The sequence below is a fragment of the Glycomyces sp. NPDC049804 genome, from assembly GCF_040674615.1.
GTDB classification, from domain to species: Bacteria; Actinomycetota; Actinomycetes; order Mycobacteriales; family Micromonosporaceae; genus Glycomyces; species Glycomyces niveus.
The window spans coordinates 252,716-310,386 of sequence record NZ_JBFAMQ010000007.1 but is presented as its reverse complement, the minus strand read 5'-3'; the positions used below and the strand labels follow the sequence as shown (position 1 = coordinate 310,386).

The 57,671-nt window shown below is 71.5% G+C and carries 40 protein-coding genes and 1 pseudogene (1 of these 41 cut by a window edge); 12 read left to right on the top strand and 29 right to left on the bottom strand.

Translation table 11 applies throughout. The features are described 5' to 3' along the window. Positions 1-299: 299 nt before the first annotated feature. Positions 300-1,478 carry a hypothetical protein gene (locus AB0K52_RS14345; protein WP_363531293.1) on the top strand — a complete coding sequence of 393 codons (1,179 nt, stop codon included), beginning with the start codon at positions 300-302 and terminating at the stop codon, positions 1,476-1,478. Positions 1,479-1,502: 24 nt separating this feature from the next. Here the strand turns inward: AB0K52_RS14345 and AB0K52_RS14340 are convergent, their stop codons facing one another. The 9 genes from AB0K52_RS14340 to AB0K52_RS14300 are packed head-to-tail and all read right to left on the bottom strand — an operon-like array spanning position 1,503 to position 8,861. Beyond that, the gene (locus tag AB0K52_RS14340) at positions 1,503-2,168 is read right to left on the bottom strand and encodes an acVLRF1 family peptidyl-tRNA hydrolase (protein WP_363531290.1); all 666 of its coding nucleotides are present in this window, start codon (positions 2,166-2,168) and stop codon (positions 1,503-1,505) included. Beyond that, positions 2,152-2,490, bottom strand: a complete 339-nt coding sequence (locus AB0K52_RS14335; RefSeq protein WP_205325677.1) for a metal-sulfur cluster assembly factor — start codon at positions 2,488-2,490, stop codon at positions 2,152-2,154. Before AB0K52_RS14335 ends, AB0K52_RS14340 begins: the two co-directional genes overlap by 17 nt. A 32-nt stretch (positions 2,491-2,522) precedes the next feature. Further along, positions 2,523-2,975: a Fe-S cluster assembly sulfur transfer protein SufU gene (sufU, locus tag AB0K52_RS14330; RefSeq protein ID WP_363531286.1), complete on the bottom strand. Its 453-nt coding sequence runs from the start codon at positions 2,973-2,975 to the stop codon at positions 2,523-2,525. Then, complete coding sequence (locus tag AB0K52_RS14325) at positions 2,975-4,243, bottom strand: cysteine desulfurase (protein ID WP_363531284.1); 1,269 nt, start codon at positions 4,241-4,243, stop codon at positions 2,975-2,977. Before AB0K52_RS14325 ends, sufU begins: the two co-directional genes overlap by 1 nt. A 21-nt stretch (positions 4,244-4,264) precedes the next feature. Continuing rightward, a complete protein-coding gene (gene sufC / locus AB0K52_RS14320) occupies positions 4,265-5,026 on the bottom strand; it encodes a Fe-S cluster assembly ATPase SufC (protein ID WP_208496140.1) in 762 nt (253 codons plus the stop codon). Further along, entirely contained in the window at positions 5,023-5,421 is a 399-nt protein-coding gene (locus AB0K52_RS14315; protein WP_363531282.1) for a non-heme iron oxygenase ferredoxin subunit, read from the bottom strand. Before AB0K52_RS14315 ends, sufC begins: the two co-directional genes overlap by 4 nt. Continuing rightward, positions 5,418-6,635, bottom strand: a complete 1,218-nt coding sequence (gene sufD / locus AB0K52_RS14310; RefSeq protein WP_363531279.1) for a Fe-S cluster assembly protein SufD — start codon at positions 6,633-6,635, stop codon at positions 5,418-5,420. Before sufD ends, AB0K52_RS14315 begins: the two co-directional genes overlap by 4 nt. Before the next feature lie 33 nt (positions 6,636-6,668). Then, entirely contained in the window at positions 6,669-8,102 is a 1,434-nt protein-coding gene (gene sufB / locus AB0K52_RS14305; protein WP_363531276.1) for a Fe-S cluster assembly protein SufB, read from the bottom strand. Positions 8,103-8,129: 27 nt separating this feature from the next. Beyond that, positions 8,130-8,861 carry a metalloregulator ArsR/SmtB family transcription factor gene (locus tag AB0K52_RS14300; RefSeq protein WP_363531273.1) on the bottom strand — a complete coding sequence of 244 codons (732 nt, stop codon included), beginning with the start codon at positions 8,859-8,861 and terminating at the stop codon, positions 8,130-8,132. A gap of 165 nt (positions 8,862-9,026) precedes the next feature. Here AB0K52_RS14300 and AB0K52_RS14295 point away from each other — a divergent pair, with 165 nt between their 5' ends. Then, positions 9,027-10,013 carry a COX15/CtaA family protein gene (locus AB0K52_RS14295; RefSeq protein ID WP_363531270.1) on the top strand — a complete coding sequence of 329 codons (987 nt, stop codon included), beginning with the start codon at positions 9,027-9,029 and terminating at the stop codon, positions 10,011-10,013. Positions 10,014-10,061: 48 nt separating this feature from the next. Here the strand turns inward: AB0K52_RS14295 and AB0K52_RS14290 are convergent, their stop codons facing one another. After that, positions 10,062-10,535 (bottom strand): MerR family transcriptional regulator, encoded by a 474-nt coding sequence (locus AB0K52_RS14290; protein ID WP_363531267.1) that lies wholly within the window; start codon positions 10,533-10,535, stop codon positions 10,062-10,064. 9 nt (positions 10,536-10,544) lie between these two features. Beyond that, a complete protein-coding gene (locus AB0K52_RS14285; RefSeq protein WP_363531264.1) occupies positions 10,545-11,393 on the bottom strand; it encodes an SDR family NAD(P)-dependent oxidoreductase in 849 nt (282 codons plus the stop codon). A 313-nt stretch (positions 11,394-11,706) separates the two neighbouring features. Between AB0K52_RS14285 and AB0K52_RS14280 the strand changes: the two genes are divergently transcribed. The 4 genes and pseudogenes from AB0K52_RS14280 to AB0K52_RS14265 all read left to right on the top strand — a co-directional run bounded on the left by AB0K52_RS14280 (position 11,707) and on the right by AB0K52_RS14265 (position 16,054). Next, complete coding sequence (locus tag AB0K52_RS14280; RefSeq protein ID WP_363531261.1) at positions 11,707-12,675, top strand: ADP-ribosylglycohydrolase family protein; 969 nt, start codon at positions 11,707-11,709, stop codon at positions 12,673-12,675. A 51-nt stretch (positions 12,676-12,726) separates the two neighbouring features. Beyond that, positions 12,727-13,365 carry a phosphatase PAP2 family protein gene (locus AB0K52_RS14275; protein ID WP_363531258.1) on the top strand — a complete coding sequence of 213 codons (639 nt, stop codon included), beginning with the start codon at positions 12,727-12,729 and terminating at the stop codon, positions 13,363-13,365. After that, positions 13,362-14,942, top strand: coding sequence for a phospholipase D-like domain-containing protein (locus AB0K52_RS14270; RefSeq protein ID WP_363531255.1), 1,581 nt, complete (start codon positions 13,362-13,364; stop codon positions 14,940-14,942). The genes AB0K52_RS14275 and AB0K52_RS14270 overlap by 4 nt, the downstream gene beginning before the upstream one ends. A 117-nt stretch (positions 14,943-15,059) precedes the next feature. Next, positions 15,060-16,054 (top strand): annotated as a pseudogene (locus tag AB0K52_RS14265) (IS481 family transposase). On the opposite strand, the gene AB0K52_RS14260 reads toward AB0K52_RS14265, so the two are convergent. From AB0K52_RS14260 to AB0K52_RS14205, 12 genes are all read right to left on the bottom strand, one after another. After that, the gene (locus tag AB0K52_RS14260; protein ID WP_363531252.1) at positions 16,051-18,192 is read right to left on the bottom strand and encodes a hypothetical protein; all 2,142 of its coding nucleotides are present in this window, start codon (positions 18,190-18,192) and stop codon (positions 16,051-16,053) included. The pseudogene AB0K52_RS14265 and the gene AB0K52_RS14260 sit on opposite strands and share 4 nt — an antisense overlap. Positions 18,193-18,324: 132 nt before the next feature. Further along, positions 18,325-19,461 carry a malic enzyme-like NAD(P)-binding protein gene (locus tag AB0K52_RS14255; protein WP_363531249.1) on the bottom strand — a complete coding sequence of 379 codons (1,137 nt, stop codon included), beginning with the start codon at positions 19,459-19,461 and terminating at the stop codon, positions 18,325-18,327. A gap of 108 nt (positions 19,462-19,569) precedes the next feature. After that, positions 19,570-21,519, bottom strand: a complete 1,950-nt coding sequence (locus tag AB0K52_RS14250; protein ID WP_363531246.1) for a hypothetical protein — start codon at positions 21,517-21,519, stop codon at positions 19,570-19,572. Then, positions 21,516-22,700, bottom strand: coding sequence for a VWA domain-containing protein (locus tag AB0K52_RS14245; protein ID WP_363531243.1), 1,185 nt, complete (start codon positions 22,698-22,700; stop codon positions 21,516-21,518). The genes AB0K52_RS14250 and AB0K52_RS14245 overlap by 4 nt, the downstream gene beginning before the upstream one ends. Continuing rightward, positions 22,700-24,967 (bottom strand): DUF5682 family protein, encoded by a 2,268-nt coding sequence (locus AB0K52_RS14240; RefSeq protein WP_363531240.1) that lies wholly within the window; start codon positions 24,965-24,967, stop codon positions 22,700-22,702. The genes AB0K52_RS14245 and AB0K52_RS14240 overlap by 1 nt, the downstream gene beginning before the upstream one ends. Then, positions 24,964-26,061, bottom strand: a complete 1,098-nt coding sequence (locus AB0K52_RS14235) for an AAA family ATPase (protein WP_363531237.1) — start codon at positions 26,059-26,061, stop codon at positions 24,964-24,966. Before AB0K52_RS14235 ends, AB0K52_RS14240 begins: the two co-directional genes overlap by 4 nt. A gap of 13 nt (positions 26,062-26,074) precedes the next feature. Continuing rightward, positions 26,075-28,282: a DUF4132 domain-containing protein gene (locus tag AB0K52_RS14230; protein WP_363531234.1), complete on the bottom strand. Its 2,208-nt coding sequence runs from the start codon at positions 28,280-28,282 to the stop codon at positions 26,075-26,077. Between the two features lie 73 nt (positions 28,283-28,355). Beyond that, positions 28,356-31,688, bottom strand: a complete 3,333-nt coding sequence (locus AB0K52_RS14225) for a DUF4132 domain-containing protein (RefSeq protein WP_363531231.1) — start codon at positions 31,686-31,688, stop codon at positions 28,356-28,358. A 55-nt stretch (positions 31,689-31,743) separates the two neighbouring features. Beyond that, a complete protein-coding gene (locus AB0K52_RS14220) occupies positions 31,744-34,977 on the bottom strand; it encodes a DUF4132 domain-containing protein (protein WP_363531228.1) in 3,234 nt (1,077 codons plus the stop codon). A gap of 4 nt (positions 34,978-34,981) precedes the next feature. Continuing rightward, the gene (locus tag AB0K52_RS14215) at positions 34,982-38,278 is read right to left on the bottom strand and encodes a DUF4132 domain-containing protein (protein WP_363531225.1); all 3,297 of its coding nucleotides are present in this window, start codon (positions 38,276-38,278) and stop codon (positions 34,982-34,984) included. 90 nt (positions 38,279-38,368) lie between these two features. After that, positions 38,369-41,692: a DUF4132 domain-containing protein gene (locus AB0K52_RS14210; protein ID WP_363531223.1), complete on the bottom strand. Its 3,324-nt coding sequence runs from the start codon at positions 41,690-41,692 to the stop codon at positions 38,369-38,371. A 116-nt stretch (positions 41,693-41,808) separates the two neighbouring features. Next, positions 41,809-42,801: a heme o synthase gene (locus tag AB0K52_RS14205; protein WP_363531220.1), complete on the bottom strand. Its 993-nt coding sequence runs from the start codon at positions 42,799-42,801 to the stop codon at positions 41,809-41,811. A gap of 176 nt (positions 42,802-42,977) precedes the next feature. On the opposite strand from AB0K52_RS14205, the gene tkt reads away from it, so the two are divergent. Genes tkt through pgl form a run of 6 tightly spaced genes read left to right on the top strand, consistent with a single transcriptional unit; the run spans position 42,978 to position 51,114 of the window. Then, the gene (tkt, locus tag AB0K52_RS14200) at positions 42,978-45,092 is read left to right on the top strand and encodes a transketolase (RefSeq protein WP_363531217.1); all 2,115 of its coding nucleotides are present in this window, start codon (positions 42,978-42,980) and stop codon (positions 45,090-45,092) included. Positions 45,093-45,131: 39 nt separating this feature from the next. Then, positions 45,132-46,253: a transaldolase gene (gene tal, locus AB0K52_RS14195; RefSeq protein ID WP_363531214.1), complete on the top strand. Its 1,122-nt coding sequence runs from the start codon at positions 45,132-45,134 to the stop codon at positions 46,251-46,253. Further along, a complete protein-coding gene (locus AB0K52_RS14190; RefSeq protein WP_363531211.1) occupies positions 46,250-47,866 on the top strand; it encodes a glucose-6-phosphate isomerase in 1,617 nt (538 codons plus the stop codon). Before tal ends, AB0K52_RS14190 begins: the two co-directional genes overlap by 4 nt. Further along, entirely contained in the window at positions 47,867-49,405 is a 1,539-nt protein-coding gene (zwf, locus tag AB0K52_RS14185) for a glucose-6-phosphate dehydrogenase (protein ID WP_363531207.1), read from the top strand. A gap of 15 nt (positions 49,406-49,420) precedes the next feature. After that, positions 49,421-50,365, top strand: a complete 945-nt coding sequence (locus AB0K52_RS14180; RefSeq protein WP_363531204.1) for a glucose-6-phosphate dehydrogenase assembly protein OpcA — start codon at positions 49,421-49,423, stop codon at positions 50,363-50,365. Then, positions 50,362-51,114: a 6-phosphogluconolactonase gene (gene pgl / locus AB0K52_RS14175; protein WP_363531201.1), complete on the top strand. Its 753-nt coding sequence runs from the start codon at positions 50,362-50,364 to the stop codon at positions 51,112-51,114. Before AB0K52_RS14180 ends, pgl begins: the two co-directional genes overlap by 4 nt. 113 nt (positions 51,115-51,227) lie before the next feature. Here the strand turns inward: pgl and AB0K52_RS14170 are convergent, their stop codons facing one another. The 6 genes from AB0K52_RS14170 to AB0K52_RS14145 form a co-directional block, all read right to left on the bottom strand. Then, positions 51,228-51,581: an RNA polymerase-binding protein RbpA gene (locus AB0K52_RS14170; protein WP_363531198.1), complete on the bottom strand. Its 354-nt coding sequence runs from the start codon at positions 51,579-51,581 to the stop codon at positions 51,228-51,230. Positions 51,582-51,838: 257 nt separating this feature from the next. After that, a complete protein-coding gene (locus AB0K52_RS14165; protein WP_363531196.1) occupies positions 51,839-54,631 on the bottom strand; it encodes an FtsX-like permease family protein in 2,793 nt (930 codons plus the stop codon). Further along, the gene (locus AB0K52_RS14160) at positions 54,631-55,350 is read right to left on the bottom strand and encodes an ABC transporter ATP-binding protein (RefSeq protein WP_363531193.1); all 720 of its coding nucleotides are present in this window, start codon (positions 55,348-55,350) and stop codon (positions 54,631-54,633) included. The genes AB0K52_RS14165 and AB0K52_RS14160 overlap by 1 nt, the downstream gene beginning before the upstream one ends. Before the next feature lie 146 nt (positions 55,351-55,496). After that, positions 55,497-55,745: a preprotein translocase subunit SecG gene (gene secG, locus AB0K52_RS14155; protein WP_363531190.1), complete on the bottom strand. Its 249-nt coding sequence runs from the start codon at positions 55,743-55,745 to the stop codon at positions 55,497-55,499. Between the two features lie 329 nt (positions 55,746-56,074). Beyond that, entirely contained in the window at positions 56,075-56,860 is a 786-nt protein-coding gene (gene tpiA / locus AB0K52_RS14150; protein WP_208498434.1) for a triose-phosphate isomerase, read from the bottom strand. Between the two features lie 2 nt (positions 56,861-56,862). Next, on the bottom strand, positions 56,863-57,671 hold the 3' portion of the coding sequence (locus tag AB0K52_RS14145; RefSeq protein WP_363531188.1) for a phosphoglycerate kinase. 388 nt of this gene lie beyond the right edge of the window; only the last 809 of its 1,197 coding nucleotides appear in the window; its start codon lies beyond the right edge, outside the window; the stop codon is at positions 56,863-56,865.

Genomic DNA, 57,671 nt, shown 5'->3' with positions numbered 1-57,671 from the left:
ACGGAGATGGCAAACGCAGTGGACCGCCACCGAGCCCGGCCGGGTGGCCAAGGGCCGGAAACGGGCCGGGGGCCGAGGCCGCTGCGAGGTTCGCGCAATTGTCGCCCACACCGTCTAGGCTCGGGCGCGACGCGAAGTGACAGGCCACTACGGGCACCGCTTTCGCGGCGACCTTCGTGGACCTGAACGCACCGACCGGAATCTCACCGAACGAACGGCCCCCAGCCGCTTCCTCCCGCAGCTTCACTCGCTTCCCCAGCCACGCCTCGACAGCATGGCCGCTTCTCACCGGAGAGTCAGTGTCACAACGCCGGTCCCAACTCATCCGCGACATCGACAGCACCGTCGAATACGGACATCGTCAGATCCTGAAGCACCGCGAAGGCCCCGACGACCTGTGGCTCGCCTACTTCGTCGGCGGCACCCAGCTGTCGGTGTGCGCGAGCGCGGCCTCTTTCCAGTTCGACATCCGCATCGGCAGGGCCGAGTCGGGAACCATCGGCGAGAAGGACCACAAGGCACTGATCCGCAGGCTCCCCAACTCCGGAGCCGCCCGCTGCCACGTGCTCAACTATGCCGGACCTGAAATCTCCGCGAAGATCCTGACCAGCTTGCACGAGCCGCTGAAGGGGAACACGACCACGACGATCGCGCACATGCTCGACTTCGTGGCCGGAAAGGTGCGCTCCACCGGGTCTGTGGACACGCTCGACACGCGATGCTCCGGCGGCAACCGCATCTACCCTGCCGCAGCGTCCGCGATCGCGCTGGCGACCTGGCAACCCGCCGAGCGGGAGGCCGAGCTGGAGCGGCTCTCGGCGTTCCTCTGCCGCGAATTCGACCGAGGCAGCGGCGAGTGGCAGCCGGCCGATATGGGCACACCCGATCTCGCGGTGAACGCGGCGGCGTTCACCGCCCTGCGACTCATGGGCACCGGGGATTCCGTGGTCCGACCCGCGGCGCAGGCCATCGTCGCCACGGTGACCAAGGGACTCTCAGGACAGTTCTACGAAGAGAAGCTCGGCAAGAACGCCTCGGACATGTACGTCCCGTTGAAGCTCAACCGGTACTCCTGGGCAACGGAGGCGCTGGTCGCGATGCGCGGGCTGGTCAGGGAGCCCGAGCGGAAGAAGGCGCTCATCGCGCTCGCCCGGACACTGCTCGACCGGTACCGGCCCATGTCCGCGAACAACGGCAACCCGGGCCGCGAGCTCCCCGGGCAGGAGTCCATCGAGGAGTTCGCCCGCGACATGATCGCGCTCTGGACGATTCGGCAGGAGCTGTCCCACCGGTTCGGACCGCGCTTCCTCGCTTGGAGATTCACGACGTGGAAACGCCTGCCGGCCAAGAAGCAGCGCAGCTCGGTCGAGAAGAAAGCGGACCCTGAGCAGCAGATGCTCCACTGGACCAAGGCCAGCGTGATCGTGGGTGCGGCCATCGGCATCGCCGGCATCCTCATCGCCCTCCTGCTCGGCTGAACGGCCCGGCGGGGGCGGCGGAGGTCAAACCGAGAGGCGGACCGCGAAGCCGATGGCGCGGTAGGCGGTCGCGGTGAGCAGGGCGGCTTTGGGTTCGGCGATGTCGCCGAAGTGGACGGCGGGCTTGAGGCCGGTGAGGCGGGGGTCTTCGAGGATGCCTTCGACCGGGCCGCCGGTGACGAGGGCGTCGAACTCGGCGTTGCCGAGGACGGCGAAGACGGCATCGCGGGCGCGCTTCTCGGCGGCGTGGGCCTGGCCCTCGCGGCGGCGCGCGAAACGCTGCTGGGATTGGCCGCCCGCTTTGGTCTTGCCTTGGACATAGGCGGTGTCGGTCTTGGAGGCCTGCACGCGGCCGTCCTGGAGGATGCCGACCGAGTACGCGCCCTTCCTCGCGAGGAGCACGGCGATGCGGCGGGGCTCGAGGGCGTAGTCGCGCAGGTGCGCGGCGGCCTTCAGAGGGTCGTCGTCGAGGAGCCAGCCGGCGGGCAGGCCGCCGGCCAGTGTCCAGGTGACACTGGCCGACATGCCTTCGTTCGATTCGATCGTCCAGGCGTCGCCGTCCGCTCGGTGGGAGGCGATGCCGCCGTTGCGGGTCGCGAAGTTCTCGACCCAGCGCGGGAGCCGTTCGGGCTCGACCTCGACGATCTTCCCGCCGCCTGAAGCCGCGCGGACTCTAGACGTTGAAGCCAAGAGCGCGGAGCTGGTCGCGGCCGTCGTCGGTGATCTTGTCCGGGCCCCACGGCGGGATCCACACCCAGTTGATCTTGAGGTCGGCGGCGAGGCCGCCCTCGGGGCCGCTGCACAGGGCCGAGCGGGACTGGTCCTCGATGACGTCGGTCAGCGGGCAGGCGGCCGAGGTCAGGGTCATGTCGAGGGTGACGACGTTCTGCTCGTCCACGTGCACGCCGTAGATGAGGCCGAGGTCGACCACGTTGATGCCCAGTTCGGGGTCGACCACGTCTTTCATGGCCTCGAGGATGTCGTCCTCTTTGGCCTTCACGGTGTCGGTCATGCGTTCGTCCTTCCGGAGGAGGCTTTGCTCATTTACGGCTCGCGAGCTTCGCCGAGGCTGGCGCGGATCAAGGCGTCCTGGAACGCCTTCCAGCCCAGCAGTGCGCATTTGACGCGCATCGGGTACTTCGAGACGCCCGCGAACGCCACGGCGTCCTCGAGGGACTCCTCGTCGCCCTCGGACTGGCCCTTGGAGTTCATCAGCTCGGTGAACTCGGCCAGCTTCGCCAGCGCGTCGTCGACGGTGGCGCCGTTGACGAGTTCGTACATCACGGAGGCGGAGGCCTTCGAGATCGAGCAGCCGACGTTGTCGTAGGAGACGTCGGCGACCTTGTCGCCCTCCACGTGGACCCGGAGGGTGATCTCGTCGCCGCAGGTCGGGTTGACCTGGTGCGACTCGCCCTCGTAGGGCTCGCGCAGGCCCGCGCCGCGGGGGCGCTTGTAGTGGTCCAGGATGACTTCCTGGTAGAGCTCGTCGAGATTCATCAGCCGAACACCTTTCGCACCTGGCCCAACGCCTCCACGAGCCGGTCTATTTCCTCGTGGGTGTTGTAGAGGTACCCCGAGGCGCGCGTGGTGGCGGTGACGCCGAACCGCTCGCAGGTGGGTTTGGCGCAGTGGTGGCCGACCCGGACGGCGATGCCCTCGGCGTCGAGGATCTGCCCGACGTCGTGCGGGTGGACCCCCTCGAAGGTGAAGGAGACGGTGGCGCTGCGCCCGGTCGGGACGCGAGGTCCGACGATCTCGAGGCCTTCGACGGTCTCGAGCCGGTCGAGCATGTAGCCCGCGAGCTCCTTCTCGTGGGCGCGCACGTTCGCCATGCCGAGCTTGTCGAGGTAGTCGACGGCGGCGGCGAGGCCGACGGCCTCGGCGATCGGCGGCGTGCCGGCCTCGAACTTGGCCGGCGCGTCGGCGAAGGTGGTGCGCTCCATCGTGACGGTCTTGATCATCGAGCCGCCCGTGAGGAACGGGGGCATGGCGGCGAGCAGGTCCGCTTTCGCCCACAGGACGCCGATGCCGGTGGGTCCGAGCATCTTGTGGCCGGTGAAGGCGATGAAGTCGACGCCGAGCTCGGTCACGTCCACGGGAAGGTGCGGCACCGACTGGGAGGCGTCGAGCCCGACCAGGGCGCCGACCTCGCGGGCGCGCCGCGTGATCGGCGCGGTCGGGTTGACCGTGCCGAGCAGGTTGGCGACGTGCACGAAGGAGACGACCTTGCACCGCTCGGTGATGACCTCCTCGAGCGACTCGAGGTCGAGCCGGCCTTCGTCGGTGATGCCGATCCACCTGAGCGTCGCGCCGGTGCGCAGGCACAGCTGCTGCCACGGGATGAGGTTGGCGTGGTGCTCCATCTCGGTCACCACGACCTCGTCGCCGGGGCCGAGCTTGAAGCGCGGGTCGGCGGCGGGGTCGAAGGCGGTGTTCTGGAACGCGTAGGCCATCAGGTTGATCGACTCGGTGGAGTTCTTGGTGAACACCACTTCGTCGGGGCTCGGGGCCCCGATGAAGGCGGCGACCTTGGCGCGGGCGCCCTCGTAGGCCTCGGTGGCCTCGGCGCCGAGCGTGTGGACCGAGCGCGAGATGTTCGCGTTCGAGTGGTCGGTGAAGCGGCGCATGGCCTCGACCACCTGGACGGGCTTCTGCGAGGTCGCAGCCGAGTCGAGGTAGGCCAGCGGCTTGTCCCCGATCCTGCGCTGCAGGATCGGGAAGTCGGCGCGAATGGCCTCGACGTCGAGCTTGCTTGCAGCCTCCACGGGCTCCTTCTTCCTGGTTGGCTAGGCGGCCTTCGTGCCGACGTAGGACTCGTAGCCTTCGGCTTCGAGCTTGTCGGCGAGTTCGGGGCCGCCCTCTTCGGCGATCTTGCCGTCGACGAAGACGTGGACGAAGTCGGGCTTCACGTACCGCAGGATGCGCGTGTAGTGCGTGATGAGCAGGACGCCCGGGTTGCTCGTGGCCTTGGCGTGGTTGATGCCCTCGGAGACGATGCGGAGGGCGTCGACGTCGAGGCCGGAGTCGGTCTCGTCGAGGATCGCCATCTTGGGCTTGAGCAGCTCCATCTGCAGAATCTCATGCCGCTTCTTCTCGCCGCCGGAGAATCCCTCGTTGACGTTGCGGTTGATGAACGCCTCGTCCATCTTCAGCTCGGCCATCGCGCCCTTGAGGTCCTTCATCCAGGTGCGGATCTTGGGGGCCTCGCCGTCGACGGCGGTCTTGGCGGTGCGCAGGAAGTTGGAGACCGAGACGCCGGGGACCTCGACCGGGTACTGCATGGCGAGGAAGAGGCCGGCGCGGGCGCGCTCGTCGACGCTCATCTCGAGGACGTCTTCGCCGTCGAGGAGGACTTCGCCGCCGGTGATCTCGTACTTCGGGTGCCCGGCCAGGGAGTAGGCCAGGGTCGACTTGCCGGAGCCGTTCGGGCCCATGATGGCGTGGGTCTCGCCGGAGCTGATGGTGAGGTCGACGCCGTGCAGGATCGGCTTGGCGCCCTCGTCGGTGTTGACCGAGACGTGCAGGTCGCGGATCTCGAGCTTGCTCATGACAGGTTTCCTTCGGGCGATGCTTGCGAGCCCGTCATGGGCTCAGCGGCGTTTTCGGTGGTCTTGGGCTTGAGGCTGAGGTAGACGTCGCCGTCGCGGACCTCGATCGGGTAGGTCGGCACCGGCTCGGTGGCGGGCGGGCCGGACGGCTTGCCGGTGCGCAGGTCGAAGCTCGACCCGTGCAGCCAGCATTCGATCTGGCAGTCCTCGACGTCGCCTTCGGAGAGCGCCACGGCCGCGTGGGAGCACTCGTCGTAGAGGGCGAACGCCTCCTCGCCCCGGCGCACGAGCACGATCGACGTGCCGTGGATGTCGGCCGCGACGGCCTCGCCCTCCGGCAGTTCGTCGAGCGCGCACACGCGCAGGAAATCGGGGTCGGTCACGGTTTCGCTCATGCTGCGGCACCGGCCTCGATGTCCTCGGGTGCGAGGAACTTCCCGGCGTCGAGACGGGCGACGACGAGCTCGGTGAGCTCCTCGCGCAGGTCCTCGTCCGGGATCTTCTGGATGATCTCGTTGAAGAAGCCCTTGACGACCAGGCGGCGGGCCTCGGCCTCGGGGATGCCGCGCGACTGGAGGTAGAACAGGTGCTCCTCGTCGAAGCGGCCGGTCGCCGAGGCGTGGCCGGCGCCGACGATCTCGCCGGTCTCGATCTCCAGGTTGGGGACCGAGATGGCGCGGGCGCCGTCGGAGAGGACGAGGTTGCGGTTGATCTCGTACGTGTCGGTGCCGGTGGCGGCGTCCTGGATGAGGACGTCGCCGACCCACACGGTGCGCGCGGTGTCGCCCTGGAGGGCGCCGCGGTAGTTCACGTTCGAGTGGCAGTCGGGGACGGAGTGGTCCACGAGCTGGCGGTGCTCGAGGTGCTGCTCGGCGTCGGCGAAGTAGAGGCCGAAGGCGTCCACGGAGCCGCCGCGGCCGGCGTAGTCGACCGACAGGTACTGGCGGACCAGGTCGCCGCCGAGCGTGACGGCGATGTGGTCGAGCTTGGCGTCGCGGCCGAGCCGGGCCTTCTGGTGCTCGACGTGGGTGGCCTCGCGGTCCCATTCGGCGACCGCGACGAGCCGCAGGTGGGCGCCGTCGCCGACCGAGATCTCGACGTTGTCGCCGAGGCGGGCCAGGCCGGTGTGCCGCACGATGAGCGTGACGTCGGCGTGGTGGCCGACCTCGATGTACGTGTGGGCCCAGGTGGCGCCGTCGAGGCCGCCGCCGGTGACGTCGAGCCACACCGGCTCGGCGACCTGCGTCTCGGGCGCGACGGCGACGAGCAGGGCCTTCTCGGTCTTGGCCCAGGCGACCGCGCTCGGGCGGTCGAACGGGGTCAGGATCGAGCCGAGGCGCTTGTCGTCCTTGCCGACGGCTTCGGCGGTGACCCCCGCGGGCAGGCTGCGGATCGCGTACTCGGCGGCCTTGGCCGCCGGGGCGGTCTCGGTGTCGTCGAGGCCGGCGAGGCGCTTGACCGGCGTGTACCGCCAGTCCTCCTCGCGGCCGGTCAGGGCCGGGAAGTCCGCGGGCTCGAAGGAGCGCAGCAGCTGCGACTTGGTCTTCGGGGGCACCTCGCCGAGGCCGTGGGTGTGCGGCTTGGCGCCGGTGGCCAATTCGATGCTCATGAAATCTCTGGTTCCTAGTCCTAGCCGGGCCGCTTAACCGACGGCGCCTTCCATCTGGAGCTCGATCAGGCGGTTGAGCTCGAGCGCGTACTCCATGGGGAGTTCCTTCGCGATGGGCTCGATGAAGCCGCGCACGATCATCGCCGCCGCCTCGTCCTCGGTCAGGCCGCGGCTCATGAGGTAGAACATCTGGTCCTCGCCGATCTTGGAGACCGTGGCCTCGTGGCCCATGTCGACGTCGTCCTCGCGGATGTCGACGTACGGGTACGTGTCGGAGCGGGAGACGGTGTCGACCAGCAGCGCGTCGCACTTGACGGTGGACTTGGAATGGTGCGAGCCCTCGTTGACCTGCACGAGGCCGCGGTACGAGGTGCGCCCGCCGCCGCGCGAGATCGACTTCGACACGATGGTCGAGGAGGTGTGCGGGGCGGCGTGGGTCATCTTCGCGCCCGTGTCCTGGTGCTGGCCCTCGCCGGCCATGGCGACCGACAGGACCTCGCCCTTGGCGTGCTCGCCGACCATGACCACGGCCGGGTACTTCATGGTGACCTTGGAGCCGAGGTTGCCGTCGACCCATTCCATGGTCGCGCCCTGCTCGGCGACCGCGCGCTTGGTGACCAGGTTGTAGACGTTCGACGACCAGTTCTGGATCGTGGTGTAGCGGACGCGCGCGTCCTTCTTCACGATGATCTCGACGACCGCGGAGTGCAGCGAGTCCGAGGAGTACACCGGGGCGGTGCAGCCCTCGATGTAGTGCACGAACGAGCCCTCGTCGGCGATGATGAGCGTGCGCTCGAACTGGCCCATGTTCTCGGTGTTGATCCGGAAGTAGGCCTGGAGCGGGATGTCGACGTGGACGCCCTTGGGCACGTAGATGAACGAGCCGCCCGACCAGGTGGCGGTGTTGAGCGCGGCGAACTTGTTGTCGCCGACCGGGATCACGGAGCCGAAGTACTCCTGGAAGATCTCCGGGTGCTCGCGCAGGCCCGTGTCGGTGTCCATGAAGATGACGCCCTGCTGCTCCAGGTCCTCGCGGATGGAGTGGTAGAGCACCGTGGACTCGTACTGGGCGGCGACGCCGGAGACGAGCTGCTGGCGCTCGGCCTCGGGGATGCCGAGCTTGTCGTAGGTCTTCTTGATGTCCTCGGGCAGGTCCTCCCAGGACTCCGCCTGCCGCTCGGAGGCCTCGACGTAGTACTTGATGTTGTCGAAGTCGATGCCGGACAGGTCGGCGCCCCAGTTGGGCATCGGCTTGCGGCCGAAGAGTTTGAGGCCCTTCAGTCGCAGGTCGAGCATCCACTCGGGTTCGTTCTTGCGCGCGGAGATGTCGCGGACGACCTCTTCGGTCAGACCGCGGCGCGCGTTCGCTCCGGCGGCGTCCGAGTCGGCCCAGCCGTACTCGTACCGCTCCAGGGAGGCGAGGGCCTCGGCCTGGCTCAGCGGTTCGCTCTTCTGCGTGTCGGTCATCTCAAGTCTCACCTTTGACCTGTCGGGTTATCGGTCTGCGCGTTCGGGGTCGGGCAGCGGCACCGGGCCGCTTCCACCGTCGGCGCCCGCGGCCCGCAGGCCGCGGTTCGTGCCGGGCACGTGGGTGGTGCACACCCCGTCCCCGTTGGCGATCGTGGCCAGCCGCTGGACGTGGACGCCCAGCAGGCGGCTGATCACCCGCGTCTCCGCCTCGCACAGCTGCGGGAACTCCGCGGCCACGCCCGCCACCGGGCAGTGGTGCTGGCAGATCTGCCCGCCCGTCGCGATGACCGACGCCGTGGCGGCGTAGCCCTCGCCTGACATGGCGGTGGCCAGCGCCTGCGCGCGGGCCATCGAGTCGTCCGAGTCGACCGCGTCCATGGCGGCCCGGCAGCGGGCCTCCAGGCGGGCGACCTGCTCGGCCGCGAAGCCGCCTACGGCGTCTTCGCCCTCGAAGCGGCGGATCCAGCGCAGCGCCTCCATCGCGAGGTCGTCGTAGGTGTGGCCGAAGGAGGTGCGGGCGGCGGGCGTGAGCTGGTAGCTCTTGGCGGGCCGTCCGCGTCCGGCGGTCTTGACCACGCGGGTCTCGACCTGGCCTTCGGCCTCCATCGCGTCGAGATGGCGGCGGGTGGCGGTGGCGGTGATGCCGAGTTCCTGCGCGAGGTCGGCGGCCGTGGCGTGGCCGCGTTCGAGCAGCAGACGGGTCACTCGGCGGCGGGTGTCCCCGTCCGTCGAGTGGCTGGTCGCCCTCGTCACCATTTCCACAAGGTAAATGTTACTTAATTCGTCCTGGCACGTCGAGACGGCATGTCGTGAGACGGGGCACGCAGGTTTGCCTAACCTCACACACCCCGGGGGCCGCTCCAGCCCACACCGCGAGACCCGGCGGGCGGCGGCGCGGGGCCGCAGGGATAAATTCGCGGCGTGAACCTGTTGCAGCGGTGGTTTAGCAGGCCGGGCGCGGTGCGCCGATGGGCGCTCGCGAGCGTGGTCGCGAACGTCGGCATCATCGTGACCGGCGGCGCGGTGCGGCTGACCGAGTCGGGCCTGGGCTGCCCGGAATGGCCCAAGTGCACCGCCGATTCGCTGGTGGCGACCCCGGAGATGGGGGTCTATGGCGCGATCGAGTTCGGGAACCGGGTGCTGACCTGGGTGCTCGTGGCGATCGCGGTGGGCGCGTTCCTGGCGGCGTGGCGGCGGGTGCCGAAGCGCTCATCGCTGGTGAAGCTGGCGTTCGGAGCGTGCCTGTATGTGCCGGTGCAGGCGATTCTGGGCGGGATCACGGTCTGGACGGGCCTGAACCCGTGGGTCGTGGGCGCGCACTTCCTCGCGTCGATCCCGCTCGTGGCGCTCTCGGTGGCGCTGTACGTGCGTTCGGGCGAGCCCGACGGCGAGATCGTGCCGCTGGTCCCCCACCCGGTGCGGCTCCTCGCCCGCGGCCTGGTGGGCGTGGCGTTCGCGGTGATCGTGCTCGGCGTGGTCGTCACCGGCTCCGGCCCGCACGCGGGCGACGCCGAGACGCCTCGCAACGGCCTCGACCCGGCCCTGATGTCGCAGCTGCACGCCGACCTGGTGTGGCTGCTGCTGGGGATGACCGTCGCGCTGATCGCGACGCTGCACGCGGTCAAGGCGCCCGCCAACGCGGTGCGCGCGGCGTACACGCTGCTGGTGGTCGAGCTCCTGCAGGGCGTCATCGGGTACACGCAGTACTACCTGGACCTGCCCGTGCTCCTCGTCGGGCTCCACATGCTCGGCGCGGGCGTGCTGTGGGTCGCGGCGGTCCTGGTGCCCTTCAGCCTCCGCAAGCGCGAGCCGCACGCCGACGCGGTGCCGCTGCACTACGAGATCCACGGCGACCGCGAAGGCGACCGCATCGTGGAGAAGGCGGCTGAGGAAGCGCCTGTCGCGTAGTCGATGCTGTGCAGCGGCCCCGGGTGATCGCCCGGGGCCGCTTCGCGTTCACTCGACCGAGTCAGGGCCGGCCTCGCCGCCGTAGGTGGCGATCTTGAACTCGGTGGCGGCGAGGGAGAGGGTGAGTTCGCGGATGCGGCGGCGGATGGTGTCGCGGTGCTCGATGAGCATGTCGAGGCGTTCGGGGACGGTGGCGTCGCCGGCGTCGACCAGGTCGACGTAGTGCGCGAGGTCGCGCATCGGCATGCCGGACAGGCGCATCCGGGTGAGGAAGACGAGGCGGCGGACGGCGGCGGCGTCGTAGACGCGGTGGCCGAGGCCGTCGCGGGTGACGGTGACGAGGCCTTCGCGCTCGTAGTAGCGCAGGGTGTGCGCCGAGACGTCCAGGAGGTCGGCGACCTCGGCGATGGTCATCGCCTCGGCGGTCGGACCCGGGTCGGTGAGGTGGCGGATCGCCTCGAAGGAGACCGGGTCGTCGCCGATGGCCTCGAGCGCCCGCGTCAGCAGATCGTCGGTGGACATGCCGCAAACCTAGACGGGCCGGACCGAGGGCGCCATGCCCTCGAAGTCGGCGCTGCGGGAGAGGTCGGCGAGGCGTTCGATCTCGTCGAGGCCGCGCCGGTGCGCGGCGTAGAGGCGTTCGACCGCTTCGGCGCCGAGCGGGAGGCGCAGCGGCAGGTCGTCGCCTGCGACCAGGTCGGTGATGATGCGGGCGGCCTTGTCGGGGTCGCCTTCCTGGCGGCCGTCGACCCCGGCCATGTCGGCGCGGACCGCGGCGAGGGTGTCGCCGTAGACGGCGTCGGCCTCGGTGAACTCGAGGGCGCCGTGGAAGCCGGTGCGGAAGCGGCTGGGCTCCACGATCATGACGCGCACGCCGAACGGGGCGACCTCGCCGGCGAGGGACTCCGACCAGCCTTCGAGGGCGAATTTCGAGGCGGAGTAGGCCGAGACGCCGGGGAACGAGATGCGGCCGCCCTGGCTGCTCATCTGGATGATCGTGCCGCTCCCCTGGGCGCGCATGCCGGGGAGGGCGGCGCGGACGAGCGCGGCGGGGCCGAAGAGGTGGAGGGCCATGAGGTCGCGCAGCTGCGCGTCGCCGACCTCTTCGACGGCGCCGACGACGGCGCGGCCGGCATTGTTGACCAGGACGTCGATGCGGCCGAAGCGGTCGAGCGCGGCCTGGACGAGCCCCGGGGCGGCGTCGGTGTCGGTAACGTCGTGGGCGACGGCGGCGAAACCGCGGTGGGCGGCGGCCAGATCGGCGACCGTCTCGGGGTCGCGGACCGCGGCGAGTACGTTGTGGCCGTTGGCGAGTGCGGCGAGGGCGAGGGAGCGGCCGAGGCCGCGGGAAGCGCCGGTGATGATCCAGGTCGTTGTCATGGGCCCGACGCTATGGCTTCGAGCGCGCTCGAACGCAAACGAGCGTGGCCGGGGTCACCTGCGGGGGCGCGGCGGGTCCGCCGCGAGGGCGTTCCGGGTGTCCCGGATACCCGCCCGTTCCCACCTTCACCACTACCAGCGAAAAGGTGTCCCACAGGGGTACGACACGGTTCCCGGCTGCGGGCCGGGGCCGCAGGGCGAGGCCCTTTGATGGCCGGGACGATACGGCCCCGGGCCTGAGTCCGGGGCGTTCGATGGGCGGGGGCGCGGCGCGATCCGGGGAACGGCGGCATGGACGCCATAGAATTCCCGCGTGACTCAAGCGATCACGCGGCACGACCGCGTCCTCGGATGCCTCGTCGGCGGGGCGGTCGGCGACGCCCTCGGCTACCAGGTCGAATTCGAGCGGTGGGAGGGCATCCAGGAGGACTTCGGACCCGACGGCGTCACCGAACTGCGCTGGAACCAGATCTCCGACGACACCCAGATGACCCTCTTCACCGTCGAGGGCCTGCTCCTCGGGACGGACGGCAGCAGCGAAGAGGACCGTGTCGAGCAGATCCGCCTCGCGTACCTGCGCTGGCTCACGACGCAGCGGGAGCCCATGCCGCCCTTGGGATCCGAAGGCCTCGCCGCGCAGCCCTGGCTGTACTCGCGCCGCGCGCCCGGCAACGCCTGCGTCTCCGGACTGCGCGACGGCGGGCGTCCCGGCGTCAACCCGAACTCCAAGGGCTGCGGCACCGTGATGCGCTCGGCCCCGTTCGGACTCCACTTCGGACCTGATGAGGCGTACGCCTTCGCCGAGCGGTGCTCCCGGATGACCCACGGCCACCCGACCGCCGGAGCCTCGGCCGGGGCGTTCGCGATGATCGTGGCGCACCTGATGAACGGCGAGACGCCGCAGCGCGCGGTCTCCGCCGCCCTGCTCCACCTGCGCGGCGGCATCGACCGCTCCGAGACCGCCGACGCCCTCCAGCAGGCCTTCAAGCTCGCCGGCAACATCCCGCCCGGACCCAACACCTGCGCGCCGCTCGGCGAAGGCTGGATCGCCGAAGAGGCCCTGGCCATCGCCGTCTACTGCTTCCTCGGCACCGACGACGTCCGCAAGGGCCTCACCGCCGCCGTCAGTCACAGCGGCGACTCCGACTCCACCGGCGCGATCCTCGGCAACCTCTACGGCGCGGCCTACGGCCACGCGGCCCTGCCGAAGGAGTGGGCCTCCCAAGTGGAGGGCCGAGAGGTCGTCCACGCCCTGGCTGCCCTGATGGAACCCGTTGCCTGAGGCCGGAACCGGCGGATGGCGGACCGGGCGCGGCTGTGCCAAGCTGAACGGATGACCGCACACCCCGTCCGGAGCAGGCGCGAAGTCGCCGTCCTGCTCGTCCTCGTGGCCGCCCTCGCCGGCCTGTCCGCCTGCTACGGCCCGCTCAACCACGGTCCCGAGGACATGGTGCTCCGCACGCCGATCGACGAGCGCATCCCGCTCGTGCCCGCGTTCGTCATCCCCTACCTCTCAGTGTTCGCGCTCGCGGCGGTCACCTTCCTCGTGTTCGCGCTGCGCGCCGCCGACCTGCTGCTGAGCACGCTCCTCGCGGCGGTGATCCTGCTCCTCATCGCCTACACGGTCTACTTCACCGCCCAGACGCACGTCGCCCGGCCCGACGAGCTCGGCACCGGCCTGCTGTGGGACGGCCTGCGGCTCGTGTACGGCAACGACGAGCCCTACAACGCCTTCCCGAGCCTCCACACCGGGTTCTCGACGGTCTTCGCGATTCACTGGCTCCGCTACGGCGGCCGCGCCGGGATGTTGTTCACCGCATGGTGCGCGCTGATCGTGGTCTCGACGGTCTTCGTGCACCAGCACTATCTGGCCGACCTCGCGGGCGGCATCGCGGCCGCGAGCCTGGCCTCGTTCATCGCCTGGCGCTGCCGAGGGCTCTGGGCCGCTCCGAAGGCCCAGGCGGCGGCATGACCGCCGCAGTCGGCCCGGGGCCGCGCCCGACCCGCGGGAACCGCGTCGAGTTCCTGGTCGACAACGAGGCCGCCTGGGGACGCCTCGCTGCGGACCTCGCGGGCGCGCAGACCTCCGTGCGCTGCATGCTGTTCATGCTCGACCTGCCCCACGTGCGCATGGGCTTCGGCGAGGAAGTCGAGGGCCGCCCGGGCGCACCCGGCAGCGTCCGCATCGAGGAGGTCCTGCTCACGGCCGCCCGCCGCGGCGTCCACGTCGACATCCTGCTCAACGACGTGCGCCCCGGCTGGTCCCCCGCCAACACCGTCCGCGGCGTCGAACGGTACTTCGCCCGCCACGACGACACCGGACGCATCCGACTGCGGCGCTTCAGTACCCCGCAGGCCGCGCCGGTCCACGCGAAGCTCTTCGTCATCGACGACGCGCTCGTGCACTCGATCGGCTCGATCTTCGCCCAGGAGTATTTCGACGGCCCGGACCACACTGTGGACGACCCCCGCCGTGGTCACCTGCGCTGGCGCAGTTCGGTGCTCGCCCCGAACCACGACGTCTCCGCGCGCGTCACCGGCCCGGCCGCCGCCGACCTCGACGCGGTCTTCCGGCTCCACTGGGACCACTGCGGCCCCGCCGACCTGCCCGAGCGCAAGCCCGACGAGGTCTCCGGTCCGGTCCCCGTGCAGGTCACCCGCACGCTGCACGGCGGCCGCTTCGCGGGGTTGCCGCAAGGCGAGACCGGCATTCTCGAGTCCTACCGCGCGGCCCTGGCCGAGGCCGAGGACTTCGTCTACCTCGAGAACCAGTACCTCACCTCGAATGCGATCGGGGACGAACTCGTCGCCGCCCTGCGCCGCAGTGGACGGCTGCAGGTGATCGCGCTCCTCAACAGCCGCCCCGACATCCCCGGCTACCCCCTCTGGCAGGCCGAGGCGCTGGAGCGGCTGTGGACGGGCGTCCTCGAAGCGGGCGCGGCGAACCGCGTCGGCGTCTACACCGCCTGGAGCCACCAGGGGCGCTCGATCATCCGGACCCACATCCACTCGAAGGTCGCCATCGTCGACGACACGTGGTTGACCGTCGGCTCCGCGAACCTCGACGGCCTCTCCATACAGGACTCGGATCACCGGCGGCGGGCCTCGCTGCCGATGCGGTGGGCGGGCCGGGCGACCGGGGCGTTCGGGCCCGAGGCGCCGGATCTGGTGCGCGCGACCGAGGTCAACCTGTCGATCGCGGACTTCGAAGGCGGGGACGAGCCGGCCGTCCGGGAGCTGGCCGCAGGGCTGCGCCGCCGCCTTTGGGCCGAGCATCTCGGCCTGCCCGAGGCCGAGATCGTTCGCCCGCAAGGCGGTTGGGCGGCCCTGTGGCGCGACCGCGCCGACCTGAAGCTGCGGTCGCTGCGCGAGAGGCCCGGCGTACCGGAAGCGGCGCGTGTCCTGCCGTTCCCGCACGAGGGCACGCGGGTGCCGCGCGGCCTCGAGCGCTCCGCGGCCTACCTGCGGGCGCTCGGCGTCGAGACCGCGGATCTCGATGTGCGCCAGCGCATCCGTTCGTTCCGGTTCGACACCGGGACCTGGCGCTAGGTGTTCTGTCCTGGGAGGTTGTGAACACCGCAATGGCTGAGACGGGCTGAGACGGGGCGAGGGCCTTCTGGTTCGGTGTGCATCGCTACAAGACACGCCGACCCGGAAAGGCCCTCGATGGCCCACTCTAACGCCCCCTTGACCCCGACTGGCAGACTGCGCCTGGCCCGATGCGTGGTCGAAGACGGCTGGCCCCTGCGCCGCGCCGCCGAACGCTTCCAGGTCTCCCCGACCACGGCATGGCGTTGGGCCGACCGTTACCGCCGAAACGGCGAAGCAGGCATGACCGACCGGTCCTCACGCCCGCACGCCAGCCCCCGCCGGACCCCGACCCGGACCGAGCGGCGCATCATCAAAGTCCGCGTCCTGCGCCGCTGGGGCCCGGCCCGCATCGCCTACCTCCTCGGCTTGAACCCCGCAACCGTGCACCGGGTACAGGTCCGCTATCGGCTACCTCGACTGGCGCACCTCGACCGCGCCACCGGCGATCCGATCCGCCGTTACGAGCGCGCAGCCCCCGGCGAGCTGGTCCATGTCGATGTCAAGAAACTCGGGAACATCCCCGACGGCGGTGGCCACCGAGCGCTCGGCCGCTCGGCCGGGCGCCGTATCCGCACCGAAGCAGCCCCGATCGCCAACAACAGCACCAGCAAAGGCGCGAAGTTCGGCTACGCCTACCTCCACACCGCCCTCGACGACCACTCCCGGATCGCCTACACCGAGATCCTGGGAGACGAAACCAAGGAGACCGCGGTCGCGTTCATGACGCGGGCCCTGGACCATTTCGCGAGCATCGGCGTCCGCGTCGAACGCGTCCTGACCGACAACGGCGCGCCCTACCGCTCGCACCCTGGCGAGACCTGCTGCACGACAACGGCATCAAACACAAGCGGACCCGGCCCTACCGGCCCCAGACCAACGGGAAAGTCGAACGCTTCCACCGCACCCTGGCCGACGAATGGGCCTACGCCCGCCCCTACCGATCAGAACGCGAACGACGCGAAGCCCTCCCGGCATTCCTGCACTGGTATAACCACCACCGCGGACACACCGCGCTGAAAGGCCAGACCCCCGCCACCCGCGTCCACAACCTCACAGGGCAATACACCTAGCGCTCGATCGCCTGCTCGCCCCGCGCGGCGATGGCGGCTGCGATGTTGGCGTGGCGGAACTCGTAGGTGCCGCCCGCCTGCCGCCGCAGGATGCCGCACTTGTGGACCTCCTCCAGGAAGTGCATGGTCTTCCAGGGCAGACGGCGCTTGGGCGCGAGGACGAGGATCGCCAGCGCGAGGTGGACGAACGCGACGGCCCCGGCTTTGCCGCCGCGCAGTGCGAGCGCCCATTGCGCGCCGTAGAGCAGCGCTCCCGCGAGGGCGCAGGCGACGGCGAAGGCGGCGCTCAGCCAGATCCCGTCGGTGGTGACGTACCCGACGACGAAGGCGGGGATGGCGTAGGCGGTCCCGAAGACGTAGCCGACGCGCAGGTCGCGGCGCAGCAGCAGGCGCGGGTTGGTGGCGCGGGCGGCGGGGTCGGGGGTGACGAGGGCGTACATGGCGCCGATGGGGAGGGCGAAGCCGAATCCGATGAGGGGGCCGCGTTCGGCGCCGAACATGAGGACGCCTGCGACGGTGGCGAACAGGAAGATGGGTATGCCGCTTCGGACGGCGATCATGAGCTGCTTGCCGTCGGTGTGGACCTGGGTCTCGGCGGGGAGCGGCGGCCGGTTGCGGTAGCAGAAGTAGCCGAGGAGGCAGGCGCCGACGAGGCCGAGGAGGCCGCCGGTGAGCCAGGCGTCGCGGGGGCCGAGTCCGGCCTGTTCGAAGGCGATGCGGCCGCCGAGGCCGACGGCGGCGAGGGTGAGGACGAAGCCGATGGCGCCGGCGGCGATCCGGGTCGGGGTGCGGGCGAGCATGGATAGTTCCCACCAGCGGATGGCGTCCCAGGTGTCGCCATTGCGGGTGTGCGCGGCGAGGTACTGGAGTGAGCGCATGGCTTCGTCTCGCGGGAGCCGGCCTTGCTTGCGTTCGTTCTTGCTGGGGTGGCGTTTGAAGCGGGTCGGCGCGAATTCGCGGAGGACGAAGGCGGTGAGGGCGGCGGCGTCGGGGAAGCGGCGGCGGTCGGCGAGGTGGGCCGGGCGCAGGTCGGTCGTCGCCCAGATCTCGATGGCGAGGGTGAGGACGAGCGGTGAGGTGAGCGCGAGGAGCGCCGGGTTTCCGGGGCGGAACGGGAGGTCGCGGAGGCCGTTGAGGACGGGCCGCCATTCGTCGTGGGCGGATTCGAGGATGACGCGCTGGAGGTAGGCGCGGACCTGTTTCCTGGTGAGCGGCTGGAGTTCGACGACGGCGGCGTCGTCGAGGGGGCCGCCGTGCCGTTCGGCCTCGGTGTACTCGGCGGTGCGGGAGGAGAGGACGAGCCCGGGCAGTTCGAGGGCGCTCTCGTTGATCGAGGCGATGAGGTGCGTGCGCATCTCGAGGGAAGTGTCGCCGGTGTCGCCGTCGGCGGTCTTGACGCTGATCTCGTCGAACGAGTCGAGGACGGGGAGGATGTGCCCGCCGCGGACGAGGAGGGCGGGGAGTTCGGGGCCGTAGTCCTCGGCGGTGAGCCAGGGGTGCTGGTCGGTGAGGCGGTCGATGAGCCAGTCCTCGAAGCTGTCGGGGGTGTTCCAGTCGGCGAGTGTGAAGAAGACGGGGACGCGTTTGGCGGCGGGGCCGCGGGTCTTGAGGAGGCGGAGGGTGAGGTAGACGAGGGAGGCGCTCTTGCCGCTCTCGGGGCCGCCGAGGACGACGAGCCGGGGCGAGCCGTGCGCGGCGAGGTCGTCGAAGAGACCGGGGAGCTGGGTGAGGGTGCGGTCGCGGCGGCTCCTGGGGGCGCGGCGGCCGGCGGCGGTGTCCCAGTCGAGGTCGATGAGGTCCTTGGGGCGGTTGAGCTTGAGGTTGGTGGCCTCGCTGAACCACTGGTCGCGCACGGCGGTGGCGAGGCGGTCGGCGGCGGTGCGGAGGCGGGTCTCGTCGGCGGGGTCCTCGGGGCGTCCGCGGCGGCGGATCGCGCGTCGGGTGCTGAGGAAGACGAAGGGCAGGACGAGGACGAAGACGACGGCGATGCGCAGGTAGAGGTTGCCTTGGAACCAGGGTTCGGCGGCGGGCAGGAGCATGGGGACGGCGACGACGGCGAGCATGGCGGTGGAGACGCGGGTGAAGAGGCTGTCGTCTTTGACGGGCTTGCGCTGGTCGGGTTCGAGGGGCTGGGTCACCGGGGGTCCTCTCGGCTGGGCAGCACGGTGGTCGCCCCGTCTTGGGAGTATCCCATTTCGGAGCGGTGCGTGGTTGCCTCGCAACACGAAAGGGCGGCCCGGCGAAACGCCGGGCCGCCCGTTTCGGTTTCGTCAGGCGGCGGCCTGGACCGCGGCGGCCACTGCGGGGGCGACGCGGGGGTCGAGCGGGGACGGGACGATGCGGTCGGCGGCGAGGTCGTCGGCGGCGATGTCGGCGATGGCGCGGGCCGCGGCGAGTTTCATCGCCTCGGTGATCTGCGGGGCGCCGGCGTCGAGCGCGCCGCGGAAGATGCCCGGGAACGCGAGCACGTTGTTGATCTGGTTCGGGTAGTCGCTGCGGCCGGTGGCGACGATCGCGGCGCGCTTCGCGGCGGCCTCCGGGTCGACCTCGGGGGTCGGGTTCGCGAGCGCGAACACGATCGAGTCGGCGGCCATGCCCTCCAGGGCTGATTCGGGGATCGAGCCGCCGGAGACGCCGACGAGGACGTCCGCGCCCTTGAGCGCTTCGGTGACGCCGCCGCTGCGGCCGGAGCGGTTCGTGGACGCGGCGAGCCGGGCCTTGACGGGGTTGAGGCGCTCACGGCCTTCGTGGATGACGCCGGTCGAGTCGCAGACGATGAGGTCGCCGACCCCGGCCTCGCTGAGGATCTTGGTGATGGCGACGCCCGCGGCCCCGGCGCCGACGACGGCGACGGTGAGGTCTTCGGCGCGGCGGTCCTGCAGGCGCATCGCGTTGGTGAGCGCGGCGAGGACGACGACGGCGGTGCCGTGCTGGTCGTCGTGGAAGACCGGGATGTCGAGGAGGGCTTTGAGGCGGTCCTCGATCTCGAAGCAGCGCGGGGCGGCGATGTCCTCCAGGTTGATGCCGCCGAAGGACGGCGCGATGGCCGCGACGGTGGCCACGATCGCGTCGGGGTCCTTGGTGTCGAGGCAGATCGGGACGGCGTCGACGTCGGCGAACTGGCGGAAGAGGGCGGCCTTGCCCTCCATGACCGGCAGTGAGGCGGCCGGGCCGATGTCGCCGAGCCCGAGGACGGCGGTGCCGTCGGTGACGACGGCGACCACGTTGGAGCGCCAGGTGTGGGTCCGCGCCAGGGACTCGTCCGCGGCGATGGCCTCGCAGACGCGGGCCACGCCCGGCGTGTACGCGACCGAGAGGTCCTCGCGGCTGTCGAGGGGGACGGTGGTGGAGGTGCGCAGTTTGCCGCCCTCGTGGGCGACGAAGATCGGGTCTTGCAGGTCGATCATTGGTCAAGCCTCATTGCTTCGATGATGATCGCCGACTCTGCGAACGCCGAACGGATGGCTCCGGCTGAGATACGAGTGGCTGAAGAAGACTGGGGGTGACCCAGGTCATCAGTGTAGCTCAGCGGTGACCAGTATTCGGACAGCGGCGGCAGTCCAGGCGGCGCATTTCGCGGGGTCGTCCTCGGCGGCCAACGATGTGGACAGGTGCGCGAAATCAGTTGCGGCCCTTTGGAGTCCGACCCGCTGCAGTTCGGCGGCGGCGGCCTCGACGCGGCGGCGGGACGGTTCGCGGGCGCTGCGCAGGCCCTGGTGCGCGAGATCGGCGCAGGCGATGAGGGCGCCGTCGATCGCGGCGGACACCGGGTCGGTTTCGGCCGCCGCGTCGGCGGCGGCGAGCTCGGCGGTGTCGTCGCCGGGGGCGAAGTCGGGGACGACCGGGCCGTCCTCGGTGAGCAGGGCGGTCGGTTCGACGATGAGCTCGCCGCGGTGGCGGTGGACGTGACCGGCGACGGCCGTGACGCCTTTGAGCAGTGCCTTCTCGGCGGCTTCGAGCGCGCCGGGCGCGGCGGCGCGGTGCGGGACCCGAAGGACGGCGGCGCCGCCCTTCGGGGCGAGGATCTCCGCGGCGAGGCACTGCGAGGCGGGGTCGTAGCCGAGGAGGCGGGTCTCTTCGACGGCGACGACGCGCAGGGACTCGGCGGTGACGCGGGGGCGCACGAGCGCGGGCGGGCGGGCCGCGAGCTCGTCGGCGAGGGCGTCGAGGTTCGTGGCGCGCAGCGATTCGGGGAGGTCGTTCCAGGCCAGGCCGAGCGGCAGGACCTGGGTCTTGGCGAGGCGGCCGGTGCCGAGCTTGAGCGCGCGGGCGGCCGTGCGGGACGCGGCCTCGGTGACGGTGTTGCCCGAGGCCAGCGCCCCGATCTTGCATCCGGCGAGGCGGCGGGAGGCGAGGTCGGCGCCGGTGAGGGTGCCGTCCTCGGGGACGGGCCAGCCGCGCTGGACGGCGAGGACCATGCCGGTCTCGGGCTGGGCGAGGTAGATCTCGAGGGTGCGGGTCTCGCCTTCAGCGCCGACGCGGGCGCCGAGGGCGGTGAGGCGCACGAGGGTGAGCGGGGTGGCGTCGGCTTCTTCGCTGCCGAGGATCTGCGCGGCCGGGGTGCCTTCGACGTATCGGGCGGCGCGGGCGCGGGCGGGGAGTTCGGCGAGGAGCGCGGCGAGGCGCTGCGGGTCGTAGGAGGCGGAGCGGTCCTCGTAGCGTTCGAGCTGGTCGACGAGGTCGTCGACCGCGCCTGCGGGCCAGTGGGCGCGGCGGCGGGTGAGGGCCTTCGACTCACGTTGGAGGGCGGCGCGGAGGACGCCGTCGGCGCCGGTGGCGCCGTCGAGGAGGACCCTCTCGGCGAGGGTGAGCGCTTCGTCGAGGCCGTCCGCGGCGTTCCCACCGCCGACGCTCACGGTCGTGGCGTCTTGGTCCGCCTCGCGGAACGCCCAGACGGCGAGGACGATCGCGGCGTCGCGGGCGGGACCGGTGGCGTCGGTGTGGACGTAGCCGAGGCCGGGCACGAGGAAGCTGACGTTGGCGGCGGGGAGTTCGGCGGCGGCGGGCCGATCGGGGCCGGGCCAGGTGAGGCGGGCGGTGTACCCGGCGCGGCGGGTCTGCTCGGCGGCTTTGAGGGCGTGGTGGCCGAGGACCTCGCGCAGTTCCTCGTCGGTGATGGCGGCGGGGGTGGCGAGGGGTTCGGCTTGAGGAGGCGCAGTGGCGGGCGCGGCTTCGGGCGTGTCCTGGGCGCGCTGGTAGGCGAGGACGGCGCCGATGCGGTGGCGGCATTTGCCGGCGGCGCCGCAGGTGCAGGTGGAGGCTTCGAGGCCGCCGGCGGCGGGGAGCGCGGTCTCGGCGCCGTCGGGGAAGACGGCGGTGAGGGTGCCGTCGTCCGCGAGGGCGACGGTGGGGACGGTCCCGGCGTCGAGGTCTTTGGCGGCGCGTTTGACGAGGCCCCGGTTGGCAAGGGCCGCAAGGGCGTCTGGGGTGAGGGCGAGGAGGTCGTGCCTGGGTTCCACGGTCACGTGCCGAGCCTTTCCGCAACGAATTCGACCAGGTGGGAGGGGGTCATGGCGCCGACGTGGGCGCCCACGTCCGCGAGGCGGGCGGCCATGGTGCGGTCGTAGATCGGGTTGGCGTCCTCGTCGAGGGCGGCGAGGCCGAGGACCTGTGTGCCCTGCTCGCACAGCTGCTTGACGAGGTGGACGAGGCGGGCCTCGCTGCCGCCTTCGTAGAAGTCGCTGATGAGGGCGACGATGGAGCGGCGGGGGTTCTCGATGAGCCCGGCCCCGTATTCGACGGCTCGGGCGATGTCGGTGCCGCCGCCGAGCTGGACCTTCATGAGCAGTTCGACGGGGTCGTCCACATCGGAGGTCATGTCGACGACGGCCGTGTCGAAGGCGATGAGGTGGGTCTTGAGGCCGGGCAGGGCGTGGAGACAGGCGGCGGTGACCGCCGAGTGGATCACCGAGCCGGTCATGGACCCGGACTGGTCGACCAGGAGCACGAGCTGCCACTGCTCGAGCCGTTTCGAGGTGCGCGAGTGGAACTGCGGGCGCTCGATGGCGACGCGGCGGTCCTCGGGCTGGTAGTGCTTGAGGTTGGCGCGGAGCGTGCGCTTGAGGTCGAAGTCGCGCGAGCGCCGGTGCCAGCTGGGTTTGCGGGTGCGGCTGCCGGTGAAGACGGTGCGCACCTGCACGGAGAGCTTCTCGACCAGGCGTTCGACGACCTCTTCGACGATGCGGCGGGCGGCGGCGAGCACCTGCGGGTTCATGAGGTGCTTGGTGCGCAGGACGGCCTTGAGGAGCGACGGGCTGGGCTCGATGCGCTCGAGCACGTCGGGGTTGGTGAGCACGTCGTGGATCTCGTAGCGCTCGACCGCGTCGCGTTCGAGCCGCTCGATGGTCTCCTTGGGGAAGAGCCGGTGGATGCCGTCGAGCCAGTCCACAGTGGTGAGCTGGGAGGGCGAGTCGTCCGCGCCGCGCGGGCCGTCGGTGCGGGCGCCGCCGCGGCGCACGCCGCGCTTGCCGAGGTCGTCGTCGCGGCTGTAGAGCCAGTCGAGGGCGGCGTCGCGAGCGGCGTTGGACTCGCCGAGGCCGCCGAGGGAGTTCTCGGCGGCGGGGCCGAGGACGAGCCGCCAGCGTTCGAGGTCGGCACCGCTGTGCTGGGCGCCGTTCTGCTGAGCACCGTTGTGCTGGTCCTCCATCAGGACTCCCCTCCGAATACGAGGTCTTCCCGGGCGAGGGCGGCCTCGACGCGGGCTTCGAGCGCCATCGCCGCCGCCATGACGACCGGGTTGACGTCGAGGCGCTTGGTGAGGCCGCGGGCGTCGCCGCCGCCTCGGGCCGCCACGAGGCGTTCGGCGATGAGGCCGCGCTCGCGCGGCGGGAACATCGCGAACGCCTGCCGCAGCGCGGGCAGGGCGATCAGGAACTCGTCCTCGGTGAGGTCGCCGATGAGTTCGTCCACTGCGGACACGACGCCCTGCTCTTCGGCGAGCACTTCTTCGCGGGCCAGGGCGAACAGGCCCGAGAGCCAGTCGCCGAGCCGGTCGGGATCGGCAGCGCCCGCCGCGGCTTCGGCGGCGTTCGCGGGCGCGCCGAGCGCCCAGGCGAGGCCGAGGGCCGCGCCGCGCAGATCCGGCGGGGCCTGGCCGTCGACCGCGATCCGCTGCGCCGCAGCGGCCACGGAGGCCGCGGGCGGCGTGAGCGAAGGCGCGTGCCGGACGGCGTCGCGCAGCGCGCGCATGGCGCGCAGACGGCCCTGGTCGGCCGGGCCCGGCCCGGCGTGCAGGCCTTCGGCGAGCCACAGGACGCGATTCGCGGCCGCGGTGACGACGGCGGCGTAGAGGTCGCTGCCGGCGGTGCCGAAGAGGTGGTCGTGGCGCCACAGGGCGAGCACGGTGGCGAGCGCGGGGCCGACCTCGCCGAGGTCGCCGCTGTCGTCCACTGCGGACTGAACGGCGGTGCCGAGGCGGTCGGTGAGGTGCGCGCGGCCGCACAGCGCGGCGTCGAAGAGCATGGCGGCCAAGGCGTCCAGCGCCCGCTCGGCGCCGGCCCGCTGCTCCAGGACGGTCTGGGCGGCGTCGCCCAGCGTCGCGCCGAGCGCCCCGGACTCGATGAGCACCGGGAGCCGGTCGGCGCCCGAATCGAGCGTCCACTGCTCCTCGGCGGTCACGTCGGCGCCCGCGGAAGGGCCCGACTCGCGGCGCACGCCGGGGAGACGCAGCAGCCGCATGCAGTGCAGCACGCGGCTGCGCTCGAGGTGTGCCGGCTTGGCGAGGTCGAGCCGGATCGGGCCGTCGCCGTCGAGGCCGAGCCGGGCCATCTCGGCGACGGCGTCGTCCACGAGCGGCGGACGGGGCGTGTCGGGGTGGAGGCGGCCGACGCGCTCGCCGGTGAGGGCGGCGGTCATCTCGACCACGACCGGATGCGTTCCGGCCGTGAGCAGGCCACGCCGCGTCCAGGGCAGCGGCTGCTCGAGGTCGTCGCTGATGAGGGCGCTGGCGAGGCCGTCGAGGAGGTCGGTGCGGCCGGGCCGGGCGTGGCCGCGCAGGCGCGCGAGCCCGTCGGTGAGGCTCCGCGCCCCGATGAGGTCCGAAGTGGAGACGTGGAGGCCCCGCTCGCGCAGCCGCGTGGTGATGCGCTGCACGAGCGTTGCCGCCGCCTCCTCCGGCCCGGCCTCCCACAGGCGCTGGTAGTACTCGGGGGACGGCATGCCCGACTGGTACCCGGCGAACGCGTCGAGGCGCTTGAAGGAGTAGGGCACGAGGTAGCCGCCGGTCTCGGTGCCTTCCGGCGGTTCGGGGAGCACCGGGGTCGCGGTGTCGCCTTCGGCGGCGAGGCGGCGCAGCGCGGGGGCGTGGAAGCCGCCGCAGACGACGAGCACCGGCCCCTCGGTCTCAGCGAGGGTCGCGCGGATCCATTGGGCCATATAGGCTTCGCGCGCCGCGTCGGGCCCGTCCGCGTCGGCTTCGCCGCGCACCAGGTCGAAGTAGTGGTCGAGTCGTTCGGCGAGGCCCTCGGGCTCGGCGACCTCGACGAGGTGGTCCCACAGGGCGTCCACGTTGTCGACGGCGAAGGCGCGGCAGAGCCGGTCCGTGGCGTCGGTGTAGCGCCGCTCGGCGTCCGAGTAGCGGTTCTCGACGCCGGCGAAGGCGCCGTGCCAGGCGGGGAGGTCGATGAAGCGCACCGCCGCCCCGGCCCGGCGGCCCTCGGTGAGCGCGACCCACTCGGGCGAGTAGTCGCACATCGGCGCCCACGTGCGGCGCACCGCGAGGTCGGCGCTCGCGTACGAGTAGATCGCCACGGGCAGTTCGTGTTCGAGGGCGAGCTCGGCGAGGCGGTCGTTGAAGTCCGCGGGCCCTTCGATGAGGACCGCGGCGGGCCGCAGCTCCTCGATGCGCCGGGCGACGAGGCGGGCGCAGGCGGGCGAGTGGTGCCGCACGCCCTGGACGTGGAGGCGGTCGATCATCCGGGCAGCAGGTTCCGCGCCTGGTAGAGCGACTCCCAGTGCGGGCCTTTGCGTTTGGGGGCCTTCTGCTCGAGGTAGCGGCGCAGGCGCGCCAGGTCCTCGGCGTTGTCCTTGGCCGCGGCCCCGGCCATGCAGTCCACGATGTCCCCGGCCACGGCGGTGCCGCCGCGCAGGTACCAGGCCTTGATGCCCACGGCGTGCGCGACCGAGACGGCCTCGGCGGTCGACATGACCGCCTGCGGGCGGCCCGAGTTCGCGTCGCCGGTGCGCAGGTCGCGGAAGACCCGCACGAGCACTTCGAGCACGTCGCGCGAGGGCGGCGCGGGCACGCCGGAGCGGGCCAGGGCGGCCGAGGCCTCGGCTTCGACGAGGTCGAGTTCGGTCTTGAAGTCGGCGATCGGGAAGACCGTCTCGAAGTTGAAGCGGCGCTTGAGGGCGGCGCTCATCTCGTTGACGCCGCGGTCGCGGGTGTTGGCGGTGGCGATGATGTTGAACCCCTCGCGGGCGAACACCATCGAGTCGCCTTCGAGCTCGGGGATGGCGAGCACGCGGTCGGACAGGGGAGACAGCAGCGAGTCCTGGACCTCGAGCGGGCAGCGGGTGATCTCCTCGAACCGCACCACGCGGCCTTCGGCCATGCCCTGCAGGAGCGGCGCGGGCACGAGCGCGCGCTGCGTCGGCCCCTCCGAGACGAGCAGGGAGTAGTTCCAGGAGTAGGCGATCTGGTCCTCGGTGGTGGACGCGCCGCCCTGGATGGTGAGGGTCGAGTCGCCGGAGACGGCGGCCGCGATGAGCTCGGACAGCAGCGACTTCGCGGTGCCGGGCTCGCCCACGAGCATGAGCCCGCGGTTGGTCGCGAGCGTGACGAGCGCGCGGTCGATGAGCGAGGGGTCGCCCACGAACTTGCGCGCGATGCCGCGCGAGTCGTCGCCCACGATGAACGTGCGGGCGGCCTGGAGGCTCAGGGCCCAGCCGGGCGGGCGGGGCGAGTCGTCTTCGGCGGCGAGCTTGGCGAGCTCGACGGCGTAGCGGCGCTCGGCCGGCGGGCGCTGGAGCTTGGGTTCGGCGACTGTGCTCACGGAATCGGTGGTCATGGCGGCTTTCTGGTCAGTGGTTGATGCCGGTGGCGCGGCCGAGGCCGGCGAGGATCTCGGCGACGAGTACGGGGTCGAGGGCGTCGCCGCGCAGGGTCGGAACGCCGCGGCGGCGGTTCTTGGTGGGCGAGAACCAGACCCAGATGATGCGGTGGCGGCGGTCGGGGTCGGGATCGCGGTAGTTGGGACTCGGGTCGATCTCGGCGAGGAGGTGCGCGTTGTCGACGACAGCGGCGCTCTCGGCGTTCAGGCGCTCGCGCGGCAGCTCGCGCGCGAACAGGTATGCGTGTTCGATGGGCTTGTCGGGCTCGTCCCAGTACAGGCGCTTCCAGTCGAGGACTTCGCGCAACGCGGCGAACGTGGCGGTGGCGCCGGAGAAGCGCTCGAGGACGCCGGTGCGGGCCTCCTCCTCGGTGAGGGTCAGGGCAGGGCGGGCGAGCTGGTCGAACGGCTGCAGGATCTCGTAGTCGGCGAACACCTCGGTCCACAAAGGAAGATCGGGGCCGAGGAGCGCGGGGTGGGCGAGGCGGACGCGGCCGCCCTCGGCGAGCTCCAGCGGCTTGTCGTTCACGTCGGCGAAGCTGCCGTCCTCGGCGAGCCGGAACCCCTGCGGCCCAGCGGGGGTCTCGCCGATCCACAGCAGGCCCTTGGCGAGCGAGGCGAGTACCGGGTTCGCGAGCAGGCGCGCGAACCCGTCCGCGTCCCAGATCCGGCTGGCCAGCATCGCGTCCTTCAAGCGGTCGCCCTGGAACGCGAGCTCGGCCGCGAGGTCCTTCGTGAGCTTGCGGAACCGCGCGGTCGAGGCGGCGGCGGTCTCGGCGTCGTCGCGGAGCGAGGGGCGCGGCAGGCGCGCCCTGAGCTTCCCGGTGTCGTCGGCGATCCGGAGCCTCAGCCGCTCGTCGGCCTTGATGTGGAAGGCGCGCGGTCCGAAGTCGAGCACGAGCCGCGCCGGATCGTCCAGCCCGAGGGTGGGCGCGGCGCGGTCCGCGAGCGGCTCCACTTCGGACTTGACGCGGGCGGCGACGTCGGCGGCCTTCGCGGCGGCGGCCTTGCGCACCGTCTCGTGGAGCTTGCCGCGGGACATGCGGTAGAGGGCCGGGAACGCGATGTCGGCGGGCAGGGCGGCGAGGGCCTCCAAGGCGAGGCCGGTCTGCGCGATCTGGCGGGCGCCGGACTTCTTGACCTTCGCTTCGATCAGCTCGGCGGCCTCGGGGCCGCCGAAGCGGGCGAGCTGGCCGATCGTCCAGTTCGTGAATTGGTACTTCCGCGCCAGCGCGAGCGAGAAGCGGGTGAGCGAGTCGCGGTCGCAGGCCTCGGCGACAGTCTCGGCGGCGGGGTACGGGGTGCGGGGCGTCCACTGCGAGAGCACGGCGATCAGGTGGGACACTGCTTGGCGCGGCAGGATCGCCGCACGGTCGGCGGTGAGCACCGGCGGGAGGTCGCTGCGGCCGTGCACGGCACCCGCCGTGGGGTTGTTGAGGAGCGGGCGGTCGGGGTCGGCGAGGACGGCTTCGACGCCGGCGACCGCCTCGGGTCCGTGGACGCCGACGGCCTGGACGACGGCTTCGGCGCCGTGCCGCCAGGCGAGGAGGCGGAGCGCGCCGCGCGCGGTGGTGCGCTGGTACACCTTGGGGCCGAAGGCCTCCGGGACGAGGAGGGCCGCGGTGTGGAGGCCGTGGCGGTCGAACCAGGCGAGGCCGGCGTCGCGTCCGGCGTCGAGGCGCAGGAACCAGTGGGCGGCGAGCGCCGCGGCGGGGGTGCTGCGGATCGGCATCAGTGCGGCGGCGTGCCACGGCAGGTTCTGGAGCTGCTCCACCGCCTGGTCGGCGAGTCTGGGGCCGCAGCGGGCGAGCTGGGAGAGGATGCCGTCGGCCAGGTCGAAGCCGTGGCGGTAGCCGTAGACCCGGTCGTCGTCGATGCGGTCCCAGTAGGTGTCGGGGTCCCATTCGACGAAGTCGGGTTCGAGGGCCAGGGCGCGCTCGAATTCGTCGCCGCGGCTGACGAGTTGCGGCGCGGGGGCTTCGAGCCCGGGGATCTCGCGGGGCGCGGTGCTCTTGCGCTTCTCGGTCCAGGGAGGGGCGACGAGCACCTTCGGGAGGTCTTCGAGCGCCGCCACGGGGAGTCCGGAAGACGGCGACTGGACGGTCACGTCGAGTCGTTCTTCTTGTGGCGCAAGGTGTTCGGCCATGGCCTGCTTTCGTGGGGCGGGATCGTCTCGCATGAGCATAAGAGGGGGGTGCGACACGCTTCCGGCCCACCGCCTTTCGAACAGGCGGCGGGCCGGGGGCGTCGGCTCAGCCCTGGTCGGTGAGTCTCGCCAGTGTGGACAGCAGTTCGGAGGCGATCACCGGGTCGACCGGGCCGAAGTCGGTCTTCGGCGCGGGCACGCCCCAGCCGTGCATCGCGTTGCGCGAGACGACGACCTGGCGGAGCTCCTGCGTGTCGTACATCTCGACATAGCCGACGGTGATGCCCGGGTCGAGGTCGAACACGACGTAGCCGACGCCGGGGAGCTCGCAGAACATGCCCGGTTCGATCCCGGCGTCCTGCGGCGGGGTGCGTTCCCAGCCGCGGCTGGTGAGGCCGAGGAGCTTGCCGACGGGGACGGCGATCCCTTCGAACCGCTCGAGGCGGCCGGTGCGCAGCTCCTCGTCGGTGAAGGCCATGACCGGGCGGGCGAGCTGCGGGAAGGGCTGCAGGACCTCGTAGTCGGCCAGGATCTCGGCCCAGGCGTCCACGTCGTCGAGGATCGCGGGGTGGGCGAGGCGGACGGCGGCGTCGGCGGGGAGCGCGAATTCGTTCTCGTCGACGTCGCTGCAGCCCTTGTCCTCCGCGAGGCGGAACGCGGTGCGGGTCGGCCCGTGATCGGCGATCCAGACGAGGCGCCGGGCGAGGTGCCACACGAGCGGGTGCTGCACGAAGTGCTCGTCGAACTCGGCGGGCGTCCAGGTGCGGCCCTGGACCATGGCTCGTTCGAGGCGCTTGACCTGGTCGGCGGCGACGCTGCGGAGGTCCTTGCGCAGGGCCGCGAACCGCTTGTAGGCGGCGTCGGCCAGGAGCTCGTCGTCCTTCGCGCCGGGCTTGGGGAGGCTCTTGCGGGGCTTGCCGTCCATGTCGGTGACGAACGGCTTGAGCGCTTCGTCGAAGCCGACGCGGAACCGGCGGGGACCGTAGTCGAGGACGAGCGCGGCCTCGTCGCGCAGCCCGAAGTCGGGGACGAGGCGGTCGGCGAGCTGTTCGGCGGTGAGGCCGAGGTTCGCGGCGATCGCCTGGATCTGGTCGGCCGCTTCGGATTTGATCGCGGCGAACTTGGCCTTCTCGGCGATCTGGTTGATCGCGCGGAGCGCGGCCTCGGTACCGATCGCGCCGAGCACCGCCAGGCCGGTGACGGCCCGCTTGTGCTGGTTCTCCCCCGGCCACTTCGCGACGAGGGGCTGGAGGAGGCGCACGCCTTCGTCACCGCCGAAGTGGGCGAGCTGGGTGAGCGCCCAGCCGTCCTCGGAGGGGGCGCCAGCGGTGAGCCACTGCTCGAACAGCGCGATCGAGAAGCGGGTCAAGGAGGTCCGGTCGCAGGCCGCGGCGACGACCGCGACGCCGGGGTACTCGAACTCGGGCGTGCCGAGGGCGAGGACGGTGACGAGGTGGCGGACGGCGGCGTGCGGGAGCGCGTGTTCGCGGCCGTTGAGGAGCACCTGCGGCAGCAGCAGGGGCGAGACCCACGGTGCGGGTTTGGGGATCGGGATGCCGACGGGCATGAGCGGGTCGATGTCCACGAGCGCGCCGATCGCGGCGGCGGCTTCGTCGCCGTACCGGGCGGCGGCCTCGCGCACCAGGTCGGGCCCGTGGGTCGCGGCGAGGTAGCGGAGGGCGGCCTCGGCGCCGGCGCGGAGCTTCTTGGGCCTGCCGAGCGCGTCGGGGACGAGCAGCGCGGCGGCGTCGGCGGTGTGCCGGTCGAGCCATTTGATCGCGAAGGGCCGCATGGTCTTCAGGCGGACGAGGGCATCGGCGGCGTAGCGGGCGCCGGCGAGGTCGGCGAAGGGCAGCATCAGGATGCGGTGGTCCTCGGCGTCGACGACGGTCGACGCCGCCACCGGTGCGACCGCGGCGGCGCCGAGGTTGGCCATGAGCCGCTGCAGGAGTTCGACGCGGTAGTAGCGGCCGCTGGTCTTCCAGCGCGGCAGGAGCTCGGCGGCGGTCTCCGGCGGCGCGAGGGCGAGCATGACGGCCTGGTCGTGCGGGTCCAGGGCGTCGAATTCGCGGGTCGCCTCGGTCCAGCGGTCGGGGGTCCACTCCTCGTGCCCGCGGTGCCGCTCGAAGGCGTGGTGGTGCAGGGAGGACCAGGCTTCGCGTTCGCCTTCAGCCCAAGTGGCGGTGCTGATGGGGAGCGGGTCGAGTTTGAGGACGACGGGTGCGGACGCATCCGTGGCGGCCGTCCAGGGCGGCGAGGCGAGCAGCGCGGGAACGGCCTCGGCGGGGGCCTCGGGGACGGCTTCGCGCCCGGTGGTGAGTGCGGCGAGCGCCTCGCGGGTCGCCTCGTCGGCCAGCGGAAGTACGGTGTCGATGAGGATCGGATCGCTGTGGAGGATCGCGGAGAGCCGGCCGCGCTCGGCCTCGTCGGCTTCGGGGGCGCGCTGTGCGATGAGTTCGACGGCGCGCCTCGGGAAGTTCGCGGCGGCCTCGATCGCGAAGCCCATGACGTGCGGTTCCCGGATCCGGTCGAGGAGCATGCCGAGGGGTTCGCGGCCCGGCATCGCGGCGAGCGCCCGGTAGAGGGTCTTGAGCTCGTCGGTGTAGTTGTGGCCCTCCAGATAGTGTTCGATCACCGGGAGGGCCTCGGCGCCGAGCCGGTGCAGGAGGTCGGCGATCTCGCCGGTGGGCACCCAGTACCGCCCGAGCAGGGCGACGTCGAGCGCGGCGAGGTGCTCGGCGGACGCGACCACTTCGAGGAGCAGCCGCGAGACGGACCAGTTCGTCTGGTGCGCGCGGTAGTCGTCGCAGACCTCCGCCATCCAGCCCTGCTCGTCGGGGAGCACGAAGCTCGCCGCGAGCCGGTGCTCGGGGTCCGTCCGGCACGGGGCCACGGCGGCGGTGATCGCGGTGTAGTCCTCGTCCGAGGCGGCGGCCGCGATCGCCCGGAGGTCGCGGATCTCCTGACGCTCTTGGTATCGGGACCAGTTGTAGGAATTGAGCGGCCGCCGCTCCAGGCCCACGGCGTGCTTGCCGTGCTGCACGGAGTCGAAGGTCAGGGCTTCGACGTAGGCGGCGAAGGCGAACGGCAGGCCGTGCTCGTGCGCGACGAGGTCGAACAGCGGCCGCAGCTTCGCGGGCGAGGAGTTCGTGGAGGGGTTGGCGAGCAGGAGGACTGCCGCCGCGCCGAGCACGTCCGGCTTCCCCTCTAGGAAGGCCGTCGCTGCGGGCCGGACCTCCTCGTTGCATTCCGCGGCGAAGCGCTCGTGGAGCGCGGCCAGATGCGTTGCGAGGTACTCGCGCCCGGCCTCGGGGTCGAGCTTGACCTTGCGTACTTTCGCGTCGCCGCGACGCGGCTGCACGAACCGCTTCCAGGTCGGGGGGAAGGCCAGGCGGTCCTCGTCGGGGAGGGCGGTTGAGGGAGTCTCGGTTTCGGTCATGGGCGACAGCTTAGGAACCGGGTACGACACGGGGTTCACTTGGTGCGCACTGGGATCAGGGAGCGCAGGCGTCCGTGAGCGCACCGAGGACCTCGGCGGCGGTCACCGGGTCGATCGCCTTGCCCGGCAAGGGCTCGGCGTAGTCGGGATGGCGGTTCGCGGTCGTGGCGAAGTGGACTGAGACGAGGCGGTGCAGGCCGTCGGGGTCGGGGCTGAAGTCGGTGACGGGCGGGTCGATGTCGACCAGGAGGCAGCCGCCGGGGACCTGGCGCACCAGCGGGTGGACGTACTCGTGGTCGTCGGGGCTGCGGTACTGGCGCATGATCGGGACGGCGTCGGCGAGCGCGCCGAGCCGGACCGCGCGGCCCTCGAACCGCCGAAGTCGGCCGGTCGCCAGCTCGTCCTCGGTGAACGCCAGCGCGGGGCGGGTGAGCTGCGGGAAGGGCTGGAGGATCGCGTAGTCGCGCAGGATCTCGGTCCAGGCGGCGACTTCGGCGGGAATGAGCGCGGGGTGGGCGACCAGGATCCGGGCGTCTTCGGGCAGCTCGAAGCGGTGTTCGTCCACATCGGAGAGACTGCCGTCTTCGGCGACGCGGAAGCCCCTGACGCTCCGGCCGTCGTCGGCGGCCCACACGAGCCGCCTTGCGAGGGTCGACATGACCGGGTGCGCGGCGAGGCGGCGGAAGTCGGCGGGGGTACGGGTCCGCCGGTCCATCATGGACTTCTCGAGGCGGGCCTCCTCGTGGTGGACGAGGCGTTCGAGGTCGGCGAGGAGCCGCTTGTACCGCTTGCGGGAGGCGTCGGCGGTGGCCTTGTCGTCCCGGACGCCGGGGGTGGGGAGGGTCTTGCGTTCGCGTCCGGACGGGTCGATCAGGCGCGGGTTGAGGCGTTCGTCGAATCGGACGCGGAATTGCCGGTGGCCGTAGTCGATGGCGAGGATCTCGGGGTCGGCGACGCCGAGGTCGGGGATGAGCCGGTCGGCGAGGGTCTCGGGGTCGGTGCCGTGTCTGGCCGCGAGCCGGGCGGCGAGACCGCGGGCGAATTCGGTGGTGGCCGGGAACTTGTCGAGGCTCCCGAAGCGGTGGATCGTCGCGAAGGCGGTCGCGGTGCCGATGTGGGCGAGCACGGTGAGGCCGAGTCGGGCGCGGTCGACGTGGCTGTGGCCGGCCCAGTCGTCGACATGGCCGTCGAGGAGCACCGCGGTGGCGTCCGTCCCGAAGCAGCCGAGCTGGTCGACGGCCCAGGAGTCGGCCGAGGGGGCTCCAGTGGAGAGCCACAGTTCGAACAGGGCGATACTGAAGCGCTCCAAGGACTCGGCGTCGCAGTGGTCGCGGACGGCCTCGGCGCCCGGGTAGGGCAGGCGCGGCGACCACAGCGACAGGGCCGCGATGAGGTGCACGACGGCTTCGTGCGGGAGCACGGCCGAGCCGTCCTTCACCGTCACCGGCGGCAGCATGCGCGCATCGGCCCAGGCCCCCGGTTTCGGGGCGGCGCCGAGCGGCACGTCGGGTGGGGTGTCGAGCAGGTCGCGGACGGCGGCGACGGCGTCGGGACCGTATTGGGCCGCAACGGCTTCCAGTACCGCTTCGTGCCCGGCGATCCGTCCCGCGCAGCGGAGGGCGGCCTCGGCGGCCGGGCGGGTCCGCTTGTCGCCGCCGAGCGCCGCCGGCGTGAGCAGGGGCGCGGCGTCGGCGCCGTGGCGGTCGAGCCAGTCGAGGGCGTGGACGCGACCGGATTTGAGGCGTACGAGCCAGTCGGCGGCCCGGTGTGCGGCCTTGGCGCTGCGGACGGGCACAAGCGCGGCGCCGTACGCGGGTTTGCGGGCGATCTTCTCCACGACCGCGTCGGCGACGGCGACTCCGCCGCGGGCGAGCTCCGAGAGCACGACCGACTGCAGTTCGAGCGCGGCGCGGTTGCGGACGTCACCGACGACCTCGGCCCAGTAGGCGTCCTCGTCCCATTCGCGGAAGGCGGGCCGGATCGCCATGGCCCGCTCGAATTCCGCAGGCTCCCAATGCAGCGTGACTCCGGTGGGCGGCTCGAGGCCGTGCAGCGGCTCGGCGGTCTTGCGGGCTTCGCGCCACGGCGGGCTGACGAGCACGGGCGGCAGGCGGTCGGCGGGCGCTTCGGGAAGCGGGCCGGCGCCGAGCAGCCCTTCGACCGCTTCGCGCGCATCGGGTTCGAGCAAGTCGAGGATCGCGGCGTCGACGGCGGGGCGCAGGACGCCCGCGAGCTTCCACCGGTCGGCCGCCGAGTAGCCGGCGAGGCGCGGCGGGGTCAGGCGCGCGGCCCGCAGCGGGAAGCGGGACACGGCCTTCACGAGCGCCTCGACCACCTGCGGTTCGCCGATCCGGTCGAGCAGGTGGGCCATCGCCTCGTCGCTCGGGATCGCGGCGATGCCGTCGAACAGCTTGGCGCGGACGGTCCCGCCGATGCTCTTGTACGTGAACGTCCCCACGAGGACCGGCAGCGCGTCGGCGCCGAGGTTCGCGACGAGCTCGGGGACGGTCCCCTCGTTCAGGTCCCTGATGTTGATCTTCTTCCGGCCCAGGCGCTTCAAGTGGTCCGGCGTTCCCACGAACCGCCACGGGCCCTCCAGCGAGATCGCTTCGACCGCACCGGATTTGATGTCGTCGCAGGCGTCGTCGACCCACTCGTGCTCGTCGGGCAGGAGGAACGCGGCGGCCAGCCGCCGTCCGGGCGTGCCGCGCCTGTCGCCGACCGCGGCGACGACGCGCGCGTACTCGTCGGGGCCGGCGTTCGCGATCATGGCCCGCAGTCGCGGGACCGGCCCCGTCGGCCGCATCCAGATCGACCAGTTGCCCTTCGACGCGGCCGGGGCCCGGCGCGGGAACTCGCCTTCCGCACCCCAGACCTGGTCGTGCGAGAGCCCTTCGACGAACGCGGCCGCGGCGAACGCGAGGCCGTGGAGGCGGGTCCACGCCTCCACCTCCTCCCGGTAGTGGACGGTGTCGCGGTGGTGGTAGTCCACCAGGCGGCTGCGGACGTGGCGCAGTTGCGCGGAGACCAGCGAGAGGCCGAGCGGGGTCGCCTCGCCGCGCAGGTAGCCCAAGGCGCTCTCGGCGAGGTCCGGATCGGACTCGGGGTCCTCCCATGCCTCGATGGCGGCGTCCCGGTGCTCCGCGACCAGGTCGCTGAACCACGCGGCGGTCTCCGGTCCGGGCTCGAACGGGTAGCGGACGCCGTTGCCGGGGCGGGCGGTGACCAGGGACCGCTCGATCCATTCGGCGGGGACGGCGAACCGCGTTTCGCTCGCGGCGTCGTACATGCGCTCAGCTTCCCGTCGTGCGGCCGCCGGTGAGGCGGTCGAGGGTCAGCAGGATCTCGGAGGCCGTCACCGGATCGACTCGTTCCATGACAGACTGCGCTCGCACGCCGTCGACCGTGTCGTGGTACTCCCCTGTGGACCATTGCAGCTCGAAGGTCTGCGGCGGCATGTTCTCCAGTGCGCCGACCCAGAAGCCCTCGGAGACGTGCATGACGAGGGAGCCGCCGCCGGGCAGCGGGTAGTACAGGCCCGGTTCGACGCCGGCGTCCTCCGGGTGGCTCCGGATCCAGCCGCGCGCGGTGAGGCCCAGCAGCGCGCCGGTCTCGACCTGGACCTTGTCGTAGCGGGTCACTTCGCCGGTGGCGAGCTCGTCCTCCGTGAACCGCATGACCGGGCGGCCGAGCTGCGGGAACGGCTGCAGGATCTCGTAGTCCGCGAACACCTGCCCCCAGTCGGTGAGGGCCGCCTCGTCCAGGTGCAGCGGGTGCGCCAGCCGGATCACCGCGTCCTCGGGGAGGTCGAGCGAGTCGTCGGCCGCATCGGAGTACGTGCCGTCCTCGGCGAGGCGGAACGCGGTCTGCGCGCCGTGGGCGTGAGCGACCCACAGCACGCGGCGCGCGAGGTGCGCCATGAAGGCGTGCTCCGCGAAGCACTGCCGGAACTCGGCCGGCGTCCAGGTCCGGCGCGCGACCATGGCCGCTTCGAGGCGGCGCACCTGGTCGGCGGCGACGGTGCGGAGGTCCTTGCGCAGTTGGGAGAACCGGCGGTACGCCGCCTCCGCGAGCTCGGTGTCGTCCTTCGCGCCGGGCTTGGGGAGGCTCTTGCGGGGCTTCCCCGCGCCGTCGACGACGAACGGCTTCAGCTGCTCGTCGAAGCCCACGGTGAACGCGCGGGGGCCGTAGTCGAGCACCAGCGCGCCGGCTTCGCCCAGCCCGAAGTCGGGCACCAGGCGGTCGGCCAGCTGGTCCCGGGTGAGGCCGAGTTCGGCGGCGATCGCGTCGATCTGGCGGCGCGCCTCCTCCTTGAGCCCCTTGAACTTCACGCGATCGGCGATGCCCTGGATGGCCCGCAGCGCGGTCTCCGTGCCGATCGCGCCGAGCACGGCGAGCCCGGTCACCGCGCGCTTGTGCTGGCCCTCGCCGGGCCATTCGCGGATCATCGGGGCGAGGCGGCGCACGGTGTCGTCGTCGGCGAACCGGGCCAGCTGGAGGAGCGTCCAATTGCCCTTCGCCTCCGAGCCCGAGGCGATCCACAGTTCGAACAGCGCCCACGAGAACCGCGTGAGCGAGGCCGGGTCGAACAGATCGGCGACCACTTCCGTTCCCGCGTACGGCAGGTCGGGATTGGTCAGCGACAGCACGGTCACCAGGTGGGGCACCGCGGCGCCGGGGAGCGCCCGCTCGCCGCCGCGCAACATGACCTGCGGCAGCAGCTCCGGGTCGGCGAGCCCGTCCGTGCTCGGCAGTTTGCCTTGGGGCTCAAGGGGGTCGCGGTCGACCAGTTCGCGGATCGCGGCCGCGGCCTCAGGACCGAACACCTCGGCGGCGGCGGCCACCGCATCGAGGCCGTGCCGCGCGGCGAGGTGCACCAGCGCGGCCTCGGCCGCCGGGCGGGCCTTCTTGTCGGTGCCGAGGGCGTCGGGGACGAGCATCGGGACCGCGGCGAGGCCGTGGCGTTCGAACCAGCGAATCGCGCTGGTGCGGGCCGATTTGAGTCGCAGGAACCAGTCGGCGGCGAGACGCGCGGCCGCGGCGCTGAACATCGGCGGCAGCGCGGCGTGGCGCTCGGTCCGGGTCCTGAGCGCGACGGCGATCCGGTCGATCGCCTCGTCGCCGAACCGCCACAGGATCTGCTGGAGCTCGTCGCCGATGGTGTAGCCGCATGCGCCGTCCCACTGCTCGAAGAGGGGGCGCGACAGCTCCATCGGCGCCTCGGCGTAGAAGGCCGGGTACCTGAGGACGTACTCGCCGCCGTGGCGCTCGAGCCGCCGGCTCCAGGTGTCCTCGCTGTGGAAGGGCCGGTACGACTCCCGTTCGGCGCGTTCGGCATCGCTCCATTCCAGCCGCGCGACGTCCGGCGGGACGAGCCCGGCGATGACGACCTGATTCCGCTTGGGCCGCTTCACGGTCCAGGGCGGTGCGGTCAGCAGCGGCGGCAGCGCGGCGGGGTCGGCCTCGGGGACCGGGTGGGCGGCGGCGATGAGCCGCTGCACGTCCGCCCGTTCGGACTCGGCGAGGGCGCCGGGGTCGAGGCGGCGGGCGATCGCGGCGAGGCGCGGCGAACCCTTGGCGCGCACGGCTCTGCCGAGGAACGCGGCGGGGAACCGCTCGGCGGACGCCGCCGCGGCCTCCGCGACGAAGGGCTCGTTGAGGCGGCCGGTGAGGTAGTCGATCGCCGCGTCGGTCGGCAGGCAGGCGACGGCGCGCAGCAGTGTCCGCCGCTCGTCCGCTTTCGGCTTGCGGCGCAGCGTCTCGGTGAGCATCGGCAGGCTCCCCGGTCCGAGGTTGTCCACGATCGCGGCGACCACACTGGGCGGGCAGTCGTCGGCGGGCAGCGCGGTGAGGCCGGCCCGCGCGAGCAGTGCCGGGTCCTCGACCGCCAGCCACAGCATCGGATCGGGTCGGTGGTAGCCCACGGCAAGGGTCTGCTGGTACTCCGCGCAGGTTTCGGCGGCCCAGTCCCTTTCGCCGGGCAGCAGGAAGAGGGCGGCGAGGCGCTGGGCGGGAGTGCCCCGGTGGGCGGCGACGGCGGCGGCCACGGCCGCGTACTCGTCATCCGCGGCCGCGGCGAGCAGGCCGCGGACGACGGCGATGCCGTTGTGGGCGTCCTGGCCGATCCCGAAGTACCGGCGCCATACCAGATTCCCGTCGACGAGGTGGATGTCGGCCACCTCGTCATCGCGGTAGCGGTAGTACTCGCGTCTGCTCGAGAGGGTCAGCCGGTGGACCGCGGCGCAGACGGCGAACGGCAGGCCGTGCTCCAGGGCCCAGGCGTCGAATTCGGGCCGCAGGATCGAAGCGGAGTTGCGCTTCGTGCCTCCCGCCAGCATGGCCGCCGCGACGGCGGCGCCTCGCGGGTCGGCTTCGCCGTCCAGATAGGCGTTCCCGGCCGCGGCGCACGGGGCGTTGAGCGGATTCGCCAGCGCCTCCCGCAGCTTCGGCCCGTACCAGTCCAGGAGCGCTTTGACACGCGCGGGGGCTTCGAGGTCGAGCGAGACGGGGTCGCCTTGCCGGCGTCCGCGGCGCGGCAGCAGCAGCGCTTGCCAATCGGCGGGGATTTCGGGGAGCACGGGGTTCGGCATGGGGGCCAACTTACACAGGAGGTGCGACAGGCCTTCACATCGCCCATTGTGGAGGCGACCGCCCGGTCGGGGCGGCCGCCTCCGCTGATGTCAGCTCGCGCTGGTGAGGCGTTCGAGGGCCGCCAGGATCTCGGAGGCGGTCACCGGGTCGATGTCGGTGGGGAAGGCGCGCGACGGGTCCTCCGGCTCGGGCCAGTAGTACTGCTCGCGGTTGGCGAGGCGGACGTGTTCGAGGGTCTGCTCGAGGGACTCGGTCACCTCCCCGACCCAGATGCCCGGTTCGAGGGTCACGACGATGTGGCCGCCGGGCACCGGGTGGGAGACGCCGGGCGAGACGCCGCCGTCTTCGGGCGAGGCGCGCTGCCAGCCGCGCATAGTCATGCCGAGGACGCGCCGGACGTCGACCGTGGCGCCTTCGAAGCGCTTGAGGCGGCCGGTGGCGAGCTCGTCGTCGGTGAACGCGAGGGCGGGGCGGCCGAGCTGGTCGAACGGTTGCAGCACTTCGTAGTCGGCGAAGAGCTCGGCCCAGCTCCGCACCGTGTCGCCGAGGAGGACCGGGTGCGCGATGCGGATGCGCGCGTCCTCGGGGATCTCGGCGGTGTCGTCCTCGCCGTCGCTGAAGGTGCCGTCTTCGGCGATGTGGAAGGCGAGGCGGTCGCCGTCGGTCTCGGCGAGCCAGACGAGGCGGCGGGCGAGGTGACCGGTGAGCGGGTGCTCGACGAAGTACCGCTGGAACTCCTCCACGGACCAGTCGCGGCCGGTCGTCATGGCGGTCTCGAGGCGGCTCACCTGGTCGGCGGCGACGTTGCGCAGCTCCTTCTTCAAGGCGGTGAAGCGCTGGTAGGCGTCTTCGGCGAGCTCCGGGTCGTCCTTCGCGCCGGGCTTGGGGAGGCTCTTGCGGGGCTTGCCGTCCTCGTCGGTGACGTACGGCTTCAGCTGCTCGTCGAAGGCGACGAGGAACTTGCGCGGCCCGTAGTCGAGGACGAGCGCGGACGCCTCGCCGAGCCCGAAGTCGGGGACGAGCCGGTCGGCGAGCTGCTCGCGGCTGAGCCCCAGGTCCTCGGCGATGCGGGTGATCTGGCGGCGCGCTTCCTCCTTGAGCGCCTTGAACTTCACCTTCTCCGAGATGGTCTGGATCGCGCGCATCGCGGCCTCGGTGCCGATCGCGCCCAGGATCTCCAGGCCGGTGACGGCCCGCTTGTGCTGGCTCAGGCCGGGCCATTCGCGGATGCGCGGGGCGAGGTCCCACACGGTGGCGTCGTCGGCGAAGTGCATGAGCTGCGTGAACGCCCACGAGTCCTTCGCGGGCGACCCGATCGCGGTCCACCGCTCGAACAGCGCCCGACTGAACCGGGTGAGGGAGGCGCGGTCGCAGGTCTCGGCGACGACCTCGATCCCGGGGTACGCGTAGTCCGGGGTTCCCAAGGCCAGCACGGTGATCAGGTGCGTCACCGCTGCGGCGGGCAGCGCGTGCTCACCGTCCTTGAGGTGCACCTGCGGCAGGAGCGCCGGGGACGCCCAGGTGCCGGGCTTGGGGACCTTGACGCGCGGCTCCAGCGGGTCGATGTCGAGGAGGGCTCGGATCGCTTCGGCCGCTTCGGGACCGTAGGTCGCGGCCCCCGCCGCTACGGCCTCGTGGCCGTGCCTCCCGGCGAGGAACACCAGCGCGGTCTCAGCGTACGAGCGGCGCTTCTTGTCGGCGCCGAGGGCGTCGGGCACCAGGTAGGGCGCGACGGCGCGCCCGTGCCGGTCGAGCCAGCGGACCGCGCTGGGGCGGGCGCCCTTCAAGCGGGCCAGGCGTTCGGCGGCGATGCGGGCGGCGGCGCGGCTGAGGATCGGGCCGGGCAGCTCGTGGCACGCGTGCTGGGAGGCGGGGAGCACGAGCACCTGGTCGATCACGCGCTCGCCGAACCGGGCGAGGATCCGCTGCAGCGCGACGGTGGCGCCGGGATTCGCCGCGGCGTTCCAGTCGCCGAGGAGCCGTTCGGCCCTCTCGACTTCGGCGAAGGCGAGGAAGCTGAGGAAGTGCCAGTCGTCGGGTTCGGGTTCGGGCAGTTCGTTCCAGTAGGCGTCGTCGGGGTCGTAGAAGTAGTCGCGGGTCGCGCTCCAGGCCTCCTGCTCCCCCGCCGCCCAGGCGAGGTGCGCGGCGGGAGCTTCCAGGCCCTCGATGACGACGGGTTTCGCCTTGGGCCGCTTCACGGTCCACGGCGGTGCGACGAGGAGCGGCGGGAGGTCGGCGGGGTCCGCGTCGGGCAGGCGCCCCGAGTCGGCCAGGAGGTCGGCGAGTGCGGCCCGGTCGTCCTCGTCGAGGTGGACGCGCAGATCGGCGTCGACGAGATGGGCGACGGCGTGGAGCCAGGGGCGCAGCGCGGGCGACGCGGTCGGGGCGAGGCGGGCGGCGGTGCGGAGGGTGCGGACGGGGAAGCGGGCGGCGGCCTCTGCCGCGGAGTCCCACACGTTCGGCTGGTCGAGGTGCTCGAGGACGAAGGAGGTCGCCTCGTCGCTCGGCATCAGGGCGATCGCGCGGAGCAGGAGCTTGCGGAGGTCGGCGTCGTAGTTCTGCGTGGCCGCGTACGAGTCGAGCAGCACCGGCAGGGCCGCGGTGCCGAGGCCGCCGATCACGGCCGCGACGTTCGCGGATTCCTCCCGGAAGTCGTTCGGGAGCACGGGGAAGCCCGCCGCCAGATGCTCGCGGCGGCTGACGCAGTGCCAGATCAGGTCGTCGGCGTCAGAGGAGTACGGGCGGGCCTGCGCGAACTCGGCGCAGGCCTCCATGACCCACGCGTCCTCGCCCGGGAAGAGCAGCATGGCGGCGATGCGCTTGGCACCGGTGTCCCGGTGGTCGGCGACGGCGGCCACGACCGCGGCGTACTCGTCGTCCAAGAGCGACGCGAGGAGCGAGCGCACCGCCGCGATCCCGCCGTGCGCGAGTTCGTGCACGCATGTCTCGGGGCGCTCGGTGTCGTGGTGGAAGACGACGCGCTCGGCGATGGCCCCGCCACCGTAGTAGTAGTCCGTCGCGGGCGCGACGGCGAGGCGTTCGACGGTGGCCGCGAGCGCGAAGACCGTGCCGTGCTCCTGGAGCCAGAAGTCGAGCTCGGGGCGCAGGTGCGACTCGGCGCGCCGGCCGTCGTAGTCGAGGATCAGCGCCGCGACGGCGGCCGCGCCGCGCGGGTTCGCCTCGCCGTCGAGGAACGCCTCCGCGTCGGCGGCGTACGGCTCGTTCTCGGGCTTCGCGAGCGCGGTGCGGACTTTGTCGTACCGGGCGGCGATCTTCTGGCGCTGGCGCCCGACCACCTCGGGGCCGGCGGGCTCGAACGGCTTCCCGGCGCGCTTCCCGCGCCACGGCAGCAGCTTCGCCTTCCAAGCGGCGGGTAGCGCGAGCTGGTCTTCTTGGGGCGCAACGTCGTTCATAGGGGTCCTTCGTCAGGGAGCATTGCCCCCGACCATAGAGCGGCGGTACGACACCCCTCGCGAGCCCTGGAGACGCCGCAGGCCCGGCCGAGCGGCCGGGCCTGCGAACGGAGGTCCTACATGAGGAAGGAGTCGACCGCCAGCGCGAGGAACAGCAGCGTCAAGTAGCTGGTGGACCAGTGGAACAGGCGCATGGGCTTGGGGTCCTCGCCGCGGTTGACGCGGCCGAGGAGCTTGTGGCACTCGAGCACGAACAGGCCGCCGGTGACGACCGCGACGATGCCGTAGAGCCAGGTCGTGCCGGGCTGGAGGAACACGGGCACGACGGAGACGGCGAGCATCGCCCAGCCGTAGACCACGGACTCGATGGCGACGCGGCGGGCGGGGGCGACGACCGGGAGCATCGGGATGCCCGCGGCGGCGTAGTCGTCCTTGAACTTCATGGCGAGCACGTAGAAGTGCGGGGGCTGCCAGAGGAAGACGACCGCGAACAGGATCCAGGCCATCCACGACATGTGGCCGGTGACGGCCGCCCAGCCGATGAGCACGGGGGCCGCGCCGCACGCGCCGCCCCACACCGTGTTGTACGGGGTGGTGCGCTTGAGCCAGATCGTGTAGACGACGTCGTAGTAGACGATGGCGCCGAAGGTGAGGAGCGCGGCGAGCCAGTTGACGAGGAAGCCCATGCCGAGGACCGCGATCGCGCCGATGACGAGGCCGAAGACCAGGGCGTTGCGCGGCGGGATCTGGTGCTTGGCGAGCGGGCGCCGCGAGGTGCGGGCCATGAGCTGGTCGATGTCGCGGTCGATGTAGCAGTTGATCGCGTTCGCCGAGCCGGCGGCGAGGGCGCCGCCGATGAGGGTCGCGAAGACCGCTTTGAGCGGCGGCAGGCCGTTGTACTCCATGCGGGCGGCGACGAGCATCGCCGGGACGGTGGTGATGAGGAGCAGCTCGACGATCCGCGGTTTCGTCAGGGAGACATAGGCACCGACGAGCTGCCGCAGGGACGGCTTCGCCGGGGCCTCGCCCTCGGGCGCGGGCAGTTCGATTCGCTTGCGGGCCTGGGGCCGGGGGCGGTCGGCCAGGGCGCGGGTCGGGTCCTCGTTCATCACCGCCCACCATACGGGCCGTGAGGTGGTGGCCTGGGCCGGGGTTGGGGGTCCCACCTGGGCTTCTGTGATGCGAGACTGGCTCGTGGGCGGGTTCACAACCCGCGAAATTCCGTCCTCCGAGAGACGGCGCATAAAGTTCAGCCTGTGTAGGTAGGGTCAGAAGGCACACGTCAATGGCCCAAATACGACGAGTATCAAGGAGTATCCCAGTGGCACAGTTCGAGTGGACCGAGCTCGACCAGAAGGCGGTCGACACGGCGCGGCTGCTCGCCGCCGACGCGGTGGAGAAGGCCGGCAACGGCCACCCCGGCACCGCCATGAGCCTCGCTCCGGTCGCGCACACCCTGTTCCAGAAGGTCATGCGCCACGACCCGAGCGAGCCCGACTGGGAAGGCCGCGACCGCTTCGTGCTCTCGTGCGGCCACTCCAGCCTGACGCTGTACGTGCAGCTGTACCTCCACGGCTACGGCCTGGAGCTTGAGGACCTGAAGAACCTGCGCCAGTGGGGCTCCCTGACCCCGGGCCACCCCGAGGTGGGCCACACCGCCGGCGTTGAGACCACCACCGGGCCGCTCGGCCAGGGCCTGGCGACCGCCGTGGGCATGGCGATGGCCGCCCGCCGCGAGCGCGGCCTGTTCGACCCCGAGCCGGCCGTGGGCGAGAGCCTGTTCGACCACTTCGTGTACGTCATCGCCTCCGACGGCGACATCGAGGAGGGCGTGACGCACGAGGCCTCCGCGATCGCCGGTGTGCAGGAGCTCGGCAACCTCGTGGTCGTCTACGACGACAACGAGATCTCGATCGAGGACGACACCAAGATCGCCCTCGGCGAGGATGTGGCCCAGCGCTACGAGGCCTACGGCTGGCACGTCCAGACCGTCGACTGGAAGTCCGGCGACGAGTACGAGGAGGACCCGAAGGCCCTCTTCGAGGCGATCGAGAAGGCCAAGGCCGTCACCGACAAGCCCTCGCTCATCCGCCTCAAGACCATCATCGGCTGGCCCGCCCCGAAGAAGCAGAACTCCTACGCCGCGCACGGCTCCGCCCTGGGCGCCGAGGAGATCGCCGCGACCAAGGAGCTGCTCGGCTTCCCGGCCGGCGAGTCGTTCTACGTGGCCGAGGACGTCCTCGCCCACACCCGCGGCTCGATCGAGCGCGGCCAGGCCGAGCGCTCGGCGTGGCTGACCGACTTCAACAACTGGGCCGCCGAGTACCCCGAGCGCAAGGCCCTGCACGACCGCTTGTGGTCGGGCGAGTTCCCCGAGGGCTTCGAGGACGCGTTCCCGGTGTTCGAGGCCTCCGAGAAGGGCGTTGCGACCCGCTCGGCCTCCGGAAAGGTCCTCTCGGCGCTCGCGCCGGTCCTGCCCGAGCTGTGGGGCGGCTCGGCCGACCTCGCCGGCTCGAACAACACCACGATGGACGGCGAGCCGTCGTTCCTGCCGCTGTCGCGCCAGACCAAGGCGTACCCGGGCAACCCGTACGGCCGCACCCTCCACTTCGGCATCCGCGAGTTCGCGATGGGCACGATCCTCAACGGCATCAAGCTCCACGGCCCGACCCGCCCCTACGGCGGCACGTTCCTCGTGTTCTCCGACTACATGCGCGGCGCGGTCCGCCTCGCGGCCCTCATGAAGACCCCCGTGGTCTACGTGTGGACGCACGACTCGATCGGCCTCGGCGAGGACGGCCCGACCCACCAGCCGGTCGAGCACCTCGCCTCGCTGCGCGCGATCCCCGGCCTCGACGTGATCCGCCCGGGCGACGCGAACGAGACCGCCGTCGTCTGGAAGACCCTCCTGGGCAAGACCGACCGCCCGGCCGCGCTGGCGCTCACCCGCCAGAACATCCCGGTGTTCGACCGCTCGAAGTTCGCCCCGGCCGAGGGCGCCGCGAAGGGCGCGTACACCCTGCTCGACACCGAGGGCACCCCCGACGTGATCCTCATGGGTTCGGGCTCCGAGGTGCAGCTCGCGGTCAAGGCCGCCGAGACCCTCGCCGGCGAGGGCGTCAAGGCCCGCGTCGTGTCCGTCCCGTCCATCGAGTGGTTCGACGAGCAGGACGAGGACTACCGCGAATCGGTGCTGCCCAAGGCCGTCAAGGCCCGCGTCTCGGTCGAGGCCGGCATCGCCCTGTCCTGGCGGGACCTCGTGGGTGACGCGGGAGTCAGCGTCTCCCTGGAACACTTCGGTGCCTCCGCGCCGTTCGAGAAGTTGTACGAGGAGTTCGGCATCACCGCCGCGGCCGTGGCGGACGCCGCCCGCTCCTCCATCAAGAAGGCACAGCAGTAGCAACGTCGAAGAACTAGCTGGAAAGCTGGAGGAACACCGATGAGCGCGAACGAGAACCTCGCCGGACTGTCGGCGGCGGGAGTGGCCGTCTGGTTGGACGACATCTCGCGTGACCGCCTGGAGACGGGCAACCTGAAGGACCTCATCGCCGGGTCGTCCGTCGCGGGCGTCACCTCGAACCCGTCCATTTTCGCCGCGGCCCTTTCCAAGGGCCACGCGTACGACGAGCAGATCGCCGACCTGGCGGTCCGCAAAGTGAGCGTCGATGAGGCCGCTCGCGCCATCACCACCTTCGACATCCGCTGGGCGGCGGACGTCCTGGCCCCGGTCTTCGAGACCACCGGGGGCCAGGACGGCCGCGTGTCCATCGAGGTCGACCCGCGCCTCGCCCACGAGACGCAGGCGACCATCGCCGAGGCCAAGGCCCTGTGGTGGGCCGTGGACCGGCCGAACACGATGATCAAGATCCCCGCCACCCGCGCAGGGCTCCCCGCCATCACCGCCACCCTCGCGGCGGGCATCAGCGTCAACGTCACCCTGATCTTCTCGCTCGAGCGCTACCGCGAGGTCATGGACGCCTACATGGCGGGCCTCGAGTCGGCGAAGGCCGCCGGGCACGACCTGTCGCAGATCCGCTCCGTCGCGTCCTTCTTCGTGTCCCGTGTGGACTCGGAGATCGACAAGCGGCTCGAGGGCATCGGCACCGACGAGGCCCTCGCCCTCAAGGGCAAGGCCGCGATCGCCAACGCCCGCTTGGCCTACCAGGAGTTCGAGAACGCCTTCGCGTCCGCGCGCTGGGCGGCGCTCGCGGAGGCCGGGGCCGTCCCGCAGCGCCCGCTGTGGGCCTCCACCTCCGTCAAGAGCCCCGACTACCGCGACGTCATGTACGTCGAGGACCTGATCGCGCCCGGCACCGTCAACACGATGCCCGAGGGCACCCTCAAGGACTTCGCCGACCACGGCGAGGTCGAGGCCGACACGATCCGTCCCGCCTACGCGGACGCCGCGACCGTCATGCTCGAGCTCGAGCGCGTCGGCGTGGACTACGGGGACGTCGTCCAGGTCCTGGAGGATGAGGGCGTGGAGAAGTTCATCGTCAGCTGGAAGCAGCTCCTGGACCAGATCGAATCCCAGCTCAGTGAGAGCGGAGAACAGAAGTGAGCGATCCGATGGGCAAGATGGAAGCCGCTGGGGGCCTTGCGGTCACGACCGGCGTCGACGTGAACGCCGCCGTCGAGCGGCTGCGGGCCGAGGGCATCCCCGCCAAGGTCGCCGCCAAGGACGCCACCCTGTGGGGTCCCGAGGCCGAAGAAGAGGCCGCGATCCGGCTCGGCTGGGTCGACACCTTCGTGAAGTCGAAGGAGCTCCTCGCTCCGCTCGCGAAGCTCCGCGCGGAACTCGGCGAGCAGGGCGTCGACCACATCGCCCTCGCGGGCATGGGCGGCTCCTCGCTCGCCCCCGAGGTCATCTCCCGCACCCTCGACCTGGGCATCAGCATCCTCGACACCACCGACCCCGGCCAGATCCTGGCCGAGCTCGGCGAGGCCAAGCTGCGGCGCACCGCCGTCGTCGTCTCCTCCAAGTCCGGGTCCACCGTCGAGACCGACTCCCAGCGCCGCGCCTTCGAGAAGGCGTTCGAGGCCATCGGCATCGCCGAGCACGCGGGCCGCTTCGTGTTCGTCACCGACCCCGGCTCCGCGCTCGAATCGCTCGCGAACGAGCAGGGCTCGCACCTGTTCCTCGCCGACGCCACGGTCGGCGGCCGCTACTCGGCGCTCACCGCGTTCGGGCTCGTCCCGACCGCGCTCGCCGGCGCCGACGTGTCCGAGCTGATCGACCAGGCGGAGACCTTCGCGGCCACCATCGGCAGCGAGGACGACGACCCGGCGGTCGTGCTCGGCGCGGTCATCGCGGCCAAGCCGACCATCACCATCGCCGACGACGGCACCGGCGTGGTGGGTCTGGGCGACTGGGCCGAGCAGCTCATCGCCGAGTCCCTCGGCAAGGACGGCAAGGGCACCCTCCCGGTCGTCCTCGAAGGACCCGCCGCGGCGGGCGCGCGCGGCTCCGACCGCGTGTACGCCACCGTCGGGGGCTCCTCCACGGGCCTGCCGACCTCCGGTTCGGCGCTGGCGATGCCCGACGTGGTCGTCAACGGCCCCTTGGGCGCGCAGTTCCTCGCGTGGGAACTCGCGACCGCGTACGCGGGCTACCTGATCGGCATCGACCCGTTCAACCAGCCCAACGTCACGGAGTCGAAGAACAACACCAACCGCATCCTGGCGGACGGCCTGCCCGAGGAGCGCCCGCACGCGGTCGACGGCGCGGTGGAGATCTACGGCTCGCACGCCGGGACCGTCGCCGGCGCGCTCGGCGAGCTGATCACCGACGCCGACACCGCCGACGCGTACATCGCGGTCATGGCCTACCTCGACCGGATCGACGACGCCGAGGTGGCGAAGCTCCGGGCCGAGCTGGCCGAGCGCACGGGCGCGCCCGTCACCTGGGGCTGGGGACCGCGGTTCCTGCACTCCACCGGCCAGTTCCACAAGGGCGGCCGCCAGACCGGCGTGTTCCTGCAGATCACCGGTGCCGCAGCCGAGGACCTGGACATCCCGGGCCGCGACTACACGTTCGCCGGGCTCCAGGCCGCGCAGGCCGCCGGGGACCGCCAGGCCCTCGAGTCGCGCGAGCGCCCGCTCGTGCGCCTGCACCTGACCGACCGCAAGCGCGGCGTCAACCAGCTGCTCCACGCCGTGAGGGAGCTGAGCTAGATGGGCACCACCCTGCACACCAGCAACCCGCTCCGCGACCCGGCCGACCGGCGCCTGCCGCGCATCCCCGAGCCCTGCGCTCTGGTGATCTTCGGCGTCACCGGCGACCTCGCGAAGAAGAAGCTCATCCCGGCCGTCTACGACCTCGCCAACCGGGGCCTGCTCCCGGCGTCGTTCGTGATCGTCGGGTTCGCCCGCCGCGACTGGGGCGACGAGACGTTCGAGGAGATGGCCCGCGAGGCCGCCAAGTCCCACGCGCGCACCCCGTGGCGCGAAGAGGTCTGGGCCCGCCTGGCCGGCAACTTCAAGTTCGTGCCGGGCGCGTTCGACGACGACGAGGCGTTCGACAAGCTCGACGCCACCGTCGACGAGCTGCGCATCTCGCACGGCATCGTCGGCAACGCGGCGTTCTACTTCTCGATCCCGCCGCTGGCGTTCCCGACCGTGCTCAAGCAGCTCAAGCGCACCGGCATGTCGGACAACCGCCAGGACGGCGGCGGCTGGCGCCGCGTCGTGGTCGAGAAGCCGTTCGGCGAGGACCGCACGTCGGCGGCCGAGCTGAACAAGCTCGTCGACGACGTCTTCACCGCCAACGACGTGTTCCGCATCGACCACTACCTCGGCAAGGAGACGGTGCAGAACATCTTCGCGCTGCGCTTCGCGAACGCCATGTTCGAGCCGATCTGGAACTCCAACTACGTCGACCACGTCCAGATCACCATGGCCGAGGACGTGGGCATCGGCTCCCGGGCCGGGTTCTACGACGACAACGGCGCGGCCCGCGACGTCCTCCAGAACCACGTGCTGCAGCTGCTGGCCATCGCGGCCATGGAGCAGCCCAACGGGTTCGAGGCCGAGGAGATCCGCACCGAGAAGCTGAAGGTCCTGCGGGCCATCAAGCTCCACGACGACCTCGAGGCCACCGCCATCCGCGGCCAGTACGCGGACGGCTGGGTCCAGGGGCAGCCGGTCAAGGGCTACCTGTCGGAGGACAACATCCCGCCGACCTCCACCACGGAGACCTACGCGGCGGTGCAGCTGGGCATCCAGAACCGGCGCTGGAACGGCGTGCCGTTCTACCTGCGCACCGGCAAGCGCCTCCCCAAGCGGGTCACCGAGATCGCGGTGGTCTTCAAGGAGGCCCCGCACATGCCCTTCGCCGACTACGACACCAAGACCCTGGGCCACAACCAGCTGGTCATCCGCGTCCAGCCGGACGAGGGCATCACGGTGAAGTTCGGCTCGAAGGTCCCGGGCACCGGCATGGAGCTGCGCGACATCTCGATGGGCTTCGGCTACGGCGAGACGTTCACCGAGTCCAGCCCCGAGGCGTACGAGCGGCTCATCCTGGACGTGCTGCTGGGCGACAAGACCCTGTTCCCCGACGCGCAGGAGGTCGACGCCTCCTGGGCCGTCGTCGACCCGCTCGAGGAGTACTGGGCCAACACGAAGCCCGAGCCGTACGAGTCGGGCACCTGGGGCCCGTCCGGCGCCGACCTGATGCTGCAATCGTCCGGCCGCCGCTGGCGCCGGGCCTAGAAGGGGAGTCCTGGAATGCACTTGAAGGACACCACCACCGGCGAGATCATGAAGACGCTGGCGAAGCTCCTGCACGAGGTCGGCGGCGCCTCCGGGCTCGCCCTCAACCTGGTCGCGCTCACCACTGAGGACGAGCGCGAAGAGGTCGAGAAGGCCGCGTCCTTCGCGGCGCAGGAGCACCCGTACCGGCTCATCATGGCGATCCCGCGCGACGTGGACGCCGCCGAGCCGCGCATCGACGCCGAAGTGACCGTGGGCGACCGGCTCGGCTCGGCCGAGGCGATCATCCTGCGCCTCGACGGCCCCGCCGCCGCCCACCTGACCTCGATCGTGCTGCCGATGCTCGCGTCGGACGTCCCGGTCGTCACCTGGTGGCTGCTCGACCCGGTCCGCTACGGGCTGGAGCACGAGCTGCGCAGCTTCGCGGACCGCCGCATCACCTACTCGGCCCGCGCGGCCGACCCGGTGCAGTCGCTCTACCGCCGCGCCGAGTCGTACGCGGCCGGCGACACCGACATCTGCTGGACCCGCATCAGCCTGTGGCGCTCGCTCATCGCCAGCGCCTTCGACGGGGTGACCCAGGCGGTCGAGAAGATCACGGTGAAGGCGGACGACGACGACCCGTCGGCGCAGCTGATGGCCGCGTGGCTGCAGACGCGCCTGGGGGTCGCGCCGGAGATCGTCGACACCGAGGTGGAGCGCAACTCCGAGCACCTGCCCGCGATCGCCTCCGTGGCGTTCACGATGGCCGGGGGCGAGACGATGGAGGTCGAGCGGACGGCGGACGGCTCGACCGTGCTGCGCCAGGCGGGGCTGCCGAAGCGCCGCCAGACGCTGCAGGGCCGCACGCTGGGCCAGCTGCTCGCGGAGGAGCTGCGGCACATCGACCCCGACACCGCGTACCGGAAGGTGCTCGACACCTTCCAGGAGCACTACGCGGCCGAGCGGGCGAACGCATGAGCAGCTCGAGTGCGGTGATCGTCCACAACGACGCCGACGTGCTCGCGGAGGCGGTGGCGGCGCGGCTGCTCAACCGGCTCGCGGACGCGCAGTCGCGCAGCGGCACAGGGGCGCAGTCGCGCCGGGGCGAGGCGTCGATCGTGCTGACGGGCGGGCGGATCGCGGCGAAGGTGTACCAGAACATCCTGGGTTCGCCGATCCGCACGGTCGTGGACTGGTCGAAGGTCGACTTCTGGTGGGGTGACGAGCGTTTCCTGCCGTCGGGCGACCCGGAGCGGAACGAGACGCAGGCGCGGGAGGCGTTCCTGGACCACCTGCCGGTGGACCCGGCGCGGGTGCACCCGATGCCGGCCTCGGACGCGGTGGCGACGCCTGAGGAGGCGGCGAAGCTGTACGCGGCCGAGCTGGGCCCGCAGGTACCCGCGTTCGACCTGCTGCTCTTGGGCATCGGCGAGGACGGCCACGTGGCGTCCCTGTTCCCGGGGAACCCGGCGCTGGAGGCTGAGGGCGCGGTCGTGGGCGTTCGCAACTCCCCCAAGCCGCCGCCGGAGCGGGTCTCGCTGACGATGTCGGCGATCAACGCCGCGACGGCGGCGTGGATCATCGCCTCGGGCGAGGGCAAGGCCGAGGCGGTCGATGAGGCCCTGTCGAAGGGCGAGCTGCCGGCGGGTCGCGTGAAGGCGGTGGGCCACACCAGGTGGCTCGTCGACAAGGACGCGGCGTCGCACTTGAAGCACCTGGAGTTCTAGGGCAAGCGCGAGGGCCGGCCGGGATCGTTCGATCCGGGCCGGCCCTTCGTCGTACCGGCGGTGCGCCGCCTGACCTTGCGGCGCGGTGCCTCAGCGCCGTTTGACCGCGCCTCTCAGAACAGCGAGCGCTCGCCGCGGGCGGCGGCGCGGGCGGCGAGGGCTTCGGCGAGGAGGTCTTCGGCCTCTTCCTCGCTGCGGCGCTCGCGGACGTAGGTGAGATGGGTCTTGTAGGGCTTGGCGGTGCGGCGTTCCGGAGGGTTGTCCTGGTCGGGGCCGGCGGGCCAGCCGCAGCAGGTGCAGTCCCATTCCTGCGGGACCTCGACGTAGAGCGCGAACGACAGTGCGGTCTCGTGTCCGTTGGCGCACCAGTACTTGATGTGCTGGCGGGGCACCGGCTCGCCGCGTTCCGAGTGGAGGCCCGGGGTGGCGCCGATGCGTGTGCCTCGGATGGCCTGTCCGTTGGACATATGTGTGATCGCTCCTCACAGACGGGGGATCTTGTGTGGATGTCGACCGGACACGGGTGCAGCGCGGAGCCTGCGGGAAGGGACCGCGCGACTCCCCTGAGCGTCGCCGTGGAGTCACCGGTCGGAGCGGCTGGGGCACCGCCCTCGGCAATTCTATGACGTAAAGCACACACTGTAAAGACTGTCGCGAAATGGTTTCACATTACGGCTGGGGCCGTGCGATCCCGCACGGCCCCAAGCCCTTTCGGCCGGTTCAGTTAAGCGACCCGGCGTTCGCTCGGCAGCTTCGCCTTGGTGAACACGAGCGCGCCGAGGGCCGCGACCAGCGGCACCGCCAGCAGGATGATCGCGAAGCTCGCCCACGGCAGCTCCCAGCCGTACAGCGTCTGGAACGGGTAGCTGGTCTGGAGCGGCCGGTTCATGGTCTCGCGGATGAGCGCGAAACCGACGAACCCTGCCAGGGTCCCGAGCGCCGTTCCGAACACCGCGATGACGACGCTCTGCCACATCGCGAACCGCTTGCGCAAGCCGGGGGCGGCGCCGACGGCCCCGAGCACGGTCATGTCGCGCCGCTGCTCGGCGACGATGAGCCCGGTCGAGACCGCGGTGGCCCCGAACGCGATCAAGGCGCACAGGCCGGTCACGGCCATCACGACGTACGCGATGAACGGATCGTCGTAGTCGGCGACCTCCACGCTCGCGTACGCCTCGCCGTCGGCGATGGTCTGGAAGAAGACCGCTTCAAGCGCCTCCAGGTCGGCCGATTCGGGCTCGGTCGAGGTCGACACCAGGAAGTGCTGCCGCGAAGGCGAAGGCGCCATCCCCATCGCCTCGGCCGCGCCCGGGCCCAGGAACATCTGGTCGAGGCCGAGCTGTCCCCTCTCGACGGCCATCGCGGGCAGTTCGAGGTACGCCTCCTGCGGCTCGGTCGAGCCGCTGCCGTCCGCGTTCCAGATGGAGATCTGCTGCTGGAGGCGCACCGTGCCGGCGTCGGTCACGGCCCACTCGTCGGCGACGAGGACGCCGCCCTCCTCCAGCACCGAGACGGCCCGGTCCAGTTCGGCGCCTTCCAGATCGGTGAACGCCGCGACGACCGCGGGGTCGGTCGACCCGGAGATCTCCTCGACGTAGTTCCACGATTCGGCGAGCAGCTCGTCGCAGCGCGGGTCGTCCCGCGCGGCCTCGATCGCGGCTTCATCGGCCGCTTCGGTCGAGCGGTCGGCGTCCCAGTAGGAGCATCGGTTCTCCTCCGGCCGCACGGCACCCCACGAGCAGGAGACGTCCTGGTCCGGCCCCTCGGCGACCGCCCCGCAGCCGCCCCAGCCCGAGTACTCGGTGACGGGAGTGAGCTCGACGCCGTCGAAACGCGACTCCAGATGCCCCTCGGCTTCCGCGAGCGCCGCTTCCCAATCGATGGGTTCATCGTCGGCGACCTTGCCGACCATCAGCGTCATCGTCCCTTCCGGGAGAATCCGCTCCTGGTCCTGCGCCTGTCGGACCTCCTCGGCGGTGGCGATCATGGAGAACGCCATGCCCGCGGCGACGACGCCGATGACGGCGGCGATCGCGGACGCCGCGGAGCCGCGGTTCCGCCCGGCCTCGCGCATCGCCATGCGGGGCGAGACGGGGAGCCGACGGCTGAGCTTCGCCGCGCCCGCGAGCAGCGCAGGCGTCGAGACGACCAGGCCCAACTGGGTCAGGATGATCGCCGCGGCCATCAACGGCAGGCTCCAGAGCACGACGCCGCCGGCACCCGCGGCCACACCGGCGCCCGCGACGGCGACGCCGAGGACCATCCACCGCTTCGTCCCCCGGTTGCGGGAGGTGCGGCCCGTGAGCGCGGCGATGACGTTGACGCGCGAGGCGCTGATCGCGGCGGTGAGCGCGGCGAGCAGTCCCGTCACGACCGCAGCCGCCACGAGCGACGCCTGGAGCGCGGGCATGACCCGCAGCCCGGCGCTCCGGTGCCCGAACAACTGCTCCAGCCACGGCAGGCCCGCCGCGACGAGCCCGATGCCGATCGCCAATGACAAAGCGGCGGCGACGAGCCCGAACAGGAGACCGCCCGCGAGTACCGTGTTGCGGATCTGGCCCGGCGTCGCGCCGTTCGCGCTCATGAGCGCGAACTCCCGGGTGCGCCGCCGCGCGCTGATCGCGAACGCCGGCCCCGCGAGGAGCACGACCTCCATCACGACGGCGACGACGATCAGCCCGTAGATCATGAGCTGCGCCTCGTCGACCGCGTTGGAGGTCTCCATATACCCCGGCCCGGGCGGCAGGTGCAGCAGCGAGCCGCCCCAGACGGTGACCCCGAGTTCGTTCAGCGTTCGCGCCTGCTCCTCGGTCAGGGTCTCGGGGGTGTCCAGGAGCCAGCCGGTGGCGGTGGACGGGATCGAGTCCGCGATCACGAAGGGCTCGTTCAGGTTCCACGGCATCTCGACGATGCCGGTGACCTTGAGCGCGTCGGGGACCGATGCGTCGTCCACGACCAGCTCGTCGCCGACCCCGATGCCGAGCAGATCCGCTGCGGCCTCGTTGATGACGGCCTCGCCGCCGCCCGGCGCCGAACCTTCGAGGTATTCGAGGCCCGCATCCTCGTACTGCCCGGCGCCGAGGTCGTACCCGTAGCCTTGGACGTGCGCGAGTCCGTCGGAGGTCCGGACCGGGAGCGCGGTGCCCTCGGTCCCCAGGCTGTACGGGACCATCGTGGAGCCTTCGGGAAGCGCCGCAAGGATCTCGGAGTCGGCGACGGGCCGCTCGGCGTCTCCGTCCGTGCCGACGGGGACGTCGTAGACGATCCACCGGGAGTTCCAGTTCTGCTGCTCGATCGGCACGCCCGGCAGGGCGAGCTCGATGTACGCGTCGTTCGACCCGAGATACTGCTCCGCGGTCTCCTCCTCGGAGAGCTGGATCGTGTCGAAGGCACTGGCGCCGATGGCGACGCCTAGCAGCGGCAGCCCCAGCAAGGTGATCGAGAGCGCCGAGCGCCCCTTGTAGCGCCATGCCTCGCGGCGCGCGATCCTGAAGGCCAGACGATGGGATCCCAGCATCACTGCGCCCCTTCGAGCAGCGCGTTGCGCCCGGCGAGCGGCGCGGCCTCGTCCACGATCCGGCCGTCGCGCAAGTTGACCACCCTGTCAGCCCAATTGGCGTGCCTGGCGTCGTGGGTGACCAGGAGTCCGGCCGCGCCGGCGTCGACGCGGCGGCGCAGGAGCTTCAGCACCTCTTCGCCCGTGTGGGAGTCGAGCGCGCCGGTCGGCTCGTCCGCCAGCACCAGGCGCCGCTCGCCGATCAGGGCCCGGGCGATGGCCACGCGCTGGGCCTGCCCGCCCGAGATCTCATCGGGGAACCGGTCGGCCTGCTTCACATCCAACCCGACCTCTTCAAGGGCCGCGAGCGCCATCTTGCGGGCCTTGGACGAGGACATCCCGTCCAGTTCCAGCGGGAGCGCGGCGTTCTCGGCCGCGGTCAGGCTCGGCACCAGGTTGTAGTCCTGGAACACATAGCCCACACTGCGCCGGCGCAGCGCGGCGAGCTTCTTCTTGTTGAGCGAGGCCAGGACGGTGCCTTCGACCAGGACCTGGCCCGAGGTCGGGGCGTCCAGGCCGCCGGCGAGGTTGAGCAGGGTCGACTTGCCGGACCCCGAAGGGCCCATGATGGCGACGAGTTCACCGGCCGCGATGGTGAGCTCGGCGTCGATCAGGGCGTGGACGATGTTCTCGCCCGAGCCGTGGGTCCGGCTCACGCCTTTCAGATGCAGAACGGTCATGGATGCAACCTCGAATCACTGGGGAGGGCAACGAATACTCGGTATCGTATATCGCGTATGCATCCCGGGGCGAGGGCGGGGCGCGCAAAAACGGGAGGCCCCGACCGCAGTGCGGTCGGGGCCTCCCGAGGAAGCTTTGAAAAGCGCTACACGAGCGTGCGCAGCAGCAGGCCGAAGGCCACGATGCAGGCGAACCAGATGACACCGACGCCGATCGTGATGCGGGTGAGGTTCTTCTCCGCCACCGAGGAGCCCGACGCCACTGAGGACATGCCGCCGCCGAACATGCTCGACAGGCCGCCGCCCTTGCCCTTGTGGAGCAGGACCATGAGGATCAGGACCGCGCTGGAGAGCAGCAGCAGGATCAACAGGGCGTAACTCAGAACCGTCATCATCGGTGATCGGGTGTCCTCTCAGCAACTTCGGCCCGTTATGGGGCGCGGGCCGGGTCCGAGTCTAGCCGTTTGACATATGCGTACGTCACTCGGCCTCGACTCCGCCAATGACAATCAGCTGCTCCAGGGCATCTTGCCCGGCGGGCCGCGCCACGCGTGACAAATGCATCGGTCACCGCGAGACAGCGGTCGCTGAAACGCAAGGAGCCGCCGTACGACGTTGTACGGCGGCCCTGTCTGCGTCCTGCAGCGCTCAGCTCGATGCGCTGCAGGCAGTCTTGCTGTGATGCTGTTACGCCCCCGCGTGCTCCGGACAGAGCACGCGTTCCCTACGCACCGGCGTGCTCGGGGAAGCGCACGATCTTGGCGAACTCCTCGGCGTCCAGCGAGGCGCCGCCCACGAGGGCGCCGTCGATGTCCGGCTTGGCCATGATCTGGGCGACGTTGGAGGACTTCACCGAACCGCCGTAGAGGATCCGGACCCGCTCCGCCACCGCGCCGAACTTGTCGGCGAGCGCCTGGCGCAGGGCCCCGATGACCTCCTGGGCGTCCTCGGCGCTGGCCGTGCGGCCCGTGCCGATCGCCCAGACGGGCTCGTAGGCCACGACGACCTTGGCGAGCTCTTCCTCGGTGAGGCCGTCGACGGCCGCGATCAGCTGGCTGACGGAGTGCTCGATGTGGTTGCCCGCCTCGCGCACGTCCAGGGCCTCCCCGACGCAGAGGATCGGGCCGATGCCGTTGTTGAGCGCCTGGCGGACCTTGGCGGCCACCAGCTCGTCGCCCTCTTCGTGGTACTGGCGGCGCTCGGAGTGGCCGACGGCCACGTAGGAGCAGCCGAGCTTCGCGAGCATCGAGCCGGCGATCTCGCCGGTGTAGGCCCCCGACGGGTGCGCCGACAGGTCCTGCGCGCCGAAGCCGATGGCCAGCTTGTCGCCGTCCACGAGGGTCTGCACGGAGCGGATGTCGACGAACGGCGGGAGGACGACGGTCTCGACCGCTTCGAGCTGCTCGCGGGTGAGGCTGAAGGCCAGCTTCTGCACCAGCGCGATCGCTTCGAGGTGGTTGAGGTTCATCTTCCAGTTGCCGGCGATGAGCGGCTTGCGGGTCTCAGTCATCTTCAATTCTCCAGTGCGTCCAGGCCGGGCAGGGTCTTGCCCTCGAGGTACTCGAGGCTCGCCCCACCGCCGGTCGAGATGTGGCCGAAACCGTCCTCGGGCAGGCCGAGGGTGCGGACCGCGGCGGCGGAGTCGCCGCCGCCGACCACCGAGAACGCCTCGGAGTCCACGAGCGCCTGCGCGACAGTCTTGGTGCCGGCGGCGTAGTCGGGGAACTCGAAGACGCCCATGGGGCCGTTCCAGAACACGGTCTTGGCCGCGGCGATCCGGTCGGCGAAGAGCTTCGCGGACTCGGGGCCGATGTCGAGGCCCATGCGGTCGGCCGGGATCGCGTCCACGCCCACGGTGAGCGGCTCGGCGTCGGCGGCGAACTCGGCCGCGGTGGTCGTGTCGACCGGCAGCAGGAGCTCGACGCCGAGTTCGGCGGCGCGCGCGAGGTAGGACTTGCAGGTCTCGATCTGGTCCTTCTCGAGCAGCGACGACCCGACTTCGTAGCCCTGGGCCGCGAGGAAGGTGAACATCATGCCGCCGCCCACGATGAGCGTGTCGACCTTGTCGAGCAGGTTGTCGATGACCGCGAGCTTGTCGGAGACCTTCGCGCCGCCGAGGATCACCACGTACGGCTGCTCGGGCTTGCCGGTGAGCTTCGAGAGGACCTCGACCTCTTTGGCGATGAGCCAGCCCGCGTAGTGCGGCAGGATCTGCGCGACGTCGTAGACGGAGGCGTGCTTGCGGTGCACGGCGCCGAAGGCGTCGTCCACGTACACGTCGCCGAACGCGGCCAGCTGGCCGGCGAACTCGGCCCGCTGGG

Bases quoted from the DNA above. Each gene is read 5' to 3' on its own strand.
- AB0K52_RS14205 (WP_363531220.1), bottom strand. From the start codon at position 42,801: ATGAACGAGGACCCGACCCGCGCCCTGGCCGACCGCCCCCGGCCCCAG.
- sufC (WP_208496140.1), bottom strand. From the start codon at position 5,026: ATGAGCAAGCTCGAGATCCGCGACCTGCACGTCTCGGTCAACACCGAC.
- sufD (WP_363531279.1), bottom strand. From the start codon at position 6,635: ATGAGCATCGAATTGGCCACCGGCGCCAAGCCGCACACCCACGGCCTC.
- AB0K52_RS14315 (WP_363531282.1), bottom strand. From the start codon at position 5,421: ATGAGCGAAACCGTGACCGACCCCGATTTCCTGCGCGTGTGCGCGCTC.
- AB0K52_RS14275 (WP_363531258.1), top strand. From the start codon at position 12,727: ATGACCGCACACCCCGTCCGGAGCAGGCGCGAAGTCGCCGTCCTGCTC.
- tpiA (WP_208498434.1), bottom strand. From the start codon at position 56,860: ATGACTGAGACCCGCAAGCCGCTCATCGCCGGCAACTGGAAGATGAAC.
- AB0K52_RS14300 (WP_363531273.1), bottom strand. From the start codon at position 8,861: ATGGTGACGAGGGCGACCAGCCACTCGACGGACGGGGACACCCGCCGC.
- AB0K52_RS14335 (WP_205325677.1), bottom strand. From the start codon at position 2,490: ATGACCGACACCGTGAAGGCCAAAGAGGACGACATCCTCGAGGCCATG.
- sufU (WP_363531286.1), bottom strand. From the start codon at position 2,975: ATGAATCTCGACGAGCTCTACCAGGAAGTCATCCTGGACCACTACAAG.
- AB0K52_RS14180 (WP_363531204.1), top strand. From the start codon at position 49,421: ATGCACTTGAAGGACACCACCACCGGCGAGATCATGAAGACGCTGGCG.
- AB0K52_RS14225 (WP_363531231.1), bottom strand. From the start codon at position 31,688: ATGACCGAAACCGAGACTCCCTCAACCGCCCTCCCCGACGAGGACCGC.
- AB0K52_RS14230 (WP_363531234.1), bottom strand. From the start codon at position 28,282: ATGCGAGACGATCCCGCCCCACGAAAGCAGGCCATGGCCGAACACCTT.
- tkt (WP_363531217.1), top strand. From the start codon at position 42,978: ATGGCCCAAATACGACGAGTATCAAGGAGTATCCCAGTGGCACAGTTC.
- AB0K52_RS14210 (WP_363531223.1), bottom strand. From the start codon at position 41,692: ATGAACGACGTTGCGCCCCAAGAAGACCAGCTCGCGCTACCCGCCGCT.
- AB0K52_RS14160 (WP_363531193.1), bottom strand. From the start codon at position 55,350: ATGACCGTTCTGCATCTGAAAGGCGTGAGCCGGACCCACGGCTCGGGC.
- pgl (WP_363531201.1), top strand. From the start codon at position 50,362: ATGAGCAGCTCGAGTGCGGTGATCGTCCACAACGACGCCGACGTGCTC.
- AB0K52_RS14240 (WP_363531240.1), bottom strand. From the start codon at position 24,967: ATGATCGACCGCCTCCACGTCCAGGGCGTGCGGCACCACTCGCCCGCC.
- AB0K52_RS14290 (WP_363531267.1), bottom strand. From the start codon at position 10,535: ATGTCCACCGACGATCTGCTGACGCGGGCGCTCGAGGCCATCGGCGAC.
- AB0K52_RS14235 (WP_363531237.1), bottom strand. From the start codon at position 26,061: ATGACCACCGATTCCGTGAGCACAGTCGCCGAACCCAAGCTCCAGCGC.
- AB0K52_RS14285 (WP_363531264.1), bottom strand. From the start codon at position 11,393: ATGACAACGACCTGGATCATCACCGGCGCTTCCCGCGGCCTCGGCCGC.
- secG (WP_363531190.1), bottom strand. From the start codon at position 55,745: ATGATGACGGTTCTGAGTTACGCCCTGTTGATCCTGCTGCTGCTCTCC.
- AB0K52_RS14170 (WP_363531198.1), bottom strand. From the start codon at position 51,581: ATGTCCAACGGACAGGCCATCCGAGGCACACGCATCGGCGCCACCCCG.
- AB0K52_RS14245 (WP_363531243.1), bottom strand. From the start codon at position 22,700: ATGGAGGACCAGCACAACGGTGCTCAGCAGAACGGCGCCCAGCACAGC.
- AB0K52_RS14220 (WP_363531228.1), bottom strand. From the start codon at position 34,977: ATGTACGACGCCGCGAGCGAAACGCGGTTCGCCGTCCCCGCCGAATGG.
- AB0K52_RS14255 (WP_363531249.1), bottom strand. From the start codon at position 19,461: ATGATCGACCTGCAAGACCCGATCTTCGTCGCCCACGAGGGCGGCAAA.
- sufB (WP_363531276.1), bottom strand. From the start codon at position 8,102: ATGACCGACACGCAGAAGAGCGAACCGCTGAGCCAGGCCGAGGCCCTC.
- zwf (WP_363531207.1), top strand. From the start codon at position 47,867: ATGGGCACCACCCTGCACACCAGCAACCCGCTCCGCGACCCGGCCGAC.
- AB0K52_RS14165 (WP_363531196.1), bottom strand. From the start codon at position 54,631: ATGCTGGGATCCCATCGTCTGGCCTTCAGGATCGCGCGCCGCGAGGCA.
- tal (WP_363531214.1), top strand. From the start codon at position 45,132: ATGAGCGCGAACGAGAACCTCGCCGGACTGTCGGCGGCGGGAGTGGCC.
- AB0K52_RS14270 (WP_363531255.1), top strand. From the start codon at position 13,362: ATGACCGCCGCAGTCGGCCCGGGGCCGCGCCCGACCCGCGGGAACCGC.
- AB0K52_RS14215 (WP_363531225.1), bottom strand. From the start codon at position 38,278: ATGCCGAACCCCGTGCTCCCCGAAATCCCCGCCGATTGGCAAGCGCTG.